This is a genomic window from Paenibacillus senegalensis JC66 (assembly GCF_000285515.1).
GTDB lineage: Bacteria > Bacillota > Bacilli > Paenibacillales > NBRC-103111 > Paenibacillus_L > Paenibacillus_L senegalensis.
This window is the reverse complement of the sequence record NZ_HE610962.1, coordinates 202,860-260,530: the sequence shown is the minus strand read 5'-3', so window position 1 is coordinate 260,530 and position 57,671 is coordinate 202,860. Positions and strand designations below refer to the sequence as shown.

Genomic DNA, 57,671 nt, shown 5'->3' with positions numbered 1-57,671 from the left:
TTGCGCTTCTGTAGCGAGCTCATGAAGGGCTGCTGCTGCTCCAATTCGTTCATATAAGGTTCCAGTAAGGACAGATCGCTATAGAGCAGCATCTGAGTGAGATGAAACTTGGTATTTATTCCTATTCGTGGAGAACTCACTAGCTCCATAACCTGTTGAATGCTTTCGGCGGATTGTCGGAAACGGTAAGCCAGATGAAGAAAAAGAGGTTCATTTTCAGTATCTTGTTGAACCTTCTTCAGGACAAGCGGCATGAGCATCGAATCGTTCTCGTACAGGTTGCTTTTGGCAAAATAAGCGAGGGCCGCCCGGCTCACGACGTCATCGTTGTGGGCGATATAGGGTTTTACTTTTTCCGGGGTCAGCATTGAAATTTCTCCTTATCCTTGAAAATCTACCTAGGTAATAGTCTATACTAGAAAGTACGAGAGTGAAAGATAGACAATGGAAGTGAGACGAGTATTACTATTATTATTGCTATTGTGAGCCACATGTTTCTTAGTCTCTCTTCCTTTTGGGAGTGTAGTTTCTTGTCCCGTTCCATTTATATCGGTACTACAATTGTTTTTAAACAGCTATCTGGATCCCCCAGCTCTTCTAGTCGGGCCGTCCAAGCGAACCAGGGGCGCTAAGCCAGGCACACAGCAGCCTATAGCTAAACGCCCCTAAGTTCCATTGGCCGGCTACTCCTCTTTGCGTTCCGATGTCTAAAAGATTGCCGGGTAAGGTAAAAAGCCTGGTAGAAAAAACAAATAGCCGAAATTGAGAGCAGGAGATTGGCAGTGAGTTTCATTATTTCAGCTTTAACCATTTTTTTTCGAGTTATAAATCTGTTTCTGAGTCCGTTCACACTCTCGGTTTTCCAATAAGGTTTTTAACGTATCATGGAGAAACACTTCCTGAATATAAAATTCAGTTATTCAATTGGAATGTATTCACTTCATCTGTTGCATTTAGGATTGACTTGTTTGCTCTAAATATTTTGCTGGTCTATTTTGTTATTCATGTTATTTTATTTCTAACTCGAAAAATTCTGAACAAAGCTAAGTGAATATGTATTAGTTTTGTGTTCATTTGCCTGAAAATGATTATGTCAAAAAAACAACTTAGGGAGGAAGTTGGCACCATTTGGATCGCTTTAAATAGGGATCATCGATGGGGCTACCAGTGGCAGGGAGTAGATCTTCATTGACGCAGCACACCAGCAGGGGCTGTCCAGAAAATCAGTGTTAACTGACGACTGGACGCCCCGTTTTCTGTTGTATAGCAATATTCAGGTTAAGCCTAAGGTCCGGGCTTTTGATTGAAGAGTGAGGTTGACCACTGCGGGATAGAAGAGGCAGTATACCATGCATATGGGACTTCCTCTAGGGGAGAACGAAGAACAGGCGGTTGCCAAGAGAAAGCTGATCGGCAAGCTGATTGCAGACAACTACATCACGATGGAGCAATACTTTTGGGTGGCACGAAGATCGAAGCCGATGCCAAAAGTATTCCTTTGTGTGGAAAAAAATCGACGCTGCGCTTTGAAGAAAAGCTCAAAGAAAAGGTGCAGGCGACGCTAAAGTACATCCATGAAAATACACACGAGCAAACAGGTGAATATGAAGTGGAATCGCCCGAAGAACTCCCTGCCCGATTAGAAACGGCAGCAACAGTACTTGATGAAAAGATGGAAACCCTGACAGAGCAAATCGCTGAGGAAAGCAGCGGTTGAAAAGCGAAAAGAGATGTATGAAGAACAGGATTTTCAGTATATCAAAAATCTATATCTTACAGAACTATATTGACAAGCATTAGCTGGTTTTTACATCCACCAGAACCCCACCTCCACCCCCCACCAGTAGAATTCCACATAATAGTGAAGTTTTGTTGATGGAGTCATCGCCTGCGAAAAAGCTACAATGACTATGTCAGGTTTAAGTCAACTGTAGTCAGTCGTCCTAAACGCTATGGATGGAATAAGCCAGCAGCTTGAAAGGAGGGAGGAAAGCAGTTCGTTAGAGAGAGTCTGATCATTCCAAGTTCAACTGGTGCGATTTGAAGAAGGGTGATGTAGCTTTATATCCATTCAAGGAGGGTCACGCTATGAGAATGAAGATTGGAACAATGATGCTGCTCAGTATGTTGTGCATAATGATCTTGGCTGCGTGTACGTCTAATGGCGGGGGCGGAGGAGCTTCGGGCCCGCAGGAATCCGCTGGTCAGGGCCAGGGAGAAATCGTGGAAATCCGCTTTCCCTGGTGGGGGAATGTCGCCAGGCATGACCGCTACAATGCGATGATGGATTTGTTTGAAGAGAAGCATCCTCATATCCGCGTAATCCGCGAGCCGATCAGCTTTGACGATTATTGGGATCGGATGGCAACTCAAACCGCAGGCGGGAATCCACCCGATGTGCTTATGTTTACCAGGGGCCAGCTTTCGGAGTATGTGTCAAGGGGCGCGGTGCTTCCTCTCGATGAGTATATTGAAAGCGGTATCATTGACATGAGTGATTACTCGGAAACGGCTCAAAATATAGGATTGTACCAAGGCTCTATTTATATGGTGACAAAAGGGATGTCCGCTCCAGCTACTTTTGTCAATACGGATCTGCTGGAGCGCAAAGGCATTCGTCTTCCCGACAATAACATGACCTGGGGCGAATTCCATGATTATCTCTATGAAATTGCTCCCTTGCTGGGAGAGACAGAGGATGGCAAACAAATCTATCCGATTAGCGATCCTACAGCCAGTGAATTGGCCATATCCTCTTACATGCGTCAGCGCGGATTTGAGCTGTTCACCGAGGATGGTTCCGCTCTGGCCTTTGGCAAGGAGGACTTGAAACAATGGATTAGTTATTGGGATACCCTTCGTGAAGACGGAATTGTGCCTCCTGCTGAAATCTGGGCAGAGGAAGGCGGCGAGGAATGGGAGCAAGGTCCGATTGCTACCAACCGCATCGCTATGGAGTTCGGCCGTGCGAGCAACAACCTGATTAATCTGCAGCAGGTGGTGGAGGATAACATAGATTTGATCCGTCTGCCCTCCAATCCGGACGGGGTTGAGTACGGGGAAATTGTTACTGGGGCTAACATTGGAATTTCCGCACACTCCAAGCATCCGGAAGCGGTAGCGGAATTGATTAACTTTTGGTTAAACGATATGGAATTTAACCAGATTTACAATAACGACCACGGTATAACCGGTAATGAGCGTTTATTGGCAGAATGGGATCTTCCGCCTGCAACCCGCAAGGTGGCCGATCATCTGCTGGAGGTGCTGGATACGGTAGAGCCTCAAGCCCAGCGCCCGCCAGGACAAACAGCTTTGTTTAATCAATTGTCGAGATCGCATCAGGAGGTTTACTTTAAGAGAAAAACAATTGATGAAGCGGTAGATGATGTGTTTCGTGAAGCGGAAAGAGTGCTGCGGCAGTAGAAGCCGGGCGGCCTGTCCACATGTATATTTTCCGTACTCAGGCCGCAGGGATTATGCAAATGCATCATTATGCTTTAAACCTTTAATGTTTAATGCAGTAAATGTTTGCTTCGATTAACGGTATTGCTGGACAGGGAGTGAATGATGTGGCGCAAAGCAGACCCAAAAAATTATGGAATAAAAACAAGTTCGCCCTTCTTTTTTTGTCCCCGTGGCTTATCGGTATTTTGGCCTTCGGGTTGATTCCGATGCTGACCTCTCTGTACTTGTCCTTCACTAACTTCGATTTATTCCGCGCTCCGGGCTGGGTAGGGCTGGATAACTACAGAACGATGCTTGTCGATGACAGTCGTTACACTCAAGCGGTGTCGGTCACGTTGAGATATGTTTTTTTGGGCGTTCCTCTTGTGTTGATCTTTTCCTTGTCGATTGCCCTGCTGCTTAACAAAGGGCTTAGGGGATTAGCGATCTATCGTGCAATATATTATGTCCCCTCGCTGCTTGGCGGCAGCGTCGCCATCGCGATTCTGTGGCGCCAGGTGTTTGGCCGGGAAGGCTTGTTCAATCAGTTTCTCGCTATCTTCGGAATCGAAGGAACCAGCTGGATTACCAATCCCGACTATGCGCTTTATACGCTGGTTGCCTTGAATGTATGGCAGTTTGGCTCGCCTATGGTTATTTTTCTGGCCGGATTGAGGCAGATTCCGAAAGATTTATATGAGGCCTCATCGATTGACGGGGCCGGCAAATTCCAGCAGTTTAAGGCGGTTACTCTACCGCTGCTGACCCCGATTATTTTCTTCAATCTGGTCATGCAGATGATTAATGCCTTCCAGGCGTTCACCCAGGCTTATGTCATCGGCGGGGGCTCGGGAGGACCGCTCGATTCCATCTTGTTCTATACCTTGTATTTGTATGAAAAAGCCTTCCAGCAATTCGAGATGGGCTACGCATCGGCTATGGCCTGGATGCTGCTCGTCATGATTGCAGTCTGTACGGCACTATTGTTTCTCACCTCAAGAAAATGGGTGCACTATGAAAGCTAAAGGGGGGGATTGTCCATGATGAGCCGCAGGCTGCCGTTATCTAAAGGAATTACTTATGTTGTGGTAACCGTGACCGCCTTGATTCTGGTCTATCCTCTCTTATGGATGCTGAGCAGCTCGTTCAAGCCGGAATCGCTAATCTTTAGGGAAATGGGAATATGGCCAACGGGCTTCACGCTGGAAAATTACAAATACGGCTGGAGAGGTGTGGCCGGGGTAACCTTCACCACCTTCTACTTAAACACCTTCTTCATCGTCGGGCTTGCCATTATCGGCAATGTGCTGACCTGTTCCATGGCCGCCTACGCCTTCAGCCGTATTGATTTCACCTTGAAAAAGACGCTGTTCGCGGCAATGCTCGTCACCATTATGCTGCCGTATCATGTTGTGCTCATTCCGCAATATATGATTTTTCATCAGCTTGGCTGGGTGAATACGTATTTGCCCTTAACAGTTCCTAAGTTTCTAGCAAGTGATGCATTCTTTATTTTCCTGATGGTCCAATTCATCCGCACTTTGCCGCAGGAGCTGGATCAGGCCGCTATTGTTGATGGGTGTAATCCGGTACAGATTTACACCAAAATTATTTTGCCTTTGCTGACCCCGGCCGTTGTGACCACTACCATTTTTACATTTATATGGACATGGAATGATTTCTTCAGTCAATTGATTTATATAAGCAGCCCGCGGTTGTTCACCGTATCGCTCGGCCTGCGGATGTTCCTGGACAGTGAAGGCACATCCAATTGGGGCGCGATGTTCGCGATGTCGATGGTGTCGCTGCTTCCGGTTCTGTTGTTCTTCGTCTTTTTTCAACGGCTCATTATTGACGGGATCGCTACTTCCGGCTTGAAGGGCTGATTGCGCTTAACTCAATTATTAAAGCCATTTCGTAATTACAGAGGAGGATTTTTCCCAATGAAACTCGTATCCACATACCGCTTCGCACCTGAACAATTGGAGGAAATGAACACGCTTGGCCTGGAGGTCAAGCAATACGGCTCGGAGCAGGAGCTTGTTGACAGCAAGGAATATGCCGATGCCGACATTATCATTGCCAATCACCGGACGCTGCAGCAGGATTTTCTTGAACAATGCGACAAGGTCCGCTGGGTTCAGGTGGCCCATATCGGGATTGAACGGCTGCCGATGGATTATTTGAAGGAGCGGGGGGTCATCGTCATCAATGCCCGGGGGGCAATGGGGGTTCCTATTTCGGAGGATATTCTATGCAAAATGCTGATGCTGGTGCGTCAAAGCGCAGTCGTGATGAAAAATCAGTTCGACCATGCCTGGAAAAAAGCCGGCCCTGTCCGTAATTTAAGCGGCAAAACGGCGGGAATTATCGGGACTGGCGATGTCGGTACGGAAACAGCGGTAAGAGCCCGTGCCTTCGGCATGAAGACGATCGGAATCAATACGGATGGGCGGGAGCTTCCCGAGTTTGACGCCATTTATACGCCGGAGCAAATTAATGAAGTTCTTGCTCAGAGCGATTTTAACATTCTCACGCTTCCGCTTACCGAGCAAACGGCGAATTTGATCGACAAAGAGCAATTTGCCGTGATGAAGCCGGATTCCTATTTGATCAACATTTCCCGCGGGGCGCTGATTAACGAGGAAGTGCTGCTGGACTCCCTGCAAAACCGGAAAATAGCGGGAGCGGCCCTGGACGTGTTTGTGGAGGAGTTTAAACACGGTTATTTGCCGGAGGAGAGCCCTTTTTGGAAGCTCGATAATATCATTATTACGCCGCATTATGCGGGTGCCGGGGATGGCTTCGGAGCAAGGTTCAGCTCGGTGTTTATGGAGAACTTGGGACACTTTGTGGCAGGCCGAATGTCTGAAATGGTCAATGTAAGACAGTTTGGCAAAGGCTACTGATTTTATCGGGAGAACCGGAAGCTATGATTGTTGAAAGGAAAAGAAAAGCACAGCTATAGCTTAAGAGCTTAAGGAGGGAATGCAATGCCGTGGTGGGAGAACAACCGCTTAAGGCTTATTCAGAACAACTTGAGAGAAATCGATGCCAATCTTGATGTGGGACGGTTAATGGAAGATTTGAAAGCTTTTTCGGCGAATGTGCTGATGATGAATGCCGGAGGGATTATCGCCTTTTACCCTACGGAGCTTGAGTACCACTACCGTGCACCCGCCCAGACGAAGGATTTGCTGCAGGAGGCCATCACCCAGGCTCATGCCAATGACATGAAATTCATTGCCCGCTTCGATTTCAGCAAAGCCCATGAAAGCTTGTATGCGAAGAAGCCGGAATGGTTTTACCATAACCGGGAGGGGCAGCCTGTTAATTATCATGGGATCATGCATACTTGTCTGAATGGGGAATATCAGAGATCGTATTCGCTTAAGATCATCAACGAAGTGCTGACCCGTTATGATGTGGACGGTATCTTTTTCAACATGTTCGGTTATCAAAATTGGGACTACAGCGGCAAGCATTACGGCATTTGCTTCTGCTCCAACTGCAAGGCGCGATTTCAAGAGATGTTCGGGATGGAGCTGCCCCTAACCGAAGATTCTGACGATTCCGTTTACCGGGCGTATAAGCAATTTCAACAAGTGACAACCCGGGAGATGCTGGACCGGATTCATGAATTGGTTCAGAGCAAAAACAGAGACATTGCGATCTCGACCTACCATCCCCATAAGGTGGACATTATCCGCAAAGAATCGAACACGGCGATCCACCGGCCGCATCCGGTGTGGCAGTATTCGGCATCGGAAAACGTCAAGTCGGTCGAGGATTCGTGGGATGACAAGCTGGTAAGCAACTGCTGCATTAATGCAATCGATTTGTTGTACCGGTTTACCGGTGTATCCAGCAATGAAGTCAAAATTCGTCTGTATGAAAGCTTGGCGAGCGGATCGGGGTTGGACTTTTGCATCATTGGTGTCTTTGACGGATATCCCGATAAAGAGAATTTCAAAGATACAGCGGCAATCTTCCGTTTTCATCAAGAGCATGAGGAGCGATTCGGCCAGCTGCAGTCTGTGGCGGAGATTGCCCTAATCAAACCGGAATCGCTCTTTGTCCGTGATTCAGCAGAATACTTGGGCCTGTTCAAAATGCTGAAGGAAGCCCACCTCCCTTTCGATGTAGTCGTTCAGAGTCAGGTGGCCGGGCGGCTTGGCCCGGATTGCCGCTATAAGATCGTAATCGTACCGGACATGGCGGAGCCGGAGACAAACGTACTGCAGACGCTGAAAATTCTTAATGAGCGGGGCGTGCATCTGATTGCCACCGGAACCTCATTTGCCGGGCATGAGACACAGCGGGCTTGGGCGAGTGACGTATATGGAGCTTCAGTAGTGGAGGTAAAAGAAGCAACACGGGCTGTTTCCGCTTATTTGGAAACTACCGATAAATCCGTGTTTAAGCGTTTCCCCGATAGAGACTGGATCATTGTAGACGGTGGATTTGTTTGCGTGGAACTTGAAGAGGGGGCAGCTTCCCCTATGACTTATATTAGGCAGGCTACCTTCGGTCCGCCTGAACGCGCAGCCGGGCACAGCCGGTCGGAGTTTCCGGGAGCCTGGATCCGGCAAAGGGCAGGCGCTGGGCAGGCGGCCTATTTCCCTTGGGCGGTTGGAGAGCATTATTACAAGTACGGATATGAGGATCATAAAAATGTCGTTCTGGATATACTGGACGCCATTTCCGGAGGCAGTCATAGGTTGTCCACTAACGCTCCGGCGAGCGTAGAAATCTTCTTCAACCGACTGAACGATGGGGAATACATGCTGCAGCTGCTCAATTTATCCGGATTTAACGGAGTGACCTATCATGATCCTCTTCCTGTCCGGGGCATTGAAGTATCGCTCCCTGGTCTCTCCGGCTGCCGGTCGGCCCATAATTTGGTGGAGGATCAAGAGGTGGGCTGTACTTCCGACGGCAAAGATGCGGTCATTTTCATCGACGAACTTCACGATTATGCGGCAGTGGTGATTAAGACGAATGAGCAATCATGAAACCAACGAAAAGGAGGCGTAAGCGATGAAGGTTGGCTTTATCGGTCTGGGCATCATGGGCAAGCCGATGGCTGCCCATATCCTTAAGGCAGGCAATTCCCTGACTGTATACAATCGAAGCCGCCCATCGGTGGAGGAGCTGGCGAAGCTTGGCGCCGCTGTGGGCAGGGACCCGGCGCATGTGGCTGAAGCATGCGATATCATCATCACGATGCTGCCGGATTCCCCGGATGTCAAAGAGGTTGTGCTGGGAGAGAGAGGGCTAATTCATGGCCTCTCTCCAGGCACAACGCTCATCGACATGAGCTCCATCCACCCCTTGGCAGCGCAGCAGATCGCTCAGAAGCTTAAGGCAAAAGGCGTGCATATGCTGGACGCGCCGGTCAGTGGAGGAGAGATAGGAGCTATTGAAGCGACACTTGCCATAATGGTTGGCGGGGAAGAGGAAGTATTTGAACGCTGCCTTCCCCTGCTGAAAACAATGGGCAAGTCGGTTCACCGCGTAGGAGAGATTGGAGCGGGCAACACAGTTAAGCTAATGAATCAAATGATCGTAGCAATCAATCTGGCGGCAGTGGCCGAAGCGTTTGCTTTTGGCAAGAAGGCTGGAATCGATCCGGCTTCCGCCTATGAGGCAATCAAAGGCGGGCTGGCGGGAAGCCGGGTCATGGATACGAAGATCAATAACATTCGTGACGAGCAGTACACACCGGGATTCCGCGTCAAGCTGCATGCCAAAGATTTGCGCAATGTAGTGACTATGGCGGAGGAAACAGGCGCCAAGCTTGAGTTTTCCGATCGTGTTCTTGAATTATTCCATGATCTATCGAAGCAGGGCTTCTCTGAGGAAGATCACAGTTCACTGCACCGTTTGTTTCCGGTGGGAAAGGCGGCGAAATAATGGCGGACAAACAGACTATTAATAAGGCTGCACAGCCAGACAAGCAGGGGAATGCCAAGCTTGAATCCCCGGCAATTTTGGATAATAAGGCTGAATTGGTTGAATTGGATAGCAAGCAGATGCTGCGCCAAACGTTTGATTATGATCGATTGTGTGCCGAAGGCTATGCCGAGGCGCGGAAGCTTGATGTTCCAGCGCTCGGGGACAGGCTGAGGCAAATCGTATTTTGCAGCGTAGGAGGCGGGCCGGTGAGCAGCTTGCAGCTTGCACGCTCTCTTTTGGCCGATGAATTAAAGCTGCCTGTAATTATGCATCAAAGCCATGAAATGCCTGCTTTCGTAAATGAGCATACTTTGGTCATTATAGCTAATTATTCCGGCCAATCCGAAGAAATTGTCAGCGCGTACGCCTCTGCCCAGAGCAAGGGTGCCCAGATCATGGTATTGACGGCCGGAGAAGCTTTCCGGGAAACGGCCGCCAAGAACGGCCAGCTCTGCTTCACCATACCAGGCGGTAAAATTCCCCGCATTGTTTCTGTCAGCCATGTGCTTATCCCTGTGCTTGTTATTTTGCACCGTCTTGGTTTGATCCGAGATCCCGGGCCAGGAATCGCGGAAACGATAGACCTGTTCGGCACACTGAAGGCCCGGTATAGTGAAGACAGTCTGACCGAGTCTAACCCGGCCAAGCAGCTTGCGATAGATCTTCACGGGCGGGTCCCGGTTATCTACGGAACCGATCCGTTCACGGCATCCGCCGCCATACGTTTTCGCTCACAGCTGGCGGAAAACAGCAAGCGGATGGCCATCAGCAGCGCCATGTCTGCCCTGCACCACGAGGATGCTTATGGCTGGGATGCCGATGAGGATACGATTCGCTCCTTTCACTTTACCTTAATCCGCGATAAGGAAGATTCGGCCAGGATGATCCGGCGAATAGAGAAAACCAGTGAAGTTCTGCTTGAAAGAAACGCAGAGCTCACGATGATAGATTCGGTTGGCGATAGCCGGTTGGCGCGGCTGTGCTCTCTGCTGTATTTATTCGATTATGCTTCCCTTTATTTGGCTTTTCTGTACGGAACCAATCCGGCATGGAGCCAAACGATTAACCGCTTTAGAGAAAAATATACCGCAAGCAGCTAGGAGGGCGCAGCGGAACGGCCAATCCAATCATTCAATAATTCAGTACCGCTAGAGCTTCCGCTTAATCGTTTTGCGGTCCTTCAACAGGGCGGAAGGGGCGTAGCCCGTTACTTTTTTAAACACATGATGAAAATAAAAAGGATCGCAGAATCCCAGATAGTCGGCTACTTCGGCAATGGACATGGAATGGTTTACGAGAATCTCCTTGGCCGCAGATATGCGGACGGATTGGATGTACTCCACGGGCGTCTGGCCGGTCACCTCCTTAAAAATCGTGCTTACATAATTGGGGGTACGGTCAATATGATCGGCCAGCTCCTTGAGGAGAATTTTTTCCCGGTAATGATGGAAAATGTATTTTTTCAGCTCCATAATATGTCCAACCTTGATGGACGGAGTTAAAGCGCTTTCTTTATCGCGCATCATAATAGACAGGATTTCGCACAAAATTGCTTGGCAAATCTCTGAATAATAGGGGAACTTGGCCAGCCACTGCTGATTTAAAGTTACGTATCGCTGCTTAACATAGTCGGGGTTAGAGATCGTCACTTTCCAATGACGCTGCAAATTGCGGATCCATGGATTATCCTTGGATTGAACATGCAAGCTGAAATGAGTTGAATACCGCTGGTGGTCGGACACCTGATCCGAAGCTCCATGTCTTAGAGAGCCTTGTGGAATGAACAGGGCTTCCCCTTTTTGCAAATGAACTTCCTCCTTATCAACCCAGTAGTACAAACTTCCCTTAGTGATAAACAATAAAATATTAGATTCCGTTCGCGATTCTTCCAGCTTCCAATGACGGTCAAAATCATGGGCGTACGAAGAATGAACTGTAATCATAGAATGCCTCCCTCATAGTATAAAATGACTTTCCCACGCTTAAAGCTAAGCTCATTATGGGATAGCGGAATATGAACTGGCAATAGGGCATCGTTGGTCGACCAGTATCAGACTAGTTGTTTGCAGCTTTTCTAGAGCACTTCTGGAGCTGTTGCTGAATCTATTGCTGAGACTATTACTGGGACTATTACTGAGACTATTGCTATATCCGCTGTTTGCAGCTGCCCCTTTTTGCAGCAGGTGCTTCTGATTAGACCCGGCAGGATTATGGTAACCACAATAGAATTAATAACTATCCATAATATCAAAAAAACCGGAAGTGCGGGCTTAAGGTTATATTGCAGATAAGCGTCTGAAACGAGAATAGTCATTTTAGTAAAAGAGCATTTTGCATAATTCGATTTCATCTACAGATGGTAACAAGATATAGACAAACTAAAACCGTTTTGAGCTATATCTTGTTTGATTAAAGGCTTCTCTGGGATTTATGCAAAATGCTGAAAAAAGAAACCACAGTTATCAAGGAGGTAGAATCGATGAATCAATCTCATTCTATGAATTCCAGTGAACGGCAGGCGGTAAGAAAAGCGAACGAAGAGCGGACTGTTAAATTTCCCGATGGCACCCAAGTTCCAGCGATTGGTCAGGGAACCTGGCGGATGGGCGAACGGCCGGGGGAGAAAGAGAAAGAAGTGAAGGCTTTGCAATTAGGCTTGGAGCTGGGTATGACGCTGCTAGATACCGCGGAAATGTATGGAGAGGGCGGCGCGGAAGAGGTTACCGGAGAGGCGATTCGCGGAATACGGGACCAGGTGTTTTTGGTCAGCAAAGTTTATCCCCATCACGCAGGACGAAAGTCCCTTCGAAAAGCATGTGAGAACAGCTTACAGCGCCTGGGTACAGACTACTTAGACTTGTATCTGCTTCACTGGCGGGGAAATATTCCGCTGCAGGAAACAGTAGATGGAATGGAAGAGCTGCGCAAGGAAGGGAAAATCGCACGCTGGGGCGTTTCTAATTTTGATACGGATGAAATGAAGGAGCTGTGGGCCTGTGATGGCGGGAGCCGATGTGCTACCAATCAGGTGCTGTATCATTTGGGCTCAAGAGGGATTGAATACGATTTATTGCCCTGGATGAGAAAAGAGGGGATACCGCTCATGGCTTACTGTCCAATTGCCCAAGGCGGATTGCTCCGCCAGGAGCTGACTACTCACCCGACCGTACAGAGTATCGCAGATGCCCATGATGTTTCCCCGATACAGCTGATTTTGGCGTGGAGTATCCGTAATGGGGATGTGATCGCCATTCCAAAAGCGGTGCAGCAGAACCATGTGCTGGACAATGCCAAGGCCGCCTCGATCCGTTTATCTGAAAAACAACTGGCTCAACTCGATCAAGCTTTTCCTCCGCCTGATCGAAAGGTCGGTTTAGATATTGTTTAATAGAAGAGCCCGCTTGCTCTATAGAAGCTGCTGCTTGCTCTATAGAAGCACCTGCTTGTTCAAAGAAACTCTTGCTTGCTCAAGGAAGCTCTTGCTTTCCCGAAAAGCTCCCCGTTGTGTTTTCGGTAGATTCGTTGCTGTCTAGTCGGTCATTATGGGAGCAGTAGCCCTAAAACAAGCCAGACCAAAGCACCCAGCAGCCCAATAAAGGTAGATTGGACCAGCGATTCTTTGGAAAGTTTTTTTGTTTTGATTAGATCGAACAATACCCAGCCTACGCAAATAACAACAGCTACCATAAGTGATTCCAGCAGGATCATCCGTGCATCCCTCCCAACAGTCGACTATATCAGACCTGTGAAGGTGCATCAAGTGCTGTAGAACCTGTAGAACAAGTGCATCAAATGACGTGGGAGCAAGTCTGTGGGACAAATGCTGTAGTACAAGTGCATCAAGTCCCGTGTAGCAAGTGCTGTAGAACAAGTGCGGTGGTACAAGCGCTGTTGAAAACTGGCATACAGTAGGCGGGCTGTAAATGGGATTTAAATAGAGTAACATTAGGAAATAGAGATAGGTATAGAGTAACATCAGAAGAATAGATGAGGAAACAAGGTGCAGTAGGCTGCTTTTACAGGGCTTGCGGTACCTTTTTTTGCGTAACGCTTGTCACAAGCGCTATTTCGGCCATTTTGGCCACCTGAAAATTGTAACGCTTGTGAGGAGCGCTATTTGTGACGAAATGCCCGTTTTGACGGTGCAAAACAGCAAATAGGCTCCGTGGCCAGCGTTAAAATTTCAAAGTGCCTGTTTTTGGCCGAATAAGCTCCGTGGCCAGCGTTAGCGCAGAACATCTCGCCAGGGTCAAAAATTCCCCCCTCAATAATGCTTCTAACCTTCGATACTTGACCGGGTTAATTCTTGCATATGCCGTTTAAAGCGGGAACGTCCTTTTCTGTTATCAAAGAGGGAGGGGGGAAACTTCCGATACTCAGGGAATCAGTGAGGTTAAACCAATACGATTGAAGGATAAACGAGGATAGTTTAAGCCGGGTGAACAGCTTCAGATCCCCCTGGCCAAGCCTGGCTTAACGCTGTTGCGCCTGGCCTGCAGCATGAGGTTTGATCAGTACTATTGCCCGTCATCCAAGCCTGACATAAGATGTGAAATGTAAGCGCTCTACGAAATGAACAATTGAAGTCAGGAGGATGGCGGATGAATCAACAGCAGGCTCTGCCCCATTTGCAGCGAAACCGAATCCCCAAGTCAATGCTCGTTCGGGATATTGTCAGAGACCGGTGGTTGTACTTTCTATTAGCCCCGGGCGTCCTGTATTTTATCATTTTTAAATACGTGCCTATGTGGGGATTAATTATGGCCTTTCAGGATTATCAGCCTCATCTTGGTTTCCTGGGAAGTCCGTGGGTGGGACTGAAGCATTTTGAACGGTTTTTTGCCGAGCCGCAGTTCTGGATGCTGTTCCGAAATACTTTATTGCTCGCTATTTACAATCTCGTCTTTTTTTCCCGCTGCCTATTATTCTGGCGCTGATGCTGAATGAAGTTCGCAAAGAAGTATTTAAGCGTTTCGCCCAAACCTTGCTCTACCTGCCTCATTTTGTTTCCTGGGTAGTGGCCGTCGGAATTTTCTATGTGCTGTTTACGACGGAAGGCGGAATCGTCAATGAATTTATTGCCCGGCTGGGCATGGAGAAAATTCCGTTTCTTCTAAGCGAGGACTGGTTCCGGACGATGATTATCAGTCAGTCTATCTGGAAAGAGGCCGGGTGGGGGACGATTATTTTTCTGGCTGCCTTATCCGGGGTCGATCTTCAGCTCTATGAGGCCGCCCGGATCGATGGGGCCGGACGTTGGCGGCAGCTGTGGCACATAACCCTTCCCTCGATAAGGAGCACGATTGTCATTCTGTTCATTCTTCGGCTGGGGAGCTTTCTCGATACGGGCTTCGAGCAAATTTTTCTGATGCTGAACTCTCTTAACCGGGAGGTGGGGGAAGTCTTCGACACGTATGTCTACATGAAGGGACTAACCCAGGCCCAGTACAGCTATAGTGCGGCTGTCGGCATGTTCAAATCTCTGGTCGGCCTCGTGCTTGTAGTAGGTGCCAACTGGCTGGCCAAGAAATGCGGCGAAGAGGGAGTATATTAGAATGGAGGCGGACAAGCGATGACTTTGGAAGATAAAAGCCTGGGCAATCGTATTTTTTCGACAGTCAATTACACTTTACTCACCCTGATTTCGGTCATGACAGTAATCCCGTTTCTGTATATTACAGCCGTATCGTTTGCGACGCCGGAGGAAGTGGCCAGAGGCGGGCTGCTGTTATTTCCGTCAGAAATGACTTTGGGCGCCTACCGGTACATTTTCTCCACCGATACGATGATTCGCAGCATTCTGGTGTCCATCTATGTGACCGTTTTTGGAACCTTTATCAACCTGGTATTTACCTCATTTATGGCCTATCCCTTAGCCAAGACGACATTGCGGGGAAGGCGGCCCATCCTTTTGATGGTGCTGCTGACGATGCTGTTCAGCGGGGGGATGATTCCGACTTATTTTGTAGTCAAATCGCTCGGCATGATCAATACGTACTGGTCGCTCATGATTCCCAGCGCCATTAGTGCTTTCAATCTTATTGTTCTGAAAAACTTTTTCCAGCAAATTCCGGACGGGTTGGAGGACTCGGCCAAAATTGACGGCTGCAACGATCTCGGGGTCTTGTTCCGCATCGTGCTGCCGCTGTCGATGCCGGCTATGGCGACCTTCGGCCTGTTCTATGCGGTAGGCCATTGGAACACGTTCTTTAGTGCGGTGATGTACATTAATGATTCCGCCAAATGGCCGGTGCAGATTGTGCTGCGCGAGATCGTTCTGCTCTCCCAGGACAGAATCGGCGACACGACGGTCCAGCAGGACCCGAACGACTACTTGCCGCAGACGATCCGGATGGCCTCCATAGTCGTGGCCACTATTCCGATCATTATCGTTTATCCGTTCCTGCAGAAGCATTTTGCCAAAGGAGTCATGCTCGGTTCGGTAAAAGGATAATCGTCCGCTTGGCCGGTTGATCTTTTACGATACATTCCGCTTTCATTACTAGATGGGAGGTTTACTTATGAACAAGCCACGTCATGCCGCTCTGCTTGCTTCTCTGCTGCTTGCAGCGGGAGCACTCGCAGGATGCGCCCAAAATCAGGGTGCGCAGCGGGGAACACAGGGATCGTCCGATTCCGCGCCGCTTGAAGTCACGATCGCTACGCCACAGGTAGGAGAAGCTCCCAAAAGAGGCAGTGAAATCGAGCAGGCGATCGAAAGATACACCAATACGAAGCTTAGTATCCAATGGATCCCATCCGCCGCTTTTGAAGACAAGAAGAATATTATGATCGCATCCGGCGAGATGCCTAAAGCGTTTAAATTAACCTACAATGCGACTACATTGAACGCTATTCAATCCGGGCTATTTTGGGAAATTGGCCCGCTGCTCGCTGACTACCCCAATCTGTCTGAGGTCAATCCGATGTTCTATGACAATATCAAGGTGGATGGCAAGATATACGGACTTCCGCTATACCGGGATATCGGCAGAGCGGGGCTCGTGTACCGTGAAGATTGGTTCAATGAACTGGGACTGGATATCCCGGTAACGCTGGATGACTGGTATGAGCTGATGAAGAAGGTGGCAGAAAGCGATCCTGACAAGAACGGGCAGAGGGACACTTACGGGTTTTATCTGGATAAATCGTACAACGATACGGCATCAAGCCGCTCCTTCCTAACCCGCTTCGCGGTATCACAGGGAGCGCCTAACAAATGGGGCGTGGAAGATGGTCAGATTGTAGCGGAATTCATGACCAAGCCATATCTGGATTCGATGAAGCTGCTGAGAAGATTGTTTGCAGAAAATTTGATCAACCAGGATTTCGCTGTCGTGCAATCGGCTGATGCGGATAATAAGTGGAATTCCGGTAAAACCGCGATCCGTATCAATACGGTAGCCTCCGCCGCTGCTACTTCCTATGACAACTTGTCGAAGGCGGTGCCGGACGCTGTGGTCAATGTTACACCGTACAGAGGGCCCGAAGGGAATCGGCTCCCGGCTGAGCCGGGCAACAACGGATTCTTTGTTTTTCCCAAGTCAAGTGTCAAGACGGAGGAGGAGCTGAAGCAGCTGCTCACTTTCTTCGACAAGCTGCTGGATGCGGAAATGTCCACGCTGCTTACCCGGGGCATTGAAGGCAAGCACTTCAAGAAAACGGATGATGGCATGGCGGAGTTCATCGATTTAACCTTGTTTAATCTGGAAGTCAAGCCTTACCGCGACAGCCTGCCGTCGTTCGAAGTCACCGGGAAAGGTCTGCCGCTGAAATTAAATGAGCTTCAGGAAAAGGGATGGCAGGTCGCTGAGGAAAATCTTCCGAATGTAGTTCCGAATATTGCTCTGACGCTGAATTCCAAAACTTATTGGGAAAAGGGCGGGGAATTGGATACGTTAATCCGCGATGCGATAACGAAGTTTATCATGGGTAAAATCGACGAGGACGAATGGGAAGCGGAGATCGAAAATTGGAAGAAAGCCGGGGGCAACCAGGTGATCGCTGAGTTTACAGAGGAGTACGCCAAGCTGCAGCAGTAAGAAGCCGCAAACCTAGATAGGAGGGAGAAAAAAGTGACAGTGACAGGAATAATAGAAAGAACTTCATATATTGACGGCCATTGGATCGAGCCGGGGGAACGGAACATCAAAGAACATTACAGCCCTCTGGATACGGAGCGGCTGGTCGGCCGCAGCATTCAGCTGACCGCTTCCGATGTGGATGCCGCCGTGCAGGGAGCACGGCGGGAGCTCCCCCGCTGGTCGGGGCTGGCTGGAATGGAGAGGGCATCGTTTCTGTTCAAAGCTGCCCAGCTTCTGGAGGAGCGGAAGGAGGAGCTTGCGCAGCTGCTGACGCTCGAGATGGGCAAGCCGATCGGCGAAGCCCGCGGGGAGGTGCAGCGTGCGGTGCTGCTGTTCCGCTACTACGCCGGCGAAGGGATGAGGGGCATAGGGGAAGTGCTGCCTGCCTCGGACGGAGTTTCCCAGCTGTATACAACGAGAGTGCCGCTGGGCGTCGTCGGCTTAATTACCCCGTGGAATTTCCCCGCAGCGATTCCGGTTTGGAAGCTGGCTCCGGCCATCATCTTTGGCAACACGGTCGTTTGGAAGCCTGCGGAGCATGCTGTAATAACGGCCGCCCGGCTGATGCAGCTTCTGGAGGAAAGCGGGCTTCCGCCCGGCGTCGTGCAGTTGGTCAGCGGCTCCGGCTCCGTGGTGGGGCAGCGCCTTTTGGAGCATCCGCAGGTGACGGGCATCTCGTTTACCGGCTCCGATATGGTAGGCAGGGAAGTTGCCCGCCAGGCTTCCGCCCGCCACGCCAAATACCAGCTGGAGATGGGAGGCAAGAACTCAACCATAGTGCTGGCCGATGCCGATCTGGAGCGGGCCGCCGATACGATTATAAGCGCTGCGATGCGTTCCGCCGGCCAGAAATGCACGGCAACCAGCAGGGTGATCGTTGAGAAGCCGGTCAGGGAGCGTCTGACCTCACTGCTGGTGGAAAAGGCGGACAGCATCAAGCTGTCAAATCCGCAGGAGGAGGACTGCTATCTCGGTCCGGTCGTCTCCAAGGGACAGTATGAGTCCATTCTGGAGAGCATAGAGAGAGGACTGCAGGAAGGAGCAAGGGTGCTTGCCGGGGGCCGGGCCCGGACTGAGGGGGATTTTGCCCGCGGCTATTACATAGAGCCGACTGTTTTTGACCGGGTAGAGCCGCAGTCTTATCTGGCACAGGAGGAGGTGTTTGGACCCGTTCTCGCTATCATGGAAGCGGGCGATCTGGATCATGCTCTTGAGCTTGCCAACGGAGTGCGGTACGGGCTGGCCGCTTCCGTATTTACGAATAGCCAGAAGCAGGCCCAGCGCTTCATTAACGGCATCGAAGCGGGTCTGGTTAAGGTGAACGGGGAAACCGCCGGAGTAGAGCTGCAGGCTCCGTTTGGCGGCATGAAGCTGTCGAGCTCCTATTCCCGTGAGCAGGGCAGGGCGGCCATTGAATTTTTCACCCAGGTGAAAACAGTGCTGGTCACTCCATAAGTAGTGGGCATGTGATGATCGTTGGGCTGGTCTTGCGGCCGCAGTCCGATTTACCATGACCCAGGCGGCAGAGACGAAGAGTCGGGAGAGAAACCATATAGGGGAGGAGTTAGCATGGATTACAAGGCTTTCGGCAAAAGACTGGAGACCCTGTGCGCGATATCGATAACGCCGTTTGACGAGGATACCGGGGCGATCGATTGGGCCGGACTGGAATCCAACATTGAGTTTCTTATAACTAGCGGAGCGGAGGTTATTGTCCCTTGCGGCAATACCGGGGAATTCTATTCTCTTACTCTGGAGGAAGCAAAGGAAGTAACCCGGAAAGTGGTGAAACTGGTTAATGGAAGGGCTCTTGTTATAGCCGGGATCGGTTACTCAGCTGAGACCGCTATTGAACTGGGACAGTATGCGGCGCGCGCCGGAGCGGACGGCGTCATGATTCATCAGCCTGTCCATCCTTATATCACGACGCCGGGAGCCGCTGCTTATTACCGCAAAATCATTGAGCATGTGGAGCTGCCGTCGGTATTGTATTTAAGAGATGCCGCTGTGTCGGACGATATTCTGCTGGAGCTGGCTCCCTTGGACAGGTGTGTAGGAGTCAAGTACGCCATCAACGACCTGCCGCGGTTTGCGGCGACGGTCCGTGCCCTTCCGGCTGAATACGGGATTGCCTGGATTTGCGGAACTGCTGAGAAGTGGGCGCCGTTCTTCTATCATGCGGGAGCGAGAGGCTTTACTTCCGGCCTGGTCAATGTAAATCCCGCTTTATCGATGGCTATGCTTCAAGCCCTTCGCGGGGAAGAGTGGTCGAAGGTGTGGCATCTATGGGATGAGGCGCTGCCTTTTGAAGAGCTGCGTGCGAAATACAATGCAGGAAACAATGTCATTGTCGTGAAGGAAGCGATGGAGCAGCTGGGACTAAGGGCCGGCACTACCCGGGAGCCCGTCAAGCCGCTCAATGAGGAGGATAAGCGGGAATTGTCGCGAATTATACAGAAATGGGGGATGACCGCCCGATGAAAATATCGGATGTCAGGCTGACGGTCATCGGCATGCCGAGGCATACCGGGTTCGTCTGTAAACATGTTATTGTGGAAATAGAATCGGACGATGGCTGGACAGGGATCGGGGAAATGTCCGATTTCTCCCATCTGCCGCATTATTCACTAGATATCCGGGATATGGAGGCGATCCTCAAATCGATTCTGCTCGGCCGGAATCCGTTCGATCTGTCCCTGATCAATCAACAATTGCTTAGCAATTATCCGGAAACGCTGTTCTATTATGAAAAGGGCAATTTTATCCGCAACGGAATCGATGCGGCCCTCCATGACTTATGCGCCAAAGCGCTCGGCGTTTCTGTCTCCGAGCTGCTGGGAGGAAGGATACGTGAGAAGATCAAGGTGTGCTACCCTATATTTAGGCACCGTTTCATGGAAGAGGTAGAGCAGAATCTGGCAGTGGTCCGCAAGCGATATGGGCAGGGCTTTGATGTTTTCAGGCTGTATGTCGGCAAAAATCTGGATGCGGACGAGGCCTTCCTGAGCAAGGTCAAGCAGGAATTCGGGTCCAAGGTAACGATCAAATCTCTCGATTTTAGCCACTTGCTAGATTGGCGGTTGGCTCTGCAAGCTGTCAAACGGTTTGCAGCGTATGATTTTCAGTTGATCGAAAGCCCGGCGGCCCAGAATGATTACGAAGGCCTGCACCACTTCCGGATGAAGGTGGACCATCCGGTCAGCGAGCACGTATGGAGCTTCCGCCAGCAGCACGAGATGATCCGGCATGATTCTGTCGATGTTTTCAATATTTCCCCAATTTTTATCGGCGGGCTGACCTGTGCGAGAAAAGCAGCTGCGGCAGCTGAAATTGCCGGCAAAGGCTGTCTGATCGGAACGACACAGGAGCTGTCCGTAGGTACGGCGGCAATGGCTCATCTGGGTGGCTCTCTTGCCAACTTGACCTATATCTCGGACCCTACCGGCCCTGCGCTCTACGTAGGGGATATCGTTAAAAAACCTGTGGAGTACAAGGACGGCTACTTGATCCTGCCCGGACGCGACCAGCCGGGTCTCGGCATGGAGCTGGACTGGCAGCAGGTCGAAAATTACAGAGCGGATGATCTGAGCTGGGGGAAGGTTTCGGTCCACCAGCTTCAGGACCGCACATCGCAAGCTTTGCAATAACGGCACAGCAGCTTTCCCGGCGTAAGATGTAAGATTTTTGCCGGGAGGCTGCTTGCTTGGTGCGAAAGAGAGGTTGTCTGATGCCCAAATATTTTTACCGTTTGCTCCTGTTCACGTTATTATTGGCTGCCGTACCGGTCATCTCTATCGGCACGATTTCTTTTTATATCGCTTCCCGGGACATTGAGAAGAAGGTTAACGAGGGTAATGTACAAATCCTGCTGCAGAACCAGATGAGAATGGAGCAGTTATTAAGGAACGTAGAGATGGGGGCTGTACAGTATATCAACTCTCCCTTGGCATCAGACTCTGTTTACGATGAATTGACCTTTGACGATTTCAAGACGATATCCAATCTGTCCAAGGGGCTGTACAATCTGCATTCCTTTCCGGGCGTGTCCGAAACGCGTCTAATCAATCTGGAGCACGATTGGATAATCAGCAACCTGGGCTTTAAACGCAACCAGCAGCAGCCGGATCCTGAGTGGCTGGGGGATTACGCGGAGCATCCCCAAAATTTCTATTGGCTCGTTTCGGATGGCGGAACGGAAGAGTCTTCCGCTGCCGGTATGAACAAGCCGGGGAAGAAGATGCAGCTAGTCATCAAGCTGCCGATGATTGCCTCCTCTACCGAACCTAAAGCGCTGCTGATTGTTGATATGTCACTTAGCGTATTGGAGAACGATCTGGCCCAGTATACGCAATGGGGAAGCATTCATATACTTAACCGCGAGCGGAAGCCTGTGTTGGCCAATCCGGGTTCGGCGCCGATCCCGGAGTCTGTACTGACGAGGCTGCAAACGGCCGAAGAAGACGAGGGGTACTTCGAGGATGCAGCGATGGCCGTAAATTATACCGTATCCCCTCATAATTTTTTGACGTATGTATCGGTTGTCTCCATTGATGACATGACAAGGGAATCGCGAAAGATAGCCGTGATTACAGCGAACGCATGTCTTATTATCTTCATTCTGATCGCGGCGTTGGCATTCTATGGCTCACGCCGGATGTATTCGCCGATCCGCCGCTTGTTCGACACGCTGGAACGTTTCGGGGAGGCCGGAGAAAGCCGTAAACGGAAAGATGAATTCGCTTTCATTGAAGAGCGGTTCAATGCCTTGTTCAGTACGCGCAAACAGCTGCAGAATCAGCTGCATGGCCAGCGTGGCCAGATGAAGGAATTTTTTCTGCTCAAGCTGTTTAAGGGGCAGATTACCGAAAGCGAATTTTTACATAAATCAGAGGCATACGGCTTCGCCGGCAAAGGAAAGGCGATGGGGGTCATCGCTTTGCAGATCGACAGCCTCCACCATTCCAAATATTTGGAAAGCGACAGGGAGCTGCTGTTATTTGCCATTAACAATATAGTAGGGGAGCTTGTTCCGCCAAGCTGTATGGTCGGGTCTCTGCTTCTGGAACAATCCCAGGTATCCCTGCTCAGAAGCAATACAGATAACCCGGAAGAGCTGAGAGCCTATTTCCATGAAACGGCGGAAAAGATTAAGACGAAGGTCGAAGAGCTGCTGCAGATTAAAGTCAGTATCGGCATCAGCCGTGCATTTGACCGATATAAGGATGCGATGGGTGCTTATTCGCAAGCCTTGGAGGCGCTTAAGCGCAGAATCAGCCTCGGCAACGAAATTATTATCAGCTACGATGATATTGAGGAAGCTGCCAGTAACGGGGTGCATCCTTCCGCTTCATGGAAACAGGCCGAGGATGATTTGATCAATGCGCTCAAAACAGGGGATTCGGGCGCGGCATTCGGGCAGTACAGCGACTATGTTGCTTTAATCATGGATAGAGACATCCGCTTTAACGATTTTCAAATGATCATGATTCAATTGATCAGCCGAATCTACCGGATCGTTCAGCAGCAGGGCGGTTCATTGGACGGATTGCTGGGCTCCACATCGGTAATGGAACGATTTATGAAGCTGCATACGGTAGAGGAAATTACGGAATGGTTCAGGACGAAGCTGCTGCCTCCGGTTATTGCCTTTTTGAAGGGACGGATCGATACCCAATATATTAATATAGCTCATCAGATGATTCGCATTATAGAGGAGGAGTACGATCAGGACATCACGCTTGAATCCTGTGCCAAACAGCTCAAATTTCATCCGGTCTATCTCAGCCGCGTATTCAAGAAAGAGGTGGGGGTTACGTTCATCGAATATTTGACTGAATACCGGATGAATGTGGCCAAAACCTGGCTGAAAGAAAGTGATCTGAAAATTACGGAAATCGCGGAACGTCTTAATTATACGAACTCCACCGGATTTATCCGCACCTTCCGCAAAATAACCGGGATGACGCCAGGCCAATACCGCAGCCAATTTTAGAATCGGCGGCCTGGGCGAAAGGAAAAGATAAAAAGTGAAAGGGGCCAGTTCACTTATTCCAAGTCTTGGATATTCATTTTCTCAAGAGCTTTGTTTTGTCTTATCTTCTCCCGGCAGCCCCAATAGACAGCCAGCAAAATGATGGTTGGAATATTCGCTATAAAAAAGGTGGACGCAATTAATCCGAAAACCTCCCACGCCGACATTTTGTCATCAACTGCAATTAACAATACCGTAAGTAATGAATAGATAAAAGAAATGGATGGTAAAACGAGACCGGGCCACTTGCTTTCTTTTTTGGAGAGAAAGATTTGCAGCCATGTTACAGCGGCTATGATGATCAAGGTAATCAATAAGTTAGCTCCTATCGCCATTATTCGCTCTCCTTCGTGCTTTTTCTGTATTCGGATATTAAAATCTTTGCCGTGTCAAAATCGATTTTTTCATTGACCGCCAACCTTTTGATCAAACCAATATACGGCTCGTTGTTAGTGTCCTCACTAATTTGAATTTTTTGAATTAGCCGATCCAAACGGAGCCTGACCGTTGGATAGGTAACTCCATACTGCTTGGCAACCTCCTTCAATGAACCGGAAGCCAGTAAAAATTTTTTGATGAACACAATATCTTCATCTTCGAGGTTGACCATCCATTCCGGAACAACTTCAATAGCCATAGCTCCGCCTCCTTTTTAACAATATCAATTTTACACTTCAACTCATTTTTAATAATATTAATTGTACACTTGAATATAATTAAAGTAAATATAAATTTTTGATTTTATTTTTCTTTTCATTGCCTAGCGTTAACTGCATGTTTCATTATTTTAATCTTCGACATTTTAATCTTCGACTATTGCCCTATATCGCTGCTCCAAACGGCGGCATCCGCTTCGATTTTACGCTGCTCCAATCGGTAGCATCCGCTTCAATTTTTACTTCCGCCTCTAATCCTACTATAATAAGGATATAACTAGGGGTATTCCCATATAGCCAAAGGAGATTTCAACTGATGACTAACACAAACCGATTTGCCAGACCTGACTTGGCTGACTGTATTCCTGATTTGGTGGCAACCGCCCGGGGTGATAAAAAGGCAACCCTGGTCATTACCAATGCCAAGCTTGTTAACGTATGTTCCGGCGAAATCCTGGACAACCGTTCCATCGGTGTTCAAGGCTCGAGAATCGCTTATGTCGGGATGGATGCCAGCCATCTTATCGGGGAGGAGACCCAAGTAATCGATGCACGCGGCCGTTATGTGTCGCCTGGATTCCTGGATGGCCACTGCCATATCGAAAGCAGCCAGATCACTGCAACGCAGTTTGCCAGAGCGGTCCTGGTTAAAGGGACAACCGGAGGTTTTTTTGACGCGCATGAAATTGCCAACGTGCTGGGTCTTCCTGGGCTAAAGCTGATGCTGGAGGAAGCGCGGGCTACCCCGCTGGCTGCCTATATGCAGGTGGCTTCGTGCGTCCCATCGACCGGTCCGGAACTCGAAACGAGCGGAGTCAATATCGGACCGGCGGAAGTGGCTGAAGCTTTCACCTGGGGGCCGGACATGATCGCTCTTGGCGAGGTGATGAACTTCCCGGGCGTTGTCTTCAGCGATCCTAAAATGATCGGAGAAATTCAAGCGGCGCTAAGAGCCGGCCGTGTTGTTGACGGTCATTTCACTTGGCCTGTCGATGATTGGCGGCTGTCGGCTTACGCTGCAGCAGGGGTGAGCGGAGATCATGAGCCGGTAACGGCTGAAGATGTTATCGAGCGCGTGCGGCTTGGCATGTATGCCAAGATGCGCAGAGGATCGGCCTGGCATGATGTGGCTGCCACGATTAAAGCCCATACCGAGCGGGGCCTGGACAGCCGCCGGATGATTCTTGTTACGGACGACCGCAGCCCGGAATCACTGGTGGATGAAGGCCATATTGATTTTGTCGTCCGGCACGCCATCCAGCAAGGGGTCAAGCCGGTCACAGCTATTCAAATGGCAACGATTAATACGGCTGAAAGGTTCGGAGTAGCCCGTGACGTTGGTTCCATCAGTCCTGGTAATTTCGCCGATATCATTATGCTTGACGGCAATCTGGCCGACATTAATGTGGTCATGACAATATGTGCGGGCCAGGTTGTGGCTGAGAACGGGAGCATGACCGTTGAGCTGGACGAGTTCGTTTATCCGGAGGAGGCGGTTACGTCAGTTCGCCTGAAGCGGAGCCTGAAGGCCGAAGACTTCATTATTGCCGCCCCGATCGAATCCGGTGAAGTGAAGGCGAGAACGATCGGAGTCCGGGAAAACCATGTGGACACGCAGGAAATCATTGTGGACGTTCCGGTCCGGGATGGACGCGTACAGATCGGCCCGGATCGCGATCTGTGCAAAATCTCGGTAATTGAACGCTATGGCATCAATGGCAATCAGGCACACGGTTTGGTAAGCAACGTCGGCTTCCATGAACCCGCTGCAATCGCCACAACTGTAGCCCACGACTGCCACAATCTGATGGTGATCGGTAATGATGATGAGCTGATGGCGCAAGCGGCCAATGCCGTTGCCTCCGCCCAAGGGGGAATAAGTGTCGTTACCAGGAATGGGGTAACGACTCTGCCGCTGCCGGTGGCCGGGCTGATGTCGAACGCCCCCTTCGAAGAGGTCGCTGAGAAGTCGCGGGCAGTTAGCGAAGCTCTTAAACAGGCCGGATGCACGATGAACTATGCATTTATGACCTTGTCTCTGCTCGCTTTGGTTGTCGTTCCCGAGCTTCGCCTGTCCGATATCGGATTGATCAAAACGACAGCAGAAGGGTTTAAAATCGTGCCGCTGTTCTTAGAAGGGGAATAAGAAGAAAAGCATCTTCGAACCGACTAATGTTCGCTGGCTTGCTTGCGGAGGATAGCAGCACCTGGGGGAGAATGAGGCCATGCTGAACCACCCATTACGTCCCCCCTTAATCAATTCACGCGTAATCGCAGCGGTAATTCATATGGGGCTGTCCAGAAATTTATTGGACAGCCCCTCTATATCATTATTCCTTAATCCACAACCTTTGCAAAATTACCCCTTCATTCGTCTCTACATTCGCCGTTTATTACGGGCTTTCCGTGAGGATACATGCTAAGGCGAAGTTCAAAGAATGCGCAACATTTCGTCATAAGTTTGCAACCATTCCCTGCTACTATAAGGTGGAGATAAAGCCGTTCCTGTAGGATCGGGCTTTATGATCACAGTCCGAAATAGAAAGGGAATGGTACAAATGACGAATCACCATGGTAAGGGGATCCGATTTTCAAAAACGTTTTTAGTTCTGGCTTCGCTATTTGCGGTTTGTATAGCCATCCAGATTTTTTTGGCCGGACTGGCTCTTTTTACAGATGCAGCATATTGGAGCCATCATAACCTATTCATCAAAATGTTTACTTATTTGCCTATTTTGATGCTCGTCTTCGCTTTTGCAGGCAAATTGCCCAAGGCATGGCTCTGGCAAAGCCTGGCGCTGTTTCTTCTGATCTTTGCCCAATACTTCACGGCCAATGTGAGTGCAGCAGGGGCGCTCCATCCGGTCATCGCTATGGCAATGTTCTCCATTTCGTTCCATGTAGCTGTTCAAGCCATGAAGCGGCAATTTAAAAAAGTATAAAAGTATAGGTGCAGTTCCATTGTCTTGCCCCCAACACTATCATCCTTCACCAACCGATTGTATAATGAAGAATGAAATGCTTAAACAATCGATGACCCAGCCTGAGAGAAACCACGATCAAGGGCTGGTTGTTTTGCTATAAATTGTGCGAATCTTCCAGCTTCAAAGAGAGGTTACTTACTAGCCACAAAAAGGTAACTAGCCACAAAAAGGTAACTAGCCACAAAGAGGATAACTAGCTTCAAAAAAATTAACTAATAGACCAATCCTTTTTGTTATGTGCATGGGGTGGGGGAATCTGAATGAAGTATGATTTATATCATTTTTATGAATACGAGCATGGCCCTTTCCGACGGAACAGGCGGGCCGGAACGATACATCGAAGTACAGGTTTGGGATGAGGAAGTAATAAGAAGATTTGTTAAAACGTGAGGCGTTTGCATGTATGGGGCTCTTACCGAAATCATAGGGCAGAATGGAAATGGGGGAGGAGCCGGCAGTTAATCACAGCAACCGCCAGATAATGACTTAATGAGCATGGGCAGGTGGGAAAGTGGGACAGGATTCATTTTTAAGATGGATAGAACTTAGAAAAGAGCAGTTTCCAACGACGGGCGAGTATCCGTTCAATATAGAAGCCATCAAGCAGCTGGACAAGCTAATGTTTCATCCTCAAGTCACCTATATCGTCGGAGAAAACGGAGTAGGTAAATCGACGTTAATGGAAGCTATAGCTGTAGCCTTGGGATTCAACCCGGAAGGGGGGACACGCAATTTTACCTTTTCCACGCGTTCCACTCATTCTGTATTACATGATTACATTCGATTGGCGAAAGGATTCAAGAAACCGAGGGACGGATTCTTCTTTAGGGCTGAATCCTATTATAACTTGGCGTCAAATATCGATGATTTGGACAGAGAAGATTCTTTCGGTCCTCCGCTGATTCTATCTTACGGCGGGAAGTCTTTGCATGAGCAATCCCATGGGGAGTCCTTTTTTTCAACCTTTTTACATCGGTTTGGCGGCAATGGCCTGTATATCCTGGATGAGCCGGAGGCCGCGTTATCACCAGTCAGACAGATGGCTGTGCTAGCGAGAATCCATCAATTGGTACAAGAGAATTCACAATTTATTATCTCGACCCATTCTCCTATTCTAATGGCCTACCCGAACTCGATTCTCTATTATTTAACCCCGGAAGGAATCACCGTTAGGACACTTGAGGAGACGGACCATTTCGCCATTTACAGGGAATTTCTCAATAATAAAGAGAAGATGATCAACGAGCTGTTTAAGAGCTGATTGCTGTTCGGCTCCGCCAGGTCCAGCAAGTTGGAAGCATTCGAGCCGGATGAATCCAGCTCAAACTCAAGCTTAAGGGAGCAATAATCCCAGGATTAGCCAGACCAAAGCACCTAGAAAGCCGATAAAGGCGGATTGGGCCAATGACTCCCGCGACAGCTTTTTCGACTTGAACCAATCAAAAAGCACCCAGCCCGCGAAAATAACAACGGCAACGATAAGCGATTCTAACAGGATCATTCGTGCATCCCTCCCAAGAATCGACTATATCAAACCTAACAAGGTCCAGCAAGTATATTCCCAATAGGCTCTGAGCTGTTCCGACTAAGGAGTAGCAGCAGGGCCTTTTTTGATCCCGATAAATGTTAGGCCTCCAAGCTGTCGGAAACTTAAATGATTTATGTCGTTAAAAACATCCTCCCTCAGCTCCATTCCTCATGCTAACGTTTCTGCTATTATCGATCTTTCCACTGTTATCTATCGTATCCTTTATGATCTATCGTGTTTCTCATTACCGTGCTTGCGAACAGATCTGTTGTGTACCCATAACCCGCAAAGCGGAATCATGAGCAGTAAAGTCCATGTTAGAAGTGCACCTAAATAAAGGTTTGCCAATATCGTGATTCCGATAAAACCGCCGTAGCGAAGAGCTAGGATCCATAAGGTATCGTTCTTTACATGGGAGTAAAACAGGATGCGTCCAATTAATAAAATGACCAAGGCAGCGACAGCTTGAATCCAGAGCATAGGTAGATCTCCTTTTCATGTATTTAATCAAGAAATAAGTTTCTGTAGGGCAAAAAAATTGAAAAACAAAATTTCGTTCCTCTATAGTAACAAAAAATCTCCAATCAGGCAAAAGTGTTCTCATATGATCTTTTACGTAAAAATCCTTTATTTTAAAGGTTTTTTAATATCTATCAGAAAAAAATTTACCAAAGGAAAAATATTTTGATATAATAAAAAATGTTTCACTAAAAAAATCCGATGACAAAATTCAGCTGTGCTTTGGAAAAGGATTTTACACCAATATCGGGGGAGGAGTTTAACGTGGGAAATAGAACAAGCACAATTTTAATCATGTTTTTATGCTTTTTGGTAATGCTGTCATCTTTGCCGATGACAGCTTATGCAGCGCTGCAGGAGAAAACCCATAAGCCGGTCCAGGGTAGAACGGTACAGACCAAGGACAAAGTGGATCTTATGGTTCGGGAGGAGTTCAACCAACAGGCATTTGTCACTTATTTGGTCAAGCTAAAGGAAAAAGCGGACGTGAATCAAGCATCCCGCTTGGCGGAACAGCACTCGCTGCAAACTAAGGCAAGTCCGTTGAAAGCCAAATTGATGGCGCGGAATTACGTTATCCATGCGCTTAAGGAGACCGCGGAACAAGCTCAGACGGATGTGGCCGCCTACCTGGAGAAAGCCGCAGCTTCCGGTAAAGTCAAGGAGTACCAATCTTTTTACATAGTTAATGTTATAGCGGTTACCAGCACGGAGGCAGTAATGAATGAGCTAGCTCAACTGGATGAAGTTGAAGAGATATTGCCTAACCGCACCCGCGCCCTGGAGTACGAGGCTGGCGGAACCGGGGAAGCTGTAATGGAGCTCGCTTCGGAACCAGGTGTTTACCCCTGGAATCTGAGCAACATCGGCGTTCCTCAAGTATGGGAAATGGGATACGACGGAACTGGTGTAGTCATAGCCAATATGGACTCTGGCGTAGATTACACTCATCCGGCGCTGGCAGCCAATTGGCGGGGGAACAATGCTGGCGAAGAGCAGCGGCCGGAGCTTCATTGGTATGATGCTACGGCAGAGAAGCGGCGGATGCCCTATGATGGCGACGGTCACGGGACTCATGTTATGGGTACCATGGCAGGAAACAAGGTGGAGGGAGAGCTGCCCATTGGGGTAGCCCCTGGAGCCCAATGGATTGCTGTCAGAATATTTGACTCGGAAGGCACGGCGACTGACAGAGGAATCCTCGACGCAGGTGAGTGGATCCTCGCTCCTCGCAACGAACGCGGAGAGATGTTCCCTTCGCTTGCGCCGGATATTGTCAACAATTCCTGGGGAAGCGGAAGCGGCAAGAATGAGTTTTTTCTGGAAATTGTTGAGGCTTGGAGGGCTGCGAATATTTTACCCGTATTCTCTGCCGGCAATGTCCGTTCCACCAACCCGGGCGGCGACGGCTCAATCACTGCTCCCGGCAACTATCCCTCTTCTTTTGCAGTAGGAGCGGTTGACCGGCATAGGCAGCTGGCTGATTTTTCCTTATGGGGCCCCTCTCCATACGGTGAGATTAAACCGGATCTTGTGGCCCCGGGGGTCAACATCCGCTCTGCGCTGCCTGGCCATACTTACGGCCTCTTGAGCGGAACGTCGATGGCCAGCCCGCATACGGCAGGGGTTGCCGCCTTGATTTTACAGTCTACTCCTTCTCTTGAAGTTGATGAATTGGAGAAGCTGTTAAGCGAAACGGCTGAGCCGCTGACGGACGATCAATTCCCGCAAGTCCCCAATCATGGATACGGATGGGGTCAAGTCAACGCTTTCCGTGCCGTCTCTTCGGTATCTGCGTCCGGAACCGGACGGATTGAGGGGCAGATTACAGTTGAAGGGCATGATGATATCAGGCCTGCGATCGAGCATACCCCCATTCATTTGATGTTTAATGCGGCAGACCAGACAATAAGTGCCGCAATCAGGGACAACGTTGGAGTCAAGGAGGCAGAGCTTAGAATCAGCAAGGCAGGCACAGCCGATTGGATGGTGCTGCCGATGAGCCTTGTATCCGGAAACCGCCGCAGCGGAACTTATGAAGCGGTGATCCCTGCTGAGGATCTGTTGTTAGAGGGAATTCAATACCAGCTGCGGGCAGAGGACTATGCGGGCAATCAGACGCAGACCGACTTAGTTGAGGTCAGCGTGTCAGAAGGTATCAAGGCAGGATACTATCAAGACTTCGAGTCGGATATAGCTGGTTTCGAATTTCAGGGCAATCCGGGAATATGGCAGTGGGGGAAACCGCAGAGCGGCCCGTTAGCCGCTTACTCCGGCGAGAAAGTGCTGGCAACAGTGCTCGCTGGGAATTACCCTGTCGGCACCGAAAGTTTTTTTGTGCTGCCGATTATTGATTTAAGGGATGGCGCTCACACGATATTGTCCTTTAGACATTGGTACAAATTAGGGAGCTGGATGGACGTTATTCAGGATACGGCGGAGGTCTGGATCGGAGTGAGACCGCGGAACAGCACCGACAAATCCGAAGTGCAGTTTGAATTGGCCAAACTGTATGAACGCAGCAGCGGGGCGTGGGAAATTGACTATATTGACTTGTCGCCATATAGAGGGGAGCAGATTTATGTAGCTTTTCAGCTGCGTGGAAAGAACGGCTCGGATGAGGGCTGGTATATCGACGATATTGCTCTCGAGCTGCCAGCGGAAGGCGTACCGCAAGCTCCGCAAGGCGTGGAGATTCGCAGCAATACGCCCGGCCGGGTAATTATTAACTGGGACAAAGTAGAGGATGATTCGATTAAGGAGTATGTAGTTTATCGCTCCGCTACGGGAGAGGAAGGATCGTTTGAAGAAATAGGCGCCACCAGCTCCTCTGCCGTCTATTCGCGCGGAACCTATGGGGATCAGCCTGTGCCGCAAAAGGGAACCTATTACTATTACCTTACATCGCGAACCTATAGCCTTGCGGAAAGCGCTCCTTCCGGGCAGGTTTCCTGGACCTTTACCGGAGGGGAAGAGATTTTTAGCGATGATTTTGAAGGTGAGAACCTGGGATGGACTATCAACGGTGAGCCGAATGACTGGGCATGGGGCGTCCCGGACCCCGCATATGCCAGAGGACCGAAAACCGTACCGTCAGGCGATCGGGTATGGGCAACCAATCTGAGCGGAGACATGCTGCGCCAGACCAGCCGGAGCCTGGTATCGCCGGTGATTGATCTGACTGCCGCCGGACATGCGGTTATCTATTATCAGAATTGGTTCGATTTGGATGATGGAGATAGAGGATACGTGGAGATCACCAAGGATGGAGGAATTACCTGGTCTCCGTTATATATGCTGACTAATGCCTACAGTACGAGCCGGCCTTCCAAATGGTGGTTTCTCGAAGAAGTTCGCATACGTGACGAATTTCTCGGGCATCAAGTGCAAATTCGCTTCCGCTTGGAGAGCAGAAACTCTTTGTATGTTGCAGGCTGGTATATTGACGACGTGGAGGTGAGAGAAACCGAGCCGGTCAAGTCAGCCGTCTATAAAAGTACGGAAGAAGAGCCGGCCCGAATACCGGACGGGGAACAGGCGCCGCCGAAGCTGCTCAATACCACCGCAGGTCCACAGGCTAACTACGAAGAGGAGTTCACCCCGGATCAGATGAAGCAGCTTCCCGCTTCCGCTATGGTGACGATTGAGGAGACGGGGCAGTCCGCGCGCACCGAATCAGGATCAGGTCTTTATTCCCTTGTTCATCCTGCCGGTGACTACAACATAAAGGTGGAAGCTTACGGCTACCATCCTCACATCGGCAGCGTGCAGGTCAGCAAAGGGGGAACTTCCCGTTTTGATGCTACACTTGTTCCGTTAAGCAAGGGTCAGGTAAGCGGCAGGATTACCGATAAAGACGGCAATCCGCTCAGCGGTGTTAGCGTCAAGCTGCTGGAGGATGCGCATGTTCCTGCTGCCTATACGGATGATGAGGGGAGCTTTGTGCTGGAGGCTTATGAAGGAGACTATACGCTGTCCGCGGCGAAAAAAGACTACGACTCTTTAACCATCCCGGTATCGATTGCAGGAGATCAGACAAGCGAGTTGGCCTTGACCTTTCATAGAGTGTGGGGACTCAGCCGGGAGCTGGCTTATGATTCCGGCTCAGAGGATAATGCGGTTGCTTTTTCCTCTTCCGGGAATGCTTACGGAGTTCGGATGAGTCCTGAACAGCCGGTGCAGGTAACAGGGGCAAAATTTTACTTCTCAACGAAAGGATGGCCCGATCCGGGAGGAAGCAGCTTTCAATATGCCTTGTTCGAGGCTGATCGCCATGACGGATTGGCCGGGAACGTGATTGCCGGTCCGTATGAAGGCCGGGCACGGTCGGACGGCCAGTGGACGGAAGTGCATTTTCCTCATCCAATTATGGTTGATGGCGATTTCTACGTGGCCTACATCCAATCCGGCGACTATCCAAATGTGCCGGGACTGGCAGTCGATGAAACCGGGGTGGACAGCGGCCGCTCCTTCAGGATGGAAAATGAAGTTTGGCAAAAGCCGACAGCTCAGGGAAATTTCCTGATCCGCGCGCTCGTGACTCCTGTGGAAAATGAGCCGCCGATAACGGGTCTTAAGGCCGATCCTCCTTATCCCGTTGTGCTTCAGGGGGAGGAGCTGCCATTAACGGTTCATGCGATCAGGCAATCGGGTGAAGCGGTTAACGTAACCTCGCATTCCGAATTTACCGTCCGAGAGCCTGATGTGGCCGAAGTTGACCGTTATGGTACGGTCAAGGGAATTAAAGCCGGACGAACGGTTATTGCAGTAACTTACGAGGAGTGGAGCATTGATGTCGAGCTGGAGGTCAGAGAAAAACCGGGTGCCGATGAAGAAATTGTGGCGATAATGGCCCGGCCGTCTGACTTAACGCTCAAACAAGGAGAATCGGCACCATTAAGCATATGGGCGGAAGTGGTCAAGGTTAAGCGGGAAGCTGCTGCTCCCAAACCGGTGAGTGAGGGCGTCTACTCCGACTTCCCGGCGAGCGTAGCACGCCAAGTTTATCAAGATTCGACTGGGGAAAGCGTTCTGTCTCAATCACCGGAGCGAAGATGGATTCCGGTAACCCATCTGGCTAGCTACACGACAGGCAATGAGAAGGTAGCCGCTGTGGATTCAGCCGGGAGAGTTTATGCGGTTGGTGTTGGGGATGCGGTCATCAACGTCAATTATGAGCAATTCCGTACGGAAGTCCGGGTGCGCGTAGCTGCAGGTGAAGACCCTGTGCCCGGAAAACCGGAAGAGCCCGGAACGCCGGGAGATCCAGATAGACCGGAGGAACCGGGAGGGCCGGGTGATTCGGATGGGCCGGAAGGACCCGGTAAGCCCGCTCAGCCGGGCACGCCAGGGGAACCGCAGCAGCCGGAAGAGCCGGGAAAACCGCAAGAGCCACAAGAGCCACAAGAGCCTGAGGTTCCAGAACAGCCGCAATCACCTGGCCGGCCTGGATACTATGGACCTTTTCCTATTCTCGTGGACAATTCCGAACCGATAACGAGCAAGGACAAGGTAATCGGCCGGCTGAATCAGCAATGGAAAAACGGCAGCGAGGAAGCGGTTCTGCTGCTTGATAGCCAGCATTTAACGGATCAATTGAGAGGTGAACCGCTTAAGCGAAAAGCACCTGTCAGCTGCGATTTGAGCTCAGTTTCTTTCGAAAGCTATGGCTTCGTAACGGTTAAGCTGGACCGTGCGGCTGCAGGGCAGCTGATAGAATCAGGCAGGACGCTACAGCTTATCCATCGTGATTTCGAGCTGGAATTATCCGAAGCTGCGCTGTCGGATTTAATCGATGATGCGGGAGAGTTGACTATTCGCATCGGCCTGGAGAAAGATTCGCTCGGGCAGACTCAACTGCTCTGGAATGGTCGGGCAGTAATGGTGTCTTCAATCGTGTCCCTGCAGACGGAACAGAAGGGAGTTCTCCCGTTGGTCACCCTTCGTCTGAGAACGAATGGCAGCCTGCTATCCGATTCAAGAAAAACCGCTATATATAGCGATAAAAGTGGAGAATGGGGCTTCCAGGGATTATCCTTGCGTAAAGGGGAGCTGCTGGAGCTGGAGGTAGAGCCTGCGGGAGCTTATGCCATTATGGAATATAACCGGACCTTCAAGGACATTAGCTCCCATTGGGGTAAGGATTATGTTGAAGTATTGGCTTCCCAGCATATCATTACAGGCAGCGGGACAGACCAGTTTTCCCCGGAAGCGCTAATCACGAGGGGGGAATTTGCCGCTTTGCTCGATCGCATTGCAGGATTAGATCACCCATGGTCTTATTACGCTGCGAGACCCGATGCGCATGAAACACTGCTGCGAGAAGAGATGGTGCTCAATCTGGTCAAAGCGCTAGGGACAGATTTGACAGACTATCCGTCAGAACTGGCATTCGCAGACCGGGATGAGATATCCGCAGACGCCCAATCGGCTATTCGCTATGCTTACGACCAGGGATGGGTGGTTGGAATGGGAGACAATCAGTTTGCTGGCCGGGAAGGCTCTACCCGGGCGCAAGCAGCTGCGCTGCTCTATAAGGTGTTAAGGCAGCTTAATTTGCTGCAGGTTTAATCCCGAGTTTAATCCCGAAACCGATGGCTTGCGGAATTATTCCGTACAGCGGTCGGTTTTTTTCTTGCAAAAAATATCGCTGGGGAGTATTGACAATTGGCTTGAAGATGGTTATTTTGTATTTAGTCATTAATTTTGCATAAGGGCAAAACTTGTTCATGTAAGAACATATTTGTCCTAAGGAAAACATTTTTTCATAACAGGAGGAAACAAGAGTGGAGAATCAAATGATACGCAAATCAGGACTAATTCTAAAGATGATCATGCTGGCACTAGTGCTGGTTTTGTCTGCCTGTTCATCGCAGGGTGGCGGACAGCCGGGCGAAGGGAACCAAGGGGGAGGTCAGGAAAACAATACGCAGCAGCAGGGTGGCGGACAGCAAGGCAATGGCGGGCAAGACGGCGGACAGCAGCAGAGCGAAGGAAGCGGCGAGCAGGAGGAGCCCATAACCATCATCACCACGATTGCGCAAATTGCTGACCCGTTATCCGTAATTGGCGGTGACCGGGTTCAGGTTGAGAGCCTGATGGGGCCTGGCGTAGATCCTCACTTGTACAATGCAACCCAGGGAGATATTCAGAAGCTGGAAAACAGTGACATGGCTTTCTATAACGGCCTTAATCTGGAGGCTAATATGGAGAGAGTATTCGAAGAGATCGGCAAAGAAAAGCCTGTGCTCGCCATCGGAGACGCAATTGCGGAGGAGAAGCTGCTGGAAGACGAAGAAGGGGAAATAGACCCTCATATTTGGTTCGATATCGACTTGTGGAAAGAAGCGCTTGAAGCCGCTGCCGAGCTGTTGAAGTCCCATGCTCCCAAGCATGCAGAGTACTTTGAGACCAACAAACAGGAATATTTTAAGCAACTGGATACCTTGAAGGAAGAAGCGTCGGAGATGCTTGGCCAGATACCGGACCAGAAACGCTATCTCGTTACGGCTCATGACGCGTTCGGATATTTTGGACGGATGCATGACATTGAAGTAATTGGTCTCCAAGGACTTAGTACAGAGGATGAGATCGGACTTTCAGATATCGACGACACGATTGAAATCCTGATTCAGTATCAGGTGCCGGCTGTCTTTGTAGAAAGCAGCATTAACCCGGCCTCCATCAATGCGGTCATCGAGGGTGCCGAAAAACAAGGACTGCAAGTTAAGCTTGGCGGAGAATTGTTCTCGGATGCCATGGGGGACGCCGGGACAGAGGAAGGGACGTACATCGGTATGTACCGGCACAACGTTGTTACGATTTACCATGCATTGACCGCAGAAGAAGGTGAGTAGGATGATTCCCGTACTCAGCGTCAAAGGCTTGTCCGCCTCCTATCGCAAAAATCTCGTATTAAACGATATTAGCTTTGAGATAGAGCCAGGAACCTTGACGAGTATCGTCGGCCCCAACGGGGCAGGAAAGTCCACGCTGCTCAAAGTCATCCTGGAGCTTCATCCGAAGCTGACGGGATCGGTTTCCTTCTTCGGTACCTCTTATAAAGCTTCGAAGGCGAGAATCGGCTATGTGCCGCAGAGAGGATCCGTGGACTGGGACTTTCCTACAAACGCGCTGGATGTGGTCATGATGGGACTTTACGGACAGATTGGCTGGTTCAAATGGCCCGGGCGCCGTCATAAGGAAAAGGCTATGAATGCATTGCAGGACATGGGAATGGCTGATTATGCAGAGCGGCAGATCAGCCAGCTCTCCGGAGGACAGCAGCAGCGGGTATTTCTTGCCCGTGCTCTTGTCCAGGATGCGGATCTGTATATTATGGATGAACCGCTGGCAGGAGTGGATGCTGCGACCGAAAAAGCGATTATGGACACGTTGAAATCGTTAAAAAGCAGAGGCAGAACAGTCATGGTTGTCCATCACGATTTGAACACCGTGGAGGAGTACTTCGACCATGTTCTCCTGCTAAACCGTACGGTAATGGCTCACGGTCCGATCGAGGAAAGCTTTACGAACGACAATGTCCATCGGACCTATGGGGGCTCACTTCGCTGGGTGGGAGAGGGAATCACATGCTGAACTTTTTGTCTTATAACGGGCAATGGGTCCTGCTGAGCACGACGATACTGGGCATTGCATCAGGTGTGATAGGCTGTCTGGCCTACTGGAAAAAACAAAGCCTAATGAGCGATGCTCTATCACATGCAGCGCTGCCTGGCGTAGTCATCGGATTTTTAATGATTGGTGTGAAGAATCTCCCGGTCATGATAGCGGGTGCTGCAGCAAGCGTGCTTCTCGGCGCCCTGCTTATCCAATGGATCCGCTCATCGAGCAGGATTAAGGAAGATACCGCAATGGGAATTATTTTGTCGGTCTTCTTTGGCCTTGGCATCATGCTTTTAACTTTTGTAAACCGCACGGCAGGGGGAAATCAGAGCGGGCTGGACAGTTTTATTTTCGGTCAGGCGGCGGCTATGGTGATGTCGGATGTTTACACAATGGGCGGCTTGGCGCTGCTTGTTTTGCTCATCGCTGTTATTGGCTTTAAGGAATGGAAGCTGTACTTGTTTGACGGGGCTTTCGCCCAAGGAATCGGATTGTCTAATCGCATAATGAGCAGCATCTACCTGGCAGTGCTTGTTATGGTGATCGTCATTGGCATTCAGGCTGTGGGTGTTATCCTTATGGCCGCTCTGCTGATCATTCCGGCGGTCAGCGCCCGGTACTGGACCAACAGCTTCAAATGGATGCTGATCGGGTCAGGCTTGTTTGGCGGGGCAGCGGGAATTGCCGGAACGTATATTAGTACATTAGGGAAAGGATGGCCGACGGGGCCTTTTATCGTCATTACCGCCTCGTGCTGGTTTGTAGTTTCTTTATTTTTTGGCGTGAAAAAAGGACTGATCGTCATGTATCTGCAGCATCGCGCCCAGAAAAAGAGCTACGCGGCCACACTTTCCAACAAGCAGAGAATGGCGGAGGGAGGATAATATGAGCTATACAGCCTGGATATTAATAACTGCTTCCCTTGTCGGGTTTTCCTGCGGATTGATCGGTGTTCTCCTTATTTTAAGAAGGATGGCGATGATGGCCGATGCGATCAGTCATACGGTGCTTCTCGGAATTGTAGTCGCTTATCTGATAACAAGAGAGCTGAGTGGAATCCATATGCTGATTGGGGCTATCGCGGCGGGATTGCTTACGGCGGTGCTGGTGCAGTCGTTTCATTCCCTTGGTGTAGAGCAGGATGCATCGATCGGTGTAGTGTTTACCACTTTGTTTGCGCTAGGGGTTATTCTGATTGCTACGAAAGTAGGAAACGCCCATTTGGATGTGAAGCATGCTTTAATGGGGGAGATTACCTTTGTTCCTTGGGAAAGGATCGAGCTCCCTTGGCTTGGCTCCATTCCGGAAGCCGTAGTGGTTCTGGTCGTGGTAACGGTAATCGTGCTGCTTGCCATCATTGGCCTTTATAAAGAATGGAAAATTACGTCCTTTGATCCGGCGCTTGCTGCAAGTATGGGAATTCCCGTACTGCTGCTCCACTATGTGTTCATGTCCATGGTGTCTGTCACTACCGTTGCTGCCTTCGATGCAGTTGGGGCGATCATGGTCGTTGCTATGCTCATTACCCCTGCGGCGGCCGCTTACCTATGGACAGACCGGCTGCTGGTCATGTTTGTATTGAGCAGCTCATTCGGCGTTCTGTCAGCGATCGTCGGATATTATATTGCGGCTTGGCTGGATACATCAATCTCTGGCTCCATGGCTTTTACTACTGGTATTGTGTTTGTCCTCAGTTTTTTGCTCTCGCCTAAACATGGGATTCTGGCGAAGTACATCCGCCCAGCCGTTCCGGCCGCATGAATGCCTGTAGTCTCGGCCGGTAACCGGCAGGCCTCTGGCAGGGAAGCCGCGTATCCCGACCGGGAGAAGCAGGAGTCCTGGCAGGGAAGCCGCGTGTGTCGGCCGGAAGAAGCAGGCGTCCATGCAGGAAACTGTAGGAGGAAGAGAGGAGTAAAGAATGCCCACACCTGGAATGGAGGATCATCTGGAGCAAATCTTTATCCTGTCAAGACACCGGGGCTACACAAGAGTTTCCGATGTTGCTGAAGCGTTGTCTGTGAAAGCTTCATCTGTATCCAGAATGGTGTCGAAGCTCAGGGACTCAGGTTATGTGGACTATAAAAGATATGGCCGTGTTTCTCTAACCAGAAGCGGCTGGCAAATAGGCTGGAGGCTGCTGTACCGGCATGAGTTTCTGGAAAAGTTTCTGAGACTGCTGGGGGTCCAGGAGGACAAGATACAAGCAGAAGTTGAAGTGATAGAGCACCATATTAGTTGGGAGACTTTATCCAGATTAGAAGCCCTTATGCGCACAGTAGAACAAGATGCCGAGCTTCAGGTACAGCTCGAGAAGCAGTTACAGCAAATTCAGCAGCAGGCGGACGGGCCGGCTTAGGCATCCCAATAGCCGCGCCCTACGCTATGCTTGCTAGACCCTCGTCACAGTCCCCCATCACGCGTTCACTCTAATTGTCTCACTTTCGTGGGCCTCTACCACGTGTGATTCTTCATAGAAATTCCAGCTTCCCTTAAATCCCCAGCGTCATTTTGTATGATGTTTTGATGTTTTGTACAAATTCCCGTATTCCGTTTACTTTCAATGCTCATTTGTATGATTTTTCTGTGAAAATAAATCGCCCCACATGATGAGCAAGCTTCGGAAATCGTACCTCATTCAGATAACTTGTGATAACTTGTACGAAAGCAATGGCTATACGGAGCCGATTCTGCATCGGCGAAGGCTGGAGTTCAGGGCAAGGGCTCGTTAGCAACATATCGCACATTAATAAAGACCTGGCGGATGCTCATTTCCGCTAGGTTTTTTGAATGGATTTCAAGTTTAAGGAAGGACGAGCATATTTGTCATCAATTGGACAATACTTGTCCATAGAACCGACACACTATGGCTCAAAAGGGCCATGGTTTGTTACTGATTCCTTTCCTATGATAGAGGGAGGACTATGATGGATAAAAGGTGGGTGCGATGAACGTTTCAATCCTGTTGGAAACCTACGGATTTAATACGATGTATACGGTGGAGCTGATGGTGATTGTCAGCCTGCTGTTCTTTTACTATTTGCGGGCGACGTCCGCTAAACGGATGCAAGCCCGGAACGAAACGCCTGTCCGGCCTAGACAAAAGATCTGGTTCGGTCTCGGGCTGCTTTGTTTTTATTTAGGGATGGGAGGACCGCTCAACCTGATCGGCCACTTCCTTTTCAGTATTCACATGCTGAAGATGGCAATTCTCTGTCTTCTGATGCCTCCCCTGATTCTGTCAGGGCTGCCTTATGCGGTTTACCGCTGGTTTACCTCCAAAGCTTGGGTGCGGCCCTGGTTATCCGTCCTGACCACTCCCTTGATTGCGGTCGTGCTTTTTAACTTGGTGTTCTCTTTGTATCATCTGCCGGTTGTGTTTGAGACGATCATGTCCAATTTTATCGCGTATACCGCGGTTCATATTTTGCTGCTGGTGCTGGCATTTGCCATGTGGTGGCCGGTATTCTCGCCTATTCCGCTGGCAAAGCCGATGACCGGACTCAAAAAGATCGGCTATGTGTTTCTCGCCGGAGTGCTCATCACCCCTGCGTGTGCACTGATTATTTTCGCCCCAAAGGCGCTGTATTCAACTTATATTGAAGGGGCGCGTATGATTTGTACGCCTTTCTATTATTCGGACGTAAGCAGTGTTCCAAGGATCAATGATATTTTGAATGTCAAGGACGATCAGCAACTGGGAGGAGTTATCATGAAGGTGATGCAGGAGTTTATTTACGGCGGAGTCCTGGCCCATTGCTTCTTCCAGTGGTACCGCTCTGAACGGAAGAAGGATGAGGATCAGCAGGAGGAGCTGGAGCAGATGATCCGCGCCAAATTTCCTAACCCGCAATAAGTTAAGCCTTGACGGCTATCCTGAGTAAAAGGGGAGAAAACCATGAACCGACGCTTGCTGCAAATAATAGCCATCAGTGTTGTTCTAGTTGTATTGAGTGCTTGTTCCACCTCGAATCCATCGGCCCTGAATCAGAAGCTAGGTGAATTTACTGCCGTTAACCAGGACGGGGAGACGGTTACGAAAGCTGATTTTGAGGGGAAAATTTGGGTCGCTAGCTTTTTCTTTACCCACTGCATTACGGTATGTCCTTCGTTGACAGCCAATATGGCTCTGCTGCAGCAGGAAGCCATTCAGCAGGGGGTGGATTTCGAATTGGTTTCTTTTACGGTAGATCCCGAGAAGGATAAGCCGGAAATCATTAAAGCTTATTTGGAGAAATTCGATGCCGATTTCAGCCAGTGGCAGGCTCTGACAGGTTATTCGTTTGCAGAGATTCAGGAGCTGTCGCAGAAATCGTTCAAGAGCCCTCTGCAAAAAGAGGGGGGAGATTCCGATCAATTTATTCACGGCACCTCCTTCTATCTGATTGATCGCTCGGGTGTCATCGTAGACCGCTTTAGTGGTTTGGATGTGCCTACGGATGAAATCATTAGCGCTGTAAAGAAAATGAAATAAGGTTGGAATGCCAGGAAGGTGTGCACCCTTTGAGCCTCTTCCCGGTTTGCTAGAATGGCCGGTTAAGCCTGTTAGAGAGAAAGAGAGTAAGCGAGAAAGAGATAAGCGAGAAAGCAGCAAAATAAGCAAGAACTGAGGAGTGTTGAAAGATGAAGAAGATCATACTGACCGCTATGGGCCTGGTTCTGCTATTGTCAGCCTGTTCCAAACAGTCCGGCCAGCGGGAACCGGTTGAACAGTCAGAGCAGACGCTGGCTGTCGTGCAAGTTGAAATCGAGCTGCCCGATGCTGTAGCGGTTGGTGAAGAGACGATATTGAAAGCTCATATCCGGTATGGAGATGAACGGGTATCGGATGCAGATGAAGTGCAGTTTGAAATTTGGCAGGAAAACCGAAAAGACCAGGGTGTATGGATCGATGCGGAGCTGGAAGAGGAGGGAGTCTACACGGTGCAGCATATGTTTGAAGAAGCGGGTGTTTATATGGTTCAGAGCCATGTAACGGCCAAGGACATGCATGTGATGCCAACAAGCAGATTGGAGGTAAAGGAAGGAAGCGCAGCTGCAGGGGGCGAATCTTAAAGAGAAAGTGAAAGAGCTTGGATTATAGGGAGGGAAGGAAATGAAGAGAGCAACGGGAGGATTGGCTGCAGTTTTAATAGGCAGTATGCTGCTTACAGCGTGTGGTGGACAATCGGGAGAGTCGAACGATGCACCTCCGGGGACGACTTCCATTGAAGCGAGCCAAGAAGTCCGTACTCTTCTCCAGAATAACTGCATGTCCTGTCACGGGCCGGATTTGCAGGGGCGTGTGGGTCCTTCGCTGCAAACAATAGGAAGTCTTTTAAGCAGAGAAGAACTATATACAGTTATAGCGGACGGGACGCGGGCTATGCCCGGATTCAAGGATCGTCTTGAGGAGCAGGAGATGGAAGCGCTGGCGGACTGGCTGGCTGATCAGAAAGAGGCGGAATAGGCCGGGTCATGGCGTTTCGCCTAACCTTTCGGGATGCTAATGCAAAGAAGAATCCAATCTTTTCTATGGATAGGGAAGGTTGGATTTTTGCTTGGACCCTGAAGCTGGATCACTTCTGAAATACTGGCAAAGGGGAAGCGCACTAGGAGCGCACTATTCGGATTTGTGAATGCACAGATCGCCTGCAAGATCCGATGCGATTATCTAGTCCTTTTTTAAAGATTCGAAAAAGAGTGGCCGGCTCGGGAGAAAATACTTTTCCCGTCCGTCAGCCTAATGTTAGGATAGAGTGAAACCGTGTTATTGAGCGAGAGGACGGTATGCATATCTTCCAGCTATAGTGCTGATAAATAAAGGGAGGAATTCGGCCGTGAAACCGCGTATTTTTGTGACTAAACCTGTCCCTGCCAAAGTAGAGGAGTTTTTGTCGGCTTATTGCGACTGTGTAATTTGGAAGGAGAACGCTCCGCTTACAAGGGAACAGCTTCTTGAGCGGGTAAAGGATGTGGAAGGCTTGATCGTAACCTCTTCCAGTCCGCGGATCGATCAGGAGCTGTTGGACGCCGCTCCCCGCCTGAAGGCGGTTTGCAGCATGTCGGTCGGCTATGACAACATTGACGTGCAGGCGTTAAGGCAGAGGGGAGTTGTCGCGACCCATACGCCGGATGTGTTGAATGACACCGTGGCGGATCTCGTTATGACCTTGATGCTAAGCAGCGCGAGAAGGGCCGGTGAACTGGAGAGGTATATCCGTGAAGGCAAGTGGCAGAAAAAAGAGTTAGACGGCCGTTACTTTGGCGTAGATGTTCATCATGCCACGCTCGGCATTATCGGGATGGGCCGAATTGGTGAGGCGGTGGCACGCCGGGCTCAGTTCGGTTTTGACATGAAGGTACAATACTACAACCGCCGGCCGCGCACTCTCGACAAGCGGCTGGAAGCGGCTTATGTCAGTTTGGACGAGCTGCTGGAAACGTCGGATTTTATCGTTGTGCTGACGCCCCTTACTCCGGAAACGAGGCATTTGATAGGGGACAAAGAATTTGCCAAAATGAAAAAGCAGCCAATTCTCATCAATGTGTCCCGCGGCCCGACGGTGGATGAAGAGGCGCTGCTTCGCGCTCTGGAGCAAAAGCAAATTCGCGGCGCTGCGCTCGATGTGTTTTACAAGGAACCGATTCCCGGCGATCACCCGCTGCTTCAATACGAAAACGTAACGGCACTTCCGCATATCGGCTCGGCTACCCATGCAACCCGCTTCAAAATGGCGATGCTGGCAGCGGAAAATATGGCGAACCTGATCAGCGGCAAGCCGCCCCTTACAGAAATTCGCTGAGGCACTGCAGGATGCAGCTGTTCGGTCCGCAGCCCAATACCCCTAACGCGTCTTTCGCGAGGGGTTTTTCTTTCGGTTTTTGGGTCTTTAGTACAAGCGGATAGCCGCATCTAGCAGGTGAAAAGAACGGCAAAAAATAGTTTTATAAGATGCATTGGGCGGATTTTCCTAGTATACTAGTCTTATATTTCGGCAGCACCATTATTATCCAATACTTAAATAAGGAGAGGAACACATGCACACGCAAAAAAGGATAACTTACCCATGGGCACTTCCGGCGCTTTTGCTGCTGGCGGCATTCTTGCTGCTGGTTCCGGCTAAAGCTCACGGCCAGGCATCGGCAATCGAGACGATCTATGCCGGCTTCAACCAAATTACGGTTAAGGTCGACAACCAGCTTGTGGAGAGCGACAACCTGCTTTATGAAGGCACGACCTACATTCCGATCCGCAATGTTGCGGAGATGCTCGGCTGGGATGTTACCTACTATCACGAGCTCAAAACGGCTTATATCGGGATGCTTGGTGCTGGCGTAGTGCCGGAGGAAGTGTTGGAGCGGCCTGAGAATCAGCCGTCGGGTCCTGCTCCAGCGGGTAAATTGAAGAAAGGGTTCGCCCAAATTCCGGTTGTCTTTGATTCGATAGCGATTGAAATGCACGCCATGCCGGTGGAGGCGAGCAACATTTTGTACGATGGGACCACTTATGTTCCGATTCGTGCCGTCGCTGAGCTTTTGGATATGGATGTCAACTTCTATGCGCCTACCTCTACGGCTTACATCGGCAAGGTGAATCAGGGCGAGGTGCCGTTCGAGACTTATAAAGAGTGGTATCCTGATGCCAAACCGCTGATGTATGCAGAGCCAGCAACAGGAGAAATGGAGGGCTGGCAGCTATTGAAAGGCCATGAATTTGAAGACCAGTTCAACGTCTACTTCCAGGTGGACGGCGGGATCACGAGGATCAAAATTGAAGACATCCGTCCTATAGATCTGGATCGCATCGTTCATTGGACTGACAGCAACGGCCAGCCAAGGCAGAATACCGTTCGTCAGCTGCATTCGCTCTTCGGAACTTTTAGCGAGTATACGTCAGACTGGCTTTATGCTACCTTCGGCGATGTTTATACGGATTGGTTAGCTACCAGCATATTCAGGGGAGAAAAGCTGGTGGATGAGTATCTGCGTCAAACGAATTGAGCGCCCGAACCGTCACCCGACACCATATTGACAACGGACGCCATGTTTGTGTCTGTTGTTTGAAAGCCGCCGGATAAATGGGGGGAAATCCGCAATCTGTCAAGATGGCCTTGCCGTACTGGCGGGACCAAGGTATAATTAGGTCCAACCTCGCTCCTTGTGAGGATTTATGCGATAACTGAATAATGGGAAACAGGTGCTTGCCGGATAACATGTTTATCTTGGGCAGGCTGAAAAGGGAAGTTCGGTTCGAATCCGACGCGGTCCCGCCACTGTAACGGCTGAATTGCAGCTTAATAGCCACTGGTTGAGAAAAGGTAAGATTCAACTGGGAAGGCTGCTGTGATGATGAAGCCTATAGCCAGGAGACCTGCCTGTTTCAACGCACTGCTTAACCTACGGGAGATAGGGAGGTGTAAGATGAGCCATCAGGGTCTTTACCAGATCGAATAGAAGGCGTCTTTCCCTATGCGTGCAGGGGAGAGGCGCTTTTTTTAATGCGCTGAAAAGAGGCTGGCGTGGTTTGCCTGCAAGCCGAAAAGCATTTGAAATCTCATGAAATATTGGAAAAGGTGGTTATGGGAACGAGGATGAATAAGAAGCTGCTAACTGGAAATTTAGGCTATCCCCGTATCGGGGCCGGCAGGGAATGGAAAAGATGCTTGGAGGGCTATTGGGCTGGTAAGCGAGACCTTACGTCGTTTTATGAAGAGATGAATCGTATTTTGATAGCAAATTTAAACAAACAGAAAAGCAAAGGTTTGGATTTTATCCCTGTTAACGATTTTACTTTCTACGATCATATGCTCGATATGGCTGTCATGTTTGGAGTCGTGCCCCCCAGATATGGCTATGATGGAGGAGAAGTCAGTCTGGACACGTACTTCGCCATGGCGAGAGGGAGCCAGAAGGTCGCGGCCTGTGAAATGACCAAATGGTTCAATACCAATTACCATTACATTGTTCCGGAAATCGGGGAAAGAGAGCCTGAGCTTACTGTGAATCGTCCGCTGAAAGCGTATCGCTTTGCCAAGCAGGAAGCCGGTATTGAAGGACGTCCGGTGGTAGTGGGACTGTATACGTTCTTGAAGCTTTCCAAAGGGTTTCCGGCGAAGCAGCTAGAGGAGCAGGCGGAGCGTTTCCTGCCGGCCTATATCCAAATGCTGCAGGAACTGGAGCAGGAGGGTGTCGCTTGGGTACAGCTCGATGAACCGGCTTTGGTGACCGATTGCGCTGAGGAAGAGTTGAAGCTGGTTGAGCACATTTATTATGCGATTGCTGAAAAGGTGCCCGGCCTGCGTGTTATGCTGCAGACGTATTTTGAAGCGGTGGATGCTTTGCCGCGTCTTGTTCAGCTCCCGGTGGCCGGAATCGGGCTCGATTTCGTTCACGATGGTGGGCGGAACCTGGCTGCTTTGGAGAAGCTGGTGTGGCCGAAGGACAAAATGCTCGGGGCAGGCATTATCGATGGGCGGAATGTATGGCGTTCGGACTTGACCGAGAAAAGCAAGCTCCTGCGCCGGATTTCGCAATGTGTGGCGCCTGGCCTGCTGATCGTTCAGCCGTCCTGCAGCCTGCTGCATGTTCCGGTCTCAGCCGACAGTGAAAATAGCCTCCCGCCGGTCATTCATGAAGCGCTGGCCTTTGCCGATGAAAAGCTGGAGGAAGTACGCCTGCTCTCTTCCCTGCTGGCTGCGGTGGCAGGGAAGGAGGATCCAGCCCTGCAGGAAAGCCGCGATGCGCTTGCTGACCTGAACCGTCTGCCGGAGCGGAGCGGTTCACAGTCTGCGAAGCTTGCAGCCCAGCTTGCTGATCTCCCGGACACCCGGTCGCTTCCCTATCAGGAGCGGGTGCAGGTACAGCAGGCCAAGTGGAAGCTGCCTCTGCTGCCGACAACAACGATCGGCAGCTTTCCGCAGACCGCCGAAGTGCGTCAAGCCAGACAAAAGTGGCGCAAAAAAGAATGGGAGCAGGAGCGCTATGAAGCTTTTATGAAGGATCAGATTCAGGCTTGCATAAAGCTCCAGGAGGAGCTGGGCATCGATGTCCTGGTGCATGGCGAGTTTGAGAGGACGGACATGGTTGAATTTTTCGGGGAAAAGCTGGGAGGATTCGTGTTCACCCGGAACGGCTGGGTACAATCCTATGGCTCGCGCTGTGTCAAACCGCCGATTATATACGGAGATGTAACCTTCCAGGAGCCGATGACGGTTAAGGAAAGCCAGTTTGCCCAGTCGTTAACCGTGAAGCCGGTCAAAGGAATGCTGACCGGGCCGATCACGATTTTAAATTGGTCGTTCGTTCGCGATGATCTTAGCCGTGAGCAGGTTGCCAATCAAATCGCTTTGGCGCTCCGCTCCGAAGTTGAGGCTCTGGAGCAGGCGGGGATTGAAATGATCCAGGTTGACGAGCCTGCGCTGCGTGAAGGCTTGCCTTTGAAAGCCAGAGATCAGCAAAGCTATCTGGACTGGGCCGTGCGCGCCTTCAGGATCGCGACATCTACCGTGAAGGATACTACGCAAATTCATACGCACATGTGCTATTGTGAATTTCACGATATGATCGACTCGATCAAGGCGCTTGACGCTGATGTTATTTCCATCGAGACGTCGCGCAGCCATGGGGAGCTGATCGAGAGCTTCGAAGTGCAGGATTACGATCACGGTATCGGTCTGGGCGTATACGATATTCACAGCCCCCGGGTGCCGGATGTCGCCGAGATGGAGGAGCTGATCGGGAGAGCGCTGCGCGTGCTTGAGCCTAAACAGTTCTGGATAAACCCGGACTGCGGGTTAAAAACAAGAGGCTGGGCGGAAACAGCTGCGGCGCTGCGCCATATGGTTTCCGCTGCTGAATCCGCGAGAGCGAAGCTCGGGCACAAGTGAGCAGCCAGCCGGCACCAATATGCCTGAGAGGGCTTAAACTCAGTAATTGCCTGAGAGGGCTTAAACTCAGTAATCGCCTGAGAGGGCTTAGACTCAGTAATGAGGCTCGGGTATGGCAGCGCCAAATAGCCCTCATCTAGCGAACAGATGAGGGCTTTTGCCGCTAACTAGCCAAGGTTGGCGGGATTCGCGGGCTGCGTGTGCTTGTTTCCTGCATTTTGTATGAAATGTCGTACAAACGCATGGGGTTAAAGTGCGAATACCGGAGATTTGTATGAAACGTCGTACAAATGCAGGGGATTGAAGGGCAATTACCCAAGATTTGTATGACAAATCGTACAAAAGCATGGGATTGAGTGCGATTGCCCGAGATTTGTATGACGAATCGTACAAATGCAAGGTCTTTAAGCTATTAAGTAACTGCAGCTCTGCAGCCAATGTCTAGAAGAAATTTTGTGCGAGTTATGTGATTGAGGTACGATTGCCCGAGCTTGCTCATCATGCGGGGCGTTTTATTTTCACAGAAATGTCGTACATATGCTGGGGTTTAGGGGCCTGCAGCCAGAGTTTTATACGAAATATCCTATGGAGGTTCTAAGAAATTTTCTAAGAAATTTTCTAAGAGATGTTCTAAGAGATGTTCTAAAAGATGTTCTAAGAGATCTACTGAGAGTATCCTGAGATGTTCAGCGCTAACGCTCATCCTCGCTCTTATTTGTGAAAAAAAGCCTGAAAAACGGTGATTTGAAGCAAATAAGGAAGATGGCGAGCGTTGCAATTTTTACCCGCCTATTTTTGCTCAAATAAGGACAACCGCGAGCGTTAGAATCCGAACTGGTGGTGAACAGAGTGGAAAAAAGAAGCGAACCCTGGCGAATCTCATTCGTCGCAGGATTCGCTTACTGTTCGCAGCACTGTAATATAAGGCTTCACCGCGCAGCTTCCAGCGCGCGGTGCGAAGGTCTTTACGGAACGCTTACAAAGCGCCCATTCCGCCATCGATGCGGTACTGGGAACCGGTGATAAAGGTACTTTCATCCGATGCCAGGAATAGTACCAGGTAAGCGATATCGCTCGTCTCGCCGTAACGGCCCAGCGGAATGCTTTTGGACAGTGTTTTCTCATCGATTTTCATGCCGCTTTCCAATGAGCGCATCATACGGGTATTCACCGGGGATGGATGGACGGAGTTGACCCGTACATTGGCTTCAGCGACTTCAAGAGCAGCAGTTTTGGTTAAGCCGACAACGGCGTGCTTCGAAGCGATATACGGAGACACATCGGGACTTCCATTCAAACCGGCTACTGACGAAGTGTTAATGACACTGCCGCTTTTTTGCTTAATCATATGGGGGAGAACATGCTTCAATCCCAGGAAAACCCCACGTACATTGACGCTCATCACTTGGTCAAAATCCTCGATTTTCTGGTCAACCAAAGGGGCTACTTTGCCTTCAATTCCCGCATTGTTGAAGAATACATCGATTTTACCGAACTTCTCCAGCGTTTGCTTAACGTAGTTTTCCACTTCCGGCTCATTCGTCACATTCGCTTTAACCGCAACAATTTCTCCTTGGCCGGACAATTCATTCATCGTTCTGTCCAAATCATCCTGCATCAGGTCAACAATGACTACCTTGGCGCCTTCCTTCAAAAATAGTTCGGCTGTCTTTTTACCGATGCCGCCCGCACCTCCGGTGATGATGGCAACTTTTCCAGCAAGTCTGCTCATTGTAAAACTCCTCCATGGAATAGAATGGTGATTGTTGATTTTCGTACCTATTTTGAGTCAATTTTTGGATTACTATTCCAGTGGAGTGATTTTTTTTATTGCTTCAGCAGGATAAATTATGGTTTACGTCTATTATCGAGCGCATCATTAACTTTTCGCTCAATTTTATCCTCAAGCTCCTTCTCGCGCCTCGCCTGATACCCTCGAAAAAGAGTGATGACAGTAAGCAGAACGACAATACCGAACATAAACATTCCAATATAAAGCGGCATAAGAATTCTCCTTTACTTTTTATTCAAGGATCAAATTCCACCTTCACTATACCTTACCTCGTCAGGAGGGGCAAGGAAGGGCAAGGAAGGACAAGGAGGGGCAAGTAGGGGCAAGGAAGGGCAAGGAGGGGCAAGGAAGGACAAGGATGGACAAGAAAGACAACACAGACCAAAAAGGCCTGATGCAACAGATACAGAGAGTTTAAAACGTTTGAAGTCATCTTGGTTCGTTCTAGCATGAGGATTCGTAAGGGACTTAGGTAAAGCGAAGTTATTAAAATTCTTCACCTGGGCAGGAGTTCAGCCTGTTCATTGAGAAGTTAGAAGGCAGGGCACAGACGGCCAAAGCAGCTCGAACGAAATCCAGCATAAGAATATGTCGTCTCCAACACATTAGACGATGGGAGGAATTCTTTTGTCCGCTTTACGCTTTGTTGTGGTGGGAACAGGTTGGGTTGCAGGTGAATATTTGAAAGCGCTTAACAATCGTTCGGACGCGGAAGTTTATGGAGTCGTAAGCCAAAACACGGATAGAGCTAAGGGAAGGTTGGCGGAATTAGAGATCGATGCCCGGTTATTTTCGACTTATGATGCGGCAGTTACGGATGCGCAGGTCGATGCTGTTGTACTATGCTCCACCCCTGAGCTGCGCAAGGAACAAACCGTGCTTGCTGCTAGGCACGGCAAGCATATTGCCCTGGAAAAGCCGCTAAGTATGGATAGGGATTCGCTTTACGAAATGGCACAGGCGATCCGGGCGAATTCGGTGAAGACTGTAGTTGGTTTTGTGCTTCGTTGGAATCCTTCCTTTACTAATACTAAAGCGTTAATTGAAGATGACGCTATCGGTCGTATTTTTATGGCGCAGATTGATTATTGGCATCATGTCGGCCCCCAATATCCACAATATAGATGGAGCCGTACTAAGGCACTCGGAGGCAGCAGTATGCTGTCAGCAGGGTGCCATGCTGTAGATGCGGTTCGTTTTTTTGCGGGAAATATAGAGGAGGTTACCGCATACAGCTGCCGCACCTGGCCGCATAGCGACTACGAGTTCGATCCTAATGCTATTGCGATTTTCAAATTAAGTAATGGCGGCATTGGCAAGGTATCCTCATCATTGGAATGTAAAACGCCTTACAAATTCAACGTACATCTACTAGGAGAAAAAGGCTCGATCATGAACAATCAGCTGTTCAGCCATAAGCTCCCAGGCCAGACCGATTATGCTGCCATTCCGACTATTCTGCCAGACAGCGGCGATGTTTCCCATCATCCTTTCGCTGAGGAACTGGATGATTTTATCCGTTCAATTGTTGAGGACACGCAAACCCGCTGTGATTTCTTTGATGCGATGCAGTCTATGGAGGTTTGTTTTGCTATCGATGAATCGATTCAAAAAGGGGAGAGCGTAAAAGTGCCGGTTTGGAACGGATGATTTATCGATCAGCCTGAGCCGCAGGTGCCAAGAGCGCACGGCAAGAGCACCCGCCAAGAGCACACGTCATTAACGTATGCCAAGAGCGCATGCGAATAGCGTATGCCATTAGCGCATGCAAGGAGCAAATGCATAGAGCGCATGCAAGCAGCACATGCATTAAATGGAGCCTTTAATGTATGATCCCGCAGACTTTTTAAAAAAGCTGCGGGATTTTTATTATGATCAGCTGCGCATCCATGAGCTACGCTTAGATAAGGGTTAGTGGATACTCATCCCACCCATATGCTCTTCGTCCTGGAACAACTAACAACTAAATGTTCTGCTCTAACGCTCGCCCATGCTCTTATTTGTATAAAAATACCGGATTTTTATATTTAACGCTCATCCTCGTTCTTATTTGTGACAATTGGGCGGAAAACCGCGATCTGAAGCAAAATAAGGATAATGGCGAAATGGCGAGCGTTACAATTTTTAACACCGATTTTGCTTAAATAAGGACCGTGGCAAGCGTTACAATTTACAGCCCCTAAATTTGTCAAATAAGGACAACGGCAAGCGTAAGAATTCAAAGACGGCTGCAAAAAGCTCATTAGCTGCCCACCTGTCCGGCTTCCCAACCGTTATTCACAGTTAATTGGGATTTCTGTCCGTGAACGTTACAGTCAAACAGTTATCCTGCTGCTCAACAAACCCAAGCAATACTGTGACTGATATAAGGTTTTTTCATTCTGGGGTAGATTTTGTCGCAATAATAGAAGAGGGACCTTATACACACACATCATTAGATTCGACACGAACAGCTTATTTCCGAGGAAATAATTAGTCGAAATGTTCCCTCTTAAAAGCCTGAGGGCCTGTTCATGTCATTTGGACTATAGTGACGGCAGCTTATCACCTCTATTAAAAAATCACAAAAAAGCTCTTGTCACAAAACCTGCAGTCACTTATAATTTTTATGAAAATGATAATCATTTTCAATTAATGAAAGATAATCATTTTCAATAAATCTGGGAACTGTTTTCACTAAATGCAAGAAGAAAAAAGGGAGAGAGTATAATGGTCGAACGTAATGATAAAGGAAACAGGCTTTCAGCGTTTGTAGCGCCCCTGCTAGTATTAGTGCTTTTATTGGCAGCTTGCGGCGGGCAGACACCGGCTAACACACCGGAAACAAGCCCATCCCCTGCGCCAACTGAAAATAGCGAAGAGCAAGGAAAGAACGGCGAGCAGGGACAGAACGGCGGAGATGAAAACGCAATGCGGCAGGTTGAGCATGCAATGGGGACGACTCCCATTGAAGGAACGCCGCAACGAGTAGTAACTCTGTACCAGGGAGCGACAGATGTAGTCGTGGCTCTCGGTATTCAGCCGGTAGGCGTTGTCGAATCTTGGGTCGAGAAGCCTGTCTATGAATATTTGAGAGATGACCTGGAGGGCGTGCAGCAGCTAGGATTGGAGAACCAGCCGAATCTGGAGGAAATTTATAAGCTGGACCCGGATGTTATCATTGCTTCTCAGACACGGCATGAAGAAATTTACGAGACTTTATCGCAGATTGCTCCGACGGTAGTTGGCGAACCGCTGTATGATTGGAAAGCTACCATGAAGCTTGTCGGAGAGGCGCTCAATATGGAAGCGGAAGCACAGCGGCTGCTGGATGATTGGGAAGCCCGGGTGGCAGACTTCAAAGAGAAGATGGGTGATCGTCTTCCGATTGAAGTGACCATTACAAATTTCCGCGCTGATCATGCCCGAATCTTTTATAAAGGATATGCGGGACTGATTCTTGAAGAACTGGGTTTTACCCGTCCGGAAGGCCATGATGCCGATATCTGGGGTGTGCAGCTGACCTCCAAGGAGAGCATTCCGGATATGAACGCGGATCTCATTTTCAATTTCAACTCTGGTACGGATACAGAAGCGATTCAAAAAACATACGAAGAATGGACCAGTCATCCACTATGGCAAAATCTAGATGCCGTTAAGAACGATCAGGTCTATCATGTGAACGAAGTAGAATGGAACAGTGCTGGCGGTTATATTACGGCTAACATGATGCTGGATCAGTTATATGAAATTTTCGAGCTGAATTAATCGACTCCAACAAATGAACAGGTAGAACTTGCAGAACCTGCAGAACCCGGAGAACCCGCAGAACATGTAGAACTTGCAGAACCAGCAGAACATGTAGAACTTGCAGAAACGCTGAACCCGCTAAACCGCAAATAGCATGCTCTAAAACCGCGGGCTCCAGATTGTAAAAAGAAGATTTTGTAGAAAAAGATGAAAGAGTGAAATGCAAGAGTGAAATGAAAGAGTGAGTTTATGAGTCCCTTTCTGGCCAGCACAAAGAAGAAATGGTACGGAATGCTGGCGGCTGTCGGCTTGATGGCCGCGGCATTTGCAGCCAGCCTCCTGTTCGGTCGTACGCCGATGACGGTAGCGATTGTGATTGAGGCCTTTACTAATTATGATTCATCCTCCATAGAACATATCATCATACATACCGAGAGACTCCCCCGTGCTGTCATAGCTTTGATCGCGGGAGCGAGCCTTGCGGTTGCCGGGGCTCTGATGCAGGCATTGACCCGCAATCCATTGGCATCTCCAGGTGTGTTCGGCATAAACGCCGGTGCTGTGTTTTTCATCGTTTTAGCCGTGGTTTTATTCAAAGTATCTGCTTTGGATCAGCTGATGTGGTACGGATTTCTCGGCGCAGCTGTCTCCGCAGTTATCGTCTATGCCCTGGGGTCTATAGGCAGAGATGGACTGACACCCATCAAGATTGTACTGGCAGGTACTGCGATTACCGCGTTGTTCGTATCTTTTACCCAGGCGATTCTGGTCCTGAATGAAGCAGGTCTGCAGGATGTTATGTTTTGGCTGGCAGGATCGGTCAGCGGCCGCAGCTTGGATATGCTCCTTCCGGTACTGCCCTATATTCTGATTGCCGGCGTTATCGCTCTATTTATGGGGCGGGCGGTCAATCTTCTGATTACCGGTGATGATATTGCCAAAGGCATGGGGCAAAATATTCTGTTGGTGAAGATTGTCATGGGGATCCTCATTGTCCTCTTGGCTGGGGGCTCGGTAGCTGTCGTCGGTTCTGTAGGCTTTATCGGGCTCGTTGTGCCGCATTTGTCACGCGCTTTTGTCGGTAATGATTACCGCTGGCTCATCCCGTATTCAGGCGTACTTGGAATGGTGCTGCTCCTAACCGCCGACGTGGTGGCGCGGCTGCTGATTATGCCCGCTGAGGTTCCTATTGGCGTGATGACCGCGTTAGTTGGAGGCCCCTTCTTCATCTATATTGCCCGTAAGGGGGTGTCCAAACTATGAAACGCAGAAAGCCAACCCTTACGATTCGTACGCGAAACGATTCCATGTCCCTGTTAATTGAGAAAAAATCATGGCTGACCATCGGCGTGCTGTTCCTGATAACGCTCGTTACAATTGTAGCTGGAGCCGGTCTTGGCAACGGTTTTATCCCTCCTGCTCAAGTTCTGACCACTGTATTAGGCACAGGCTCGGGGGAACATGACTTTATTATCATGACTCTGCGTATGCCAAGGGTGCTCGTTGCCGTTCTGGTCGGAGCGGCACTGGGGATATCGGGAGCTATCCTGCAGAGTATTATCCGCAACCCGTTGGCGTCCCCTGATGTTATCGGGATTACCGGCGGTGCGGCAGTAGCTGCGGTGGGCTTCGTCAGCCTGCTGAGCGGCCAGGTCAGCATTAAGTTTATGCCGCTTGCTGCTACAATTGGCGCGTTGCTCGCGTCCTTCATCATTTACGTGCTGGCCTGGAGAAAAGGCGTCACACCGATCCGTCTCGTCCTGATCGGAATCGGGATGTCGGCAGTAACGGGAGCGGGAACGACCTTTATGCTGGTCCAGAGTCCCCATTATTCGTTAGGGAAAGCCTATACGTGGCTGACCGGCAGTGTGTATGGCTCTACTTGGGACAATGTGTGGCTTATTCTGTGGACCGCAGTTATTTTACTTCCATTTACGCTTTTTTTTGCCCGAAGTCTTGATGCCCAGCAATTTGGCGATGACGTAGCCTCCGGGTTGGGGGTAGCGGTGCAGCGGCACAGAGTATTTCTTGTTCTAATTAGTGTACTGCTGGCTGGAATTGCGGTTGCGGTAGCCGGGACAGTCGGCTTCGTAGGCTTAATCGCTCCGCATATCGCAAGAAAGCTGGTAGGACGTCCTTTCGGAAGCTTGGTCATGGTGTCTGCATTTATCGGAGGCCTGCTCGTACTCGGAGCCGATCTCATTGGCAGAACCGCCTTTTATCCGCTTGACGTTCCGGCAGGCGTCTTTACGGCGGGAGTCGGGGCGCCATTCTTTCTCTATCTGCTATTTAAAAATAGAAATCAGTTCTGATCCCATAAACAGAATGTCCATAGCTGAATTTGACTTTCTGGAGCTGCATATTGAGTTCTCAAAATTACTTAACTCACAAAATCTTAACTCACAAAATTTTTATCTCAGAAAATTATTTATCTCTTAAATCTTTTATCTCTCAAAATTCCAATAAAGGGGGACTTTCACGTGAGTGTTCTGGAAGCCCAATCGCTAACGATTTCTTATGGTGCGGAGCCGATAATCGAAAATTTGAACTTGCAGATTCCCAAAGGCCAAATTACGGTGCTGATTGGCAGTAACGGCTGCGGAAAGTCAACTTTATTGCGAACGATGGCAAGGCTGCTGAAGGCCAAGTCGGGGACGGTATTGCTGGATGGCAAAGAAATCGCTAAGCTGCCGGCCAAGGAGGTCTCCAAGCGGATGTCCATCCTTCCCCAAGGGCCCTCCGCGCCAGAAGGGCTGACAGTCAGTCAGCTGGTGCGTCAAGGACGATACCCTCACCAAAGCTGGATCAAAATGTGGTCAAGGGAAGATGAGCGCATGGTCAATCTGGCATTGGAAGCGACTAATATGAAAGAGCATGCGGATAAGCCGGTCGATTCGCTGTCCGGGGGCCAGCGCCAGCGTGCCTGGATAGCGATGACCCTTGCACAGGGATCTGAAACCCTGCTTCTGGATGAGCCTACGACTTTTCTGGATTTAAGTCATCAAATCGATGTTTTGGATTTGCTTTTTGAGCTTAATGAGAAGGAGCAGCGGACGATCGTGATGGTGCTTCATGATTTAAACCTAGCCTGCCGCTATGCACACCATATCGTTGCTGTGCATAATAAAAACATTTATGCCCAAGGCCGGCCGGAAGACATCGTTACACGCGAGATGGTCGAAGCTGTCTTCCAGATGAAGTGCGATATTACAGTAGACCCGCTGTTCGGCACGCCTACCTGTATCCCGCATGGTCGGGGGCGGAAAATTAATCAGCCGGAGGCTGCAGTAGTGGGTGTAGGCTAAAACAGCTAGAGTTACACTATGCTTTAATGGAACGGTTGAACGTTATTAAAATTGAGCATTTAACAGCGCTGAGTACTTTGTAAAATAAAATCCCGGAAATTTTTTGACACCTTCATAGAAGGTGTTTTTTATTTTATAGCGTGCCCAG

At 49.7% G+C, this 57,671-nt stretch carries 45 protein-coding genes, 1 pseudogene and 1 riboswitch (1 of these 47 only partly in view); of the genes and pseudogenes, 37 read left to right on the top strand and 9 right to left on the bottom strand.

Features of this window, described 5'->3' with window-relative positions:
* On the bottom strand, positions 1–368 hold the 5' portion of the coding sequence (locus tag PSHG_RS22105; protein WP_010277903.1) for an SEC-C metal-binding domain-containing protein. The gene continues 826 nt to the left of window position 1, outside the view; only the first 368 of its 1,194 coding nucleotides appear in the window; it begins with the start codon at positions 366–368; its stop codon lies beyond the left edge, outside the window.
* 1,088 nt (positions 369–1,456) lie between these two features.
* Here PSHG_RS22105 and PSHG_RS22100 point away from each other — a divergent pair.
* The 8 genes from PSHG_RS22100 to PSHG_RS22065 all read left to right on the top strand — a co-directional run bounded on the left by PSHG_RS22100 (position 1,457) and on the right by PSHG_RS22065 (position 10,505).
* Entirely contained in the window at positions 1,457–1,717 is a 261-nt protein-coding gene (locus tag PSHG_RS22100; RefSeq protein WP_010277900.1) for a hypothetical protein, read from the top strand.
* 371 nt (positions 1,718–2,088) lie between these two features.
* The gene (locus tag PSHG_RS22095; protein ID WP_010277899.1) at positions 2,089–3,426 is read left to right on the top strand and encodes an ABC transporter substrate-binding protein; all 1,338 of its coding nucleotides are present in this window, start codon (positions 2,089–2,091) and stop codon (positions 3,424–3,426) included.
* 146 nt (positions 3,427–3,572) lie between these two features.
* Positions 3,573–4,472, top strand: a complete 900-nt coding sequence (locus tag PSHG_RS22090; RefSeq protein WP_010277895.1) for a carbohydrate ABC transporter permease — start codon at positions 3,573–3,575, stop codon at positions 4,470–4,472.
* A 15-nt stretch (positions 4,473–4,487) separates the two neighbouring features.
* Complete coding sequence (locus tag PSHG_RS22085) at positions 4,488–5,333, top strand: carbohydrate ABC transporter permease (protein ID WP_010277891.1); 846 nt, start codon at positions 4,488–4,490, stop codon at positions 5,331–5,333.
* A 57-nt stretch (positions 5,334–5,390) separates the two neighbouring features.
* Positions 5,391–6,356 (top strand): D-2-hydroxyacid dehydrogenase, encoded by a 966-nt coding sequence (locus tag PSHG_RS28655; protein WP_010277890.1) that lies wholly within the window; start codon positions 5,391–5,393, stop codon positions 6,354–6,356.
* Between the two features lie 84 nt (positions 6,357–6,440).
* Positions 6,441–8,462, top strand: coding sequence for an alpha-amylase family protein (locus PSHG_RS28650; RefSeq protein WP_010277888.1), 2,022 nt, complete (start codon positions 6,441–6,443; stop codon positions 8,460–8,462).
* 25 nt (positions 8,463–8,487) lie between these two features.
* Positions 8,488–9,363 carry a 2-hydroxy-3-oxopropionate reductase gene (locus PSHG_RS22070; RefSeq protein WP_010277886.1) on the top strand — a complete coding sequence of 292 codons (876 nt, stop codon included), beginning with the start codon at positions 8,488–8,490 and terminating at the stop codon, positions 9,361–9,363.
* A complete protein-coding gene (locus PSHG_RS22065) occupies positions 9,363–10,505 on the top strand; it encodes a bifunctional phosphoglucose/phosphomannose isomerase (protein ID WP_010277884.1) in 1,143 nt (380 codons plus the stop codon). The genes PSHG_RS22070 and PSHG_RS22065 overlap by 1 nt, the downstream gene beginning before the upstream one ends.
* Before the next feature lie 48 nt (positions 10,506–10,553).
* Here PSHG_RS22065 and PSHG_RS29620 read toward each other — a convergent pair whose 3' ends face one another.
* Entirely contained in the window at positions 10,554–11,348 is a 795-nt protein-coding gene (locus tag PSHG_RS29620; protein ID WP_010277882.1) for an AraC family transcriptional regulator, read from the bottom strand.
* Positions 11,349–11,884: 536 nt separating this feature from the next.
* Here PSHG_RS29620 and PSHG_RS22055 point away from each other — a divergent pair.
* Positions 11,885–12,793 (top strand): aldo/keto reductase, encoded by a 909-nt coding sequence (locus tag PSHG_RS22055; RefSeq protein WP_010277880.1) that lies wholly within the window; start codon positions 11,885–11,887, stop codon positions 12,791–12,793.
* A 152-nt stretch (positions 12,794–12,945) separates the two neighbouring features.
* Here the strand turns inward: PSHG_RS22055 and PSHG_RS31060 are convergent, their stop codons facing one another.
* Entirely contained in the window at positions 12,946–13,113 is a 168-nt protein-coding gene (locus PSHG_RS31060; RefSeq protein WP_010277877.1) for a hypothetical protein, read from the bottom strand.
* Positions 13,114–14,060: 947 nt separating this feature from the next.
* On the opposite strand from PSHG_RS31060, the pseudogene PSHG_RS28640 reads away from it, so the two are divergent.
* The 7 genes and pseudogenes from PSHG_RS28640 (at position 14,061) to PSHG_RS22015 (ending at position 23,481) form a co-directional block, all read left to right on the top strand.
* Positions 14,061–14,959: pseudogene (locus tag PSHG_RS28640) on the top strand (ABC transporter permease).
* An 18-nt stretch (positions 14,960–14,977) separates the two neighbouring features.
* Entirely contained in the window at positions 14,978–15,859 is an 882-nt protein-coding gene (locus PSHG_RS22040; protein ID WP_010277874.1) for a carbohydrate ABC transporter permease, read from the top strand.
* A 67-nt stretch (positions 15,860–15,926) separates the two neighbouring features.
* On the top strand, positions 15,927–17,447 hold the full coding sequence (locus tag PSHG_RS22035; RefSeq protein ID WP_010277867.1) for an extracellular solute-binding protein: 1,521 nt from the start codon (positions 15,927–15,929) through the stop codon (positions 17,445–17,447).
* Between the two features lie 39 nt (positions 17,448–17,486).
* Complete coding sequence (locus PSHG_RS22030; RefSeq protein ID WP_026021547.1) at positions 17,487–18,944, top strand: aldehyde dehydrogenase family protein; 1,458 nt, start codon at positions 17,487–17,489, stop codon at positions 18,942–18,944.
* A 114-nt stretch (positions 18,945–19,058) separates the two neighbouring features.
* Complete coding sequence (locus PSHG_RS22025; protein ID WP_010277861.1) at positions 19,059–19,970, top strand: dihydrodipicolinate synthase family protein; 912 nt, start codon at positions 19,059–19,061, stop codon at positions 19,968–19,970.
* A complete protein-coding gene (locus PSHG_RS22020; RefSeq protein ID WP_010277858.1) occupies positions 19,967–21,136 on the top strand; it encodes a mandelate racemase/muconate lactonizing enzyme family protein in 1,170 nt (389 codons plus the stop codon). The genes PSHG_RS22025 and PSHG_RS22020 overlap by 4 nt, the downstream gene beginning before the upstream one ends.
* 80 nt (positions 21,137–21,216) lie before the next feature.
* Positions 21,217–23,481 carry a helix-turn-helix domain-containing protein gene (locus tag PSHG_RS22015; RefSeq protein ID WP_010277855.1) on the top strand — a complete coding sequence of 755 codons (2,265 nt, stop codon included), beginning with the start codon at positions 21,217–21,219 and terminating at the stop codon, positions 23,479–23,481.
* Between the two features lie 53 nt (positions 23,482–23,534).
* Here the strand turns inward: PSHG_RS22015 and PSHG_RS22010 are convergent, their stop codons facing one another.
* Both PSHG_RS22010 and PSHG_RS22005 read right to left on the bottom strand, forming a co-directional pair.
* Positions 23,535–23,855 carry a hypothetical protein gene (locus tag PSHG_RS22010; RefSeq protein WP_010277852.1) on the bottom strand — a complete coding sequence of 107 codons (321 nt, stop codon included), beginning with the start codon at positions 23,853–23,855 and terminating at the stop codon, positions 23,535–23,537.
* Positions 23,855–24,157, bottom strand: coding sequence for a DUF2089 family protein (locus PSHG_RS22005; protein ID WP_010277849.1), 303 nt, complete (start codon positions 24,155–24,157; stop codon positions 23,855–23,857). Before PSHG_RS22005 ends, PSHG_RS22010 begins: the two co-directional genes overlap by 1 nt.
* Before the next feature lie 335 nt (positions 24,158–24,492).
* Between PSHG_RS22005 and ade the strand changes: the two genes are divergently transcribed.
* From ade to PSHG_RS21985, 3 genes are all read left to right on the top strand, one after another.
* Complete coding sequence (gene ade / locus PSHG_RS22000; RefSeq protein ID WP_010277847.1) at positions 24,493–26,322, top strand: adenine deaminase; 1,830 nt, start codon at positions 24,493–24,495, stop codon at positions 26,320–26,322.
* A 376-nt stretch (positions 26,323–26,698) separates the two neighbouring features.
* Positions 26,699–27,118, top strand: coding sequence for a DUF6220 domain-containing protein (locus PSHG_RS21995; protein WP_235782102.1), 420 nt, complete (start codon positions 26,699–26,701; stop codon positions 27,116–27,118).
* Positions 27,119–27,671: 553 nt separating this feature from the next.
* Positions 27,672–28,421 (top strand): AAA family ATPase, encoded by a 750-nt coding sequence (locus PSHG_RS21985; protein ID WP_010277842.1) that lies wholly within the window; start codon positions 27,672–27,674, stop codon positions 28,419–28,421.
* A gap of 72 nt (positions 28,422–28,493) precedes the next feature.
* Here the strand turns inward: PSHG_RS21985 and PSHG_RS31055 are convergent, their stop codons facing one another.
* Together PSHG_RS31055 and PSHG_RS21975 are read right to left on the bottom strand one after the other, a co-directional pair.
* Positions 28,494–28,661, bottom strand: coding sequence for a hypothetical protein (locus PSHG_RS31055; RefSeq protein ID WP_010277839.1), 168 nt, complete (start codon positions 28,659–28,661; stop codon positions 28,494–28,496).
* Positions 28,662–28,910: 249 nt separating this feature from the next.
* Positions 28,911–29,168 carry a hypothetical protein gene (locus PSHG_RS21975; RefSeq protein WP_010277836.1) on the bottom strand — a complete coding sequence of 86 codons (258 nt, stop codon included), beginning with the start codon at positions 29,166–29,168 and terminating at the stop codon, positions 28,911–28,913.
* Positions 29,169–29,471: 303 nt separating this feature from the next.
* Here PSHG_RS21975 and PSHG_RS28635 point away from each other — a divergent pair, with 303 nt between their 5' ends.
* The 13 genes from PSHG_RS28635 (at position 29,472) to metE (ending at position 48,697) form a co-directional block, all read left to right on the top strand.
* Complete coding sequence (locus PSHG_RS28635) at positions 29,472–35,777, top strand: S8 family serine peptidase (RefSeq protein WP_010277835.1); 6,306 nt, start codon at positions 29,472–29,474, stop codon at positions 35,775–35,777.
* Between the two features lie 215 nt (positions 35,778–35,992).
* Positions 35,993–37,063 (top strand): metal ABC transporter solute-binding protein, Zn/Mn family, encoded by a 1,071-nt coding sequence (locus PSHG_RS21965; protein ID WP_010277833.1) that lies wholly within the window; start codon positions 35,993–35,995, stop codon positions 37,061–37,063.
* 4 nt (positions 37,064–37,067) lie between these two features.
* Complete coding sequence (locus tag PSHG_RS21960; RefSeq protein ID WP_026021546.1) at positions 37,068–37,805, top strand: metal ABC transporter ATP-binding protein; 738 nt, start codon at positions 37,068–37,070, stop codon at positions 37,803–37,805.
* Positions 37,799–38,716, top strand: coding sequence for a metal ABC transporter permease (locus PSHG_RS21955; RefSeq protein ID WP_010277829.1), 918 nt, complete (start codon positions 37,799–37,801; stop codon positions 38,714–38,716). Before PSHG_RS21960 ends, PSHG_RS21955 begins: the two co-directional genes overlap by 7 nt.
* A gap of 1 nt (position 38,717) precedes the next feature.
* Complete coding sequence (locus PSHG_RS21950; RefSeq protein ID WP_010277826.1) at positions 38,718–39,593, top strand: metal ABC transporter permease; 876 nt, start codon at positions 38,718–38,720, stop codon at positions 39,591–39,593.
* 157 nt (positions 39,594–39,750) lie between these two features.
* Positions 39,751–40,188: a transcriptional regulator MntR gene (gene mntR, locus PSHG_RS21945; protein ID WP_010277823.1), complete on the top strand. Its 438-nt coding sequence runs from the start codon at positions 39,751–39,753 to the stop codon at positions 40,186–40,188.
* A gap of 588 nt (positions 40,189–40,776) precedes the next feature.
* Positions 40,777–41,685 carry a cytochrome c oxidase assembly protein gene (locus PSHG_RS28630; protein ID WP_010277819.1) on the top strand — a complete coding sequence of 303 codons (909 nt, stop codon included), beginning with the start codon at positions 40,777–40,779 and terminating at the stop codon, positions 41,683–41,685.
* A 42-nt stretch (positions 41,686–41,727) separates the two neighbouring features.
* Positions 41,728–42,303 (top strand): SCO family protein, encoded by a 576-nt coding sequence (locus PSHG_RS21935; RefSeq protein WP_010277816.1) that lies wholly within the window; start codon positions 41,728–41,730, stop codon positions 42,301–42,303.
* Between the two features lie 149 nt (positions 42,304–42,452).
* Positions 42,453–42,884: a FixH family protein gene (locus PSHG_RS21930; protein ID WP_010277810.1), complete on the top strand. Its 432-nt coding sequence runs from the start codon at positions 42,453–42,455 to the stop codon at positions 42,882–42,884.
* Between the two features lie 40 nt (positions 42,885–42,924).
* Positions 42,925–43,278 carry a c-type cytochrome gene (locus PSHG_RS21925; protein ID WP_010277806.1) on the top strand — a complete coding sequence of 118 codons (354 nt, stop codon included), beginning with the start codon at positions 42,925–42,927 and terminating at the stop codon, positions 43,276–43,278.
* Between the two features lie 370 nt (positions 43,279–43,648).
* Positions 43,649–44,614 carry a 2-hydroxyacid dehydrogenase gene (locus PSHG_RS21920; protein WP_010277802.1) on the top strand — a complete coding sequence of 322 codons (966 nt, stop codon included), beginning with the start codon at positions 43,649–43,651 and terminating at the stop codon, positions 44,612–44,614.
* Positions 44,615–44,849: 235 nt separating this feature from the next.
* Positions 44,850–45,812, top strand: a complete 963-nt coding sequence (locus tag PSHG_RS29615; RefSeq protein ID WP_010277800.1) for a copper amine oxidase N-terminal domain-containing protein — start codon at positions 44,850–44,852, stop codon at positions 45,810–45,812.
* Positions 45,813–45,989: 177 nt separating this feature from the next.
* A riboswitch (cobalamin riboswitch) is annotated at positions 45,990–46,204 on the top strand.
* 198 nt (positions 46,205–46,402) lie between these two features.
* Complete coding sequence (gene metE, locus PSHG_RS21905) at positions 46,403–48,697, top strand: 5-methyltetrahydropteroyltriglutamate--homocysteine S-methyltransferase (RefSeq protein WP_026021544.1); 2,295 nt, start codon at positions 46,403–46,405, stop codon at positions 48,695–48,697.
* A gap of 976 nt (positions 48,698–49,673) precedes the next feature.
* Here the strand turns inward: metE and PSHG_RS21900 are convergent.
* Both PSHG_RS21900 and PSHG_RS30765 read right to left on the bottom strand, forming a co-directional pair.
* Entirely contained in the window at positions 49,674–50,429 is a 756-nt protein-coding gene (locus PSHG_RS21900; protein ID WP_010277793.1) for an SDR family NAD(P)-dependent oxidoreductase, read from the bottom strand.
* A 116-nt stretch (positions 50,430–50,545) separates the two neighbouring features.
* Entirely contained in the window at positions 50,546–50,701 is a 156-nt protein-coding gene (locus PSHG_RS30765) for a hypothetical protein (protein ID WP_157213488.1), read from the bottom strand.
* A gap of 415 nt (positions 50,702–51,116) precedes the next feature.
* Between PSHG_RS30765 and PSHG_RS21890 the strand changes: the two genes are divergently transcribed.
* The 5 genes from PSHG_RS21890 (at position 51,117) to PSHG_RS21865 (ending at position 57,523) form a co-directional block, all read left to right on the top strand.
* Entirely contained in the window at positions 51,117–52,139 is a 1,023-nt protein-coding gene (locus PSHG_RS21890; RefSeq protein ID WP_010277790.1) for a Gfo/Idh/MocA family protein, read from the top strand.
* A gap of 1,059 nt (positions 52,140–53,198) precedes the next feature.
* Complete coding sequence (locus tag PSHG_RS21880) at positions 53,199–54,236, top strand: ABC transporter substrate-binding protein (protein ID WP_010277787.1); 1,038 nt, start codon at positions 53,199–53,201, stop codon at positions 54,234–54,236.
* 231 nt (positions 54,237–54,467) lie between these two features.
* Positions 54,468–55,481: a FecCD family ABC transporter permease gene (locus PSHG_RS21875; RefSeq protein WP_010277784.1), complete on the top strand. Its 1,014-nt coding sequence runs from the start codon at positions 54,468–54,470 to the stop codon at positions 55,479–55,481.
* Positions 55,478–56,530, top strand: a complete 1,053-nt coding sequence (locus PSHG_RS21870; RefSeq protein WP_010277782.1) for a FecCD family ABC transporter permease — start codon at positions 55,478–55,480, stop codon at positions 56,528–56,530. The genes PSHG_RS21875 and PSHG_RS21870 overlap by 4 nt, the downstream gene beginning before the upstream one ends.
* A 168-nt stretch (positions 56,531–56,698) precedes the next feature.
* Complete coding sequence (locus PSHG_RS21865; protein ID WP_010277779.1) at positions 56,699–57,523, top strand: ABC transporter ATP-binding protein; 825 nt, start codon at positions 56,699–56,701, stop codon at positions 57,521–57,523.
* The last annotated feature ends 148 nt before the right edge of the window (positions 57,524–57,671 follow it).

Excerpts from the sequence above, each read along its gene's own strand:
- PSHG_RS22095 (WP_010277899.1), top strand. The coding sequence starts at position 2,089 with ATGAGAATGAAGATTGGAACAATGATGCTGCTCAGTATGTTGTGCATA.
- PSHG_RS22085 (WP_010277891.1), top strand. The coding sequence starts at position 4,488 with ATGATGAGCCGCAGGCTGCCGTTATCTAAAGGAATTACTTATGTTGTG.
- PSHG_RS28655 (WP_010277890.1), top strand. The coding sequence starts at position 5,391 with ATGAAACTCGTATCCACATACCGCTTCGCACCTGAACAATTGGAGGAA.
- PSHG_RS28650 (WP_010277888.1), top strand. The coding sequence starts at position 6,441 with ATGCCGTGGTGGGAGAACAACCGCTTAAGGCTTATTCAGAACAACTTG.
- PSHG_RS22070 (WP_010277886.1), top strand. The coding sequence starts at position 8,488 with ATGAAGGTTGGCTTTATCGGTCTGGGCATCATGGGCAAGCCGATGGCT.
- PSHG_RS22065 (WP_010277884.1), top strand. The coding sequence starts at position 9,363 with ATGGCGGACAAACAGACTATTAATAAGGCTGCACAGCCAGACAAGCAG.
- PSHG_RS29620 (WP_010277882.1), bottom strand. The coding sequence starts at position 11,348 with ATGATTACAGTTCATTCTTCGTACGCCCATGATTTTGACCGTCATTGG.
- PSHG_RS22055 (WP_010277880.1), top strand. The coding sequence starts at position 11,885 with ATGAATCAATCTCATTCTATGAATTCCAGTGAACGGCAGGCGGTAAGA.
- PSHG_RS31060 (WP_010277877.1), bottom strand. The coding sequence starts at position 13,113 with ATGATCCTGCTGGAATCACTTATGGTAGCTGTTGTTATTTGCGTAGGC.
- PSHG_RS22040 (WP_010277874.1), top strand. The coding sequence starts at position 14,978 with ATGACTTTGGAAGATAAAAGCCTGGGCAATCGTATTTTTTCGACAGTC.
- PSHG_RS22035 (WP_010277867.1), top strand. The coding sequence starts at position 15,927 with ATGAACAAGCCACGTCATGCCGCTCTGCTTGCTTCTCTGCTGCTTGCA.
- PSHG_RS22025 (WP_010277861.1), top strand. The coding sequence starts at position 19,059 with ATGGATTACAAGGCTTTCGGCAAAAGACTGGAGACCCTGTGCGCGATA.
- PSHG_RS22020 (WP_010277858.1), top strand. The coding sequence starts at position 19,967 with ATGAAAATATCGGATGTCAGGCTGACGGTCATCGGCATGCCGAGGCAT.
- PSHG_RS22015 (WP_010277855.1), top strand. The coding sequence starts at position 21,217 with ATGCCCAAATATTTTTACCGTTTGCTCCTGTTCACGTTATTATTGGCT.
- PSHG_RS22010 (WP_010277852.1), bottom strand. The coding sequence starts at position 23,855 with ATGGCGATAGGAGCTAACTTATTGATTACCTTGATCATCATAGCCGCT.
- PSHG_RS22005 (WP_010277849.1), bottom strand. The coding sequence starts at position 24,157 with ATGGCTATTGAAGTTGTTCCGGAATGGATGGTCAACCTCGAAGATGAA.
- ade (WP_010277847.1), top strand. The coding sequence starts at position 24,493 with ATGACTAACACAAACCGATTTGCCAGACCTGACTTGGCTGACTGTATT.
- PSHG_RS21995 (WP_235782102.1), top strand. The coding sequence starts at position 26,699 with ATGATCACAGTCCGAAATAGAAAGGGAATGGTACAAATGACGAATCAC.
- PSHG_RS31055 (WP_010277839.1), bottom strand. The coding sequence starts at position 28,661 with ATGATCCTGTTAGAATCGCTTATCGTTGCCGTTGTTATTTTCGCGGGC.
- PSHG_RS21975 (WP_010277836.1), bottom strand. The coding sequence starts at position 29,168 with ATGCTCTGGATTCAAGCTGTCGCTGCCTTGGTCATTTTATTAATTGGA.
- PSHG_RS21955 (WP_010277829.1), top strand. The coding sequence starts at position 37,799 with ATGCTGAACTTTTTGTCTTATAACGGGCAATGGGTCCTGCTGAGCACG.
- PSHG_RS21950 (WP_010277826.1), top strand. The coding sequence starts at position 38,718 with ATGAGCTATACAGCCTGGATATTAATAACTGCTTCCCTTGTCGGGTTT.
- mntR (WP_010277823.1), top strand. The coding sequence starts at position 39,751 with ATGCCCACACCTGGAATGGAGGATCATCTGGAGCAAATCTTTATCCTG.
- PSHG_RS28630 (WP_010277819.1), top strand. The coding sequence starts at position 40,777 with ATGAACGTTTCAATCCTGTTGGAAACCTACGGATTTAATACGATGTAT.
- PSHG_RS21935 (WP_010277816.1), top strand. The coding sequence starts at position 41,728 with ATGAACCGACGCTTGCTGCAAATAATAGCCATCAGTGTTGTTCTAGTT.
- PSHG_RS21930 (WP_010277810.1), top strand. The coding sequence starts at position 42,453 with ATGAAGAAGATCATACTGACCGCTATGGGCCTGGTTCTGCTATTGTCA.
- PSHG_RS21925 (WP_010277806.1), top strand. The coding sequence starts at position 42,925 with ATGAAGAGAGCAACGGGAGGATTGGCTGCAGTTTTAATAGGCAGTATG.
- PSHG_RS29615 (WP_010277800.1), top strand. The coding sequence starts at position 44,850 with ATGCACACGCAAAAAAGGATAACTTACCCATGGGCACTTCCGGCGCTT.
- metE (WP_026021544.1), top strand. The coding sequence starts at position 46,403 with ATGAATAAGAAGCTGCTAACTGGAAATTTAGGCTATCCCCGTATCGGG.
- PSHG_RS21900 (WP_010277793.1), bottom strand. The coding sequence starts at position 50,429 with ATGAGCAGACTTGCTGGAAAAGTTGCCATCATCACCGGAGGTGCGGGC.
- PSHG_RS30765 (WP_157213488.1), bottom strand. The coding sequence starts at position 50,701 with ATGCCGCTTTATATTGGAATGTTTATGTTCGGTATTGTCGTTCTGCTT.
- PSHG_RS21880 (WP_010277787.1), top strand. The coding sequence starts at position 53,199 with ATGGTCGAACGTAATGATAAAGGAAACAGGCTTTCAGCGTTTGTAGCG.
- PSHG_RS21875 (WP_010277784.1), top strand. The coding sequence starts at position 54,468 with ATGAGTCCCTTTCTGGCCAGCACAAAGAAGAAATGGTACGGAATGCTG.
- PSHG_RS21870 (WP_010277782.1), top strand. The coding sequence starts at position 55,478 with ATGAAACGCAGAAAGCCAACCCTTACGATTCGTACGCGAAACGATTCC.